The sequence below is a fragment of the Saccharopolyspora rhizosphaerae genome, assembly GCF_003931915.1.
GTDB classification, from domain to species: Bacteria; Actinomycetota; Actinomycetes; order Mycobacteriales; family Pseudonocardiaceae; genus Saccharopolyspora; species Saccharopolyspora rhizosphaerae.
The window spans coordinates 1-56382 of record NZ_RSAA01000026.1; the positions used below are offsets into that span (position 1 = coordinate 1).

At 69.9% G+C, this 56382-nt stretch carries 55 protein-coding genes and 1 tRNA gene (1 of these 56 only partly in view); 20 read left to right on the top strand and 36 right to left on the bottom strand.

Annotated elements, in window-relative coordinates:
- Positions 1 to 437: 437 nt before the first annotated feature.
- The 4 genes from EIL87_RS21690 to EIL87_RS21705 form a co-directional block, all read right to left on the bottom strand.
- On the bottom strand, positions 438 to 1541 hold the full coding sequence (locus EIL87_RS21690) for an FUSC family protein (protein WP_199740552.1): 1104 nt from the start codon (positions 1539 to 1541) through the stop codon (positions 438 to 440).
- An 84-nt stretch (positions 1542 to 1625) separates the two neighbouring features.
- On the bottom strand, positions 1626 to 2036 hold the full coding sequence (locus EIL87_RS21695) for a DUF3151 domain-containing protein (protein ID WP_125092441.1): 411 nt from the start codon (positions 2034 to 2036) through the stop codon (positions 1626 to 1628).
- Positions 2037 to 2120: 84 nt separating this feature from the next.
- Positions 2121 to 3155, bottom strand: coding sequence for a class II fructose-bisphosphate aldolase (gene fbaA, locus EIL87_RS21700; RefSeq protein WP_125092442.1), 1035 nt, complete (start codon positions 3153 to 3155; stop codon positions 2121 to 2123).
- A 207-nt stretch (positions 3156 to 3362) separates the two neighbouring features.
- The gene (locus tag EIL87_RS21705) at positions 3363 to 3641 is read right to left on the bottom strand and encodes a YciI family protein (protein WP_125092443.1); all 279 of its coding nucleotides are present in this window, start codon (positions 3639 to 3641) and stop codon (positions 3363 to 3365) included.
- Positions 3642 to 3735: 94 nt separating this feature from the next.
- On the opposite strand from EIL87_RS21705, the gene EIL87_RS21710 reads away from it, so the two are divergent.
- The 3 genes from EIL87_RS21710 (at position 3736) to EIL87_RS21720 (ending at position 6578) form a co-directional block, all read left to right on the top strand.
- Positions 3736 to 4308 carry a SigE family RNA polymerase sigma factor gene (locus EIL87_RS21710; protein ID WP_125092444.1) on the top strand — a complete coding sequence of 191 codons (573 nt, stop codon included), beginning with the start codon at positions 3736 to 3738 and terminating at the stop codon, positions 4306 to 4308.
- 133 nt (positions 4309 to 4441) lie between these two features.
- Positions 4442 to 5587, top strand: a complete 1146-nt coding sequence (nagA, locus tag EIL87_RS21715; protein WP_125092445.1) for an N-acetylglucosamine-6-phosphate deacetylase — start codon at positions 4442 to 4444, stop codon at positions 5585 to 5587.
- Positions 5588 to 5906: 319 nt separating this feature from the next.
- A complete protein-coding gene (locus EIL87_RS21720) occupies positions 5907 to 6578 on the top strand; it encodes a DedA family protein (protein ID WP_125092446.1) in 672 nt (223 codons plus the stop codon).
- A gap of 697 nt (positions 6579 to 7275) precedes the next feature.
- Here EIL87_RS21720 and EIL87_RS21725 read toward each other — a convergent pair.
- The 5 genes from EIL87_RS21725 to EIL87_RS21745 all read right to left on the bottom strand — a co-directional run bounded on the left by EIL87_RS21725 (position 7276) and on the right by EIL87_RS21745 (position 10743).
- Complete coding sequence (locus EIL87_RS21725; RefSeq protein ID WP_125092447.1) at positions 7276 to 7920, bottom strand: TrmH family RNA methyltransferase; 645 nt, start codon at positions 7918 to 7920, stop codon at positions 7276 to 7278.
- Positions 7917 to 8459 (bottom strand): orotate phosphoribosyltransferase, encoded by a 543-nt coding sequence (pyrE, locus tag EIL87_RS21730; RefSeq protein WP_125092448.1) that lies wholly within the window; start codon positions 8457 to 8459, stop codon positions 7917 to 7919. Before pyrE ends, EIL87_RS21725 begins: the two co-directional genes overlap by 4 nt.
- 18 nt (positions 8460 to 8477) lie before the next feature.
- On the bottom strand, positions 8478 to 9251 hold the full coding sequence (locus EIL87_RS21735) for an SDR family NAD(P)-dependent oxidoreductase (protein ID WP_125092449.1): 774 nt from the start codon (positions 9249 to 9251) through the stop codon (positions 8478 to 8480).
- Between the two features lie 69 nt (positions 9252 to 9320).
- Positions 9321 to 10019, bottom strand: coding sequence for a type III secretion system chaperone family protein (locus tag EIL87_RS21740; RefSeq protein WP_199740553.1), 699 nt, complete (start codon positions 10017 to 10019; stop codon positions 9321 to 9323).
- A 100-nt stretch (positions 10020 to 10119) separates the two neighbouring features.
- On the bottom strand, positions 10120 to 10743 hold the full coding sequence (locus tag EIL87_RS21745; RefSeq protein WP_125092450.1) for a TetR/AcrR family transcriptional regulator: 624 nt from the start codon (positions 10741 to 10743) through the stop codon (positions 10120 to 10122).
- Positions 10744 to 10832: 89 nt separating this feature from the next.
- On the opposite strand from EIL87_RS21745, the gene EIL87_RS21750 reads away from it, so the two are divergent.
- Positions 10833 to 12038: an MFS transporter gene (locus tag EIL87_RS21750; RefSeq protein ID WP_125092451.1), complete on the top strand. Its 1206-nt coding sequence runs from the start codon at positions 10833 to 10835 to the stop codon at positions 12036 to 12038.
- A 221-nt stretch (positions 12039 to 12259) separates the two neighbouring features.
- On the opposite strand, the gene clpB is transcribed toward EIL87_RS21750, so the two are convergent.
- The gene (gene clpB, locus EIL87_RS21755; protein WP_125092452.1) at positions 12260 to 14845 is read right to left on the bottom strand and encodes an ATP-dependent chaperone ClpB; all 2586 of its coding nucleotides are present in this window, start codon (positions 14843 to 14845) and stop codon (positions 12260 to 12262) included.
- A gap of 226 nt (positions 14846 to 15071) precedes the next feature.
- Between clpB and EIL87_RS21760 the strand changes: the two genes are divergently transcribed.
- Positions 15072 to 16646 carry an alanine/glycine:cation symporter family protein gene (locus EIL87_RS21760; RefSeq protein WP_125092453.1) on the top strand — a complete coding sequence of 525 codons (1575 nt, stop codon included), beginning with the start codon at positions 15072 to 15074 and terminating at the stop codon, positions 16644 to 16646.
- A gap of 155 nt (positions 16647 to 16801) precedes the next feature.
- Here EIL87_RS21760 and EIL87_RS21765 read toward each other — a convergent pair whose 3' ends face one another.
- The 5 genes from EIL87_RS21765 to EIL87_RS21785 all read right to left on the bottom strand — a co-directional run bounded on the left by EIL87_RS21765 (position 16802) and on the right by EIL87_RS21785 (position 22216).
- Positions 16802 to 17668, bottom strand: a complete 867-nt coding sequence (locus tag EIL87_RS21765) for a YceI family protein (RefSeq protein WP_125092454.1) — start codon at positions 17666 to 17668, stop codon at positions 16802 to 16804.
- A gap of 121 nt (positions 17669 to 17789) precedes the next feature.
- A complete protein-coding gene (locus EIL87_RS21770) occupies positions 17790 to 20306 on the bottom strand; it encodes an MFS transporter (RefSeq protein ID WP_125092455.1) in 2517 nt (838 codons plus the stop codon).
- Positions 20303 to 20794, bottom strand: a complete 492-nt coding sequence (locus EIL87_RS21775) for a MarR family winged helix-turn-helix transcriptional regulator (RefSeq protein ID WP_125092456.1) — start codon at positions 20792 to 20794, stop codon at positions 20303 to 20305. Before EIL87_RS21775 ends, EIL87_RS21770 begins: the two co-directional genes overlap by 4 nt.
- A 120-nt stretch (positions 20795 to 20914) precedes the next feature.
- On the bottom strand, positions 20915 to 21379 hold the full coding sequence (locus EIL87_RS21780; protein WP_233576473.1) for a MarR family winged helix-turn-helix transcriptional regulator: 465 nt from the start codon (positions 21377 to 21379) through the stop codon (positions 20915 to 20917).
- Between the two features lie 84 nt (positions 21380 to 21463).
- Positions 21464 to 22216 (bottom strand): pyridoxamine 5'-phosphate oxidase family protein, encoded by a 753-nt coding sequence (locus EIL87_RS21785; RefSeq protein WP_233576474.1) that lies wholly within the window; start codon positions 22214 to 22216, stop codon positions 21464 to 21466.
- Between the two features lie 304 nt (positions 22217 to 22520).
- Between EIL87_RS21785 and EIL87_RS21790 the strand changes: the two genes are divergently transcribed.
- The gene (locus tag EIL87_RS21790) at positions 22521 to 23624 is read left to right on the top strand and encodes an FAD-binding oxidoreductase (RefSeq protein ID WP_125092653.1); all 1104 of its coding nucleotides are present in this window, start codon (positions 22521 to 22523) and stop codon (positions 23622 to 23624) included.
- A 69-nt stretch (positions 23625 to 23693) separates the two neighbouring features.
- Here the strand turns inward: EIL87_RS21790 and EIL87_RS21795 are convergent, their stop codons facing one another.
- The 8 genes from EIL87_RS21795 to EIL87_RS21830 form a co-directional block, all read right to left on the bottom strand.
- Positions 23694 to 24152 (bottom strand): heat shock protein transcriptional repressor HspR, encoded by a 459-nt coding sequence (locus EIL87_RS21795; protein WP_125092458.1) that lies wholly within the window; start codon positions 24150 to 24152, stop codon positions 23694 to 23696.
- Between the two features lie 2 nt (positions 24153 to 24154).
- Positions 24155 to 25348: a molecular chaperone DnaJ gene (gene dnaJ, locus EIL87_RS21800; RefSeq protein WP_125092459.1), complete on the bottom strand. Its 1194-nt coding sequence runs from the start codon at positions 25346 to 25348 to the stop codon at positions 24155 to 24157.
- A 25-nt stretch (positions 25349 to 25373) separates the two neighbouring features.
- Positions 25374 to 26072, bottom strand: a complete 699-nt coding sequence (grpE, locus tag EIL87_RS21805; RefSeq protein ID WP_125092460.1) for a nucleotide exchange factor GrpE — start codon at positions 26070 to 26072, stop codon at positions 25374 to 25376.
- 17 nt (positions 26073 to 26089) lie between these two features.
- Positions 26090 to 27967 carry a molecular chaperone DnaK gene (dnaK, locus tag EIL87_RS21810; RefSeq protein WP_125092461.1) on the bottom strand — a complete coding sequence of 626 codons (1878 nt, stop codon included), beginning with the start codon at positions 27965 to 27967 and terminating at the stop codon, positions 26090 to 26092.
- Between the two features lie 275 nt (positions 27968 to 28242).
- Positions 28243 to 29064 (bottom strand): DUF4097 family beta strand repeat-containing protein, encoded by an 822-nt coding sequence (locus EIL87_RS21815; RefSeq protein WP_125092462.1) that lies wholly within the window; start codon positions 29062 to 29064, stop codon positions 28243 to 28245.
- 111 nt (positions 29065 to 29175) lie between these two features.
- Entirely contained in the window at positions 29176 to 29763 is a 588-nt protein-coding gene (locus tag EIL87_RS21820) for a TetR/AcrR family transcriptional regulator (RefSeq protein ID WP_125092463.1), read from the bottom strand.
- Positions 29760 to 30083, bottom strand: a complete 324-nt coding sequence (locus EIL87_RS21825; protein ID WP_125092464.1) for a DMT family transporter — start codon at positions 30081 to 30083, stop codon at positions 29760 to 29762. Before EIL87_RS21825 ends, EIL87_RS21820 begins: the two co-directional genes overlap by 4 nt.
- An 80-nt stretch (positions 30084 to 30163) precedes the next feature.
- A complete protein-coding gene (locus EIL87_RS21830) occupies positions 30164 to 30574 on the bottom strand; it encodes a DUF1707 SHOCT-like domain-containing protein (protein ID WP_125092465.1) in 411 nt (136 codons plus the stop codon).
- A 376-nt stretch (positions 30575 to 30950) separates the two neighbouring features.
- Between EIL87_RS21830 and EIL87_RS21835 the strand changes: the two genes are divergently transcribed.
- Positions 30951 to 33179, top strand: a complete 2229-nt coding sequence (locus EIL87_RS21835) for a (Fe-S)-binding protein (protein ID WP_125092466.1) — start codon at positions 30951 to 30953, stop codon at positions 33177 to 33179.
- Between the two features lie 401 nt (positions 33180 to 33580).
- Here the strand turns inward: EIL87_RS21835 and EIL87_RS27985 are convergent, their stop codons facing one another.
- From EIL87_RS27985 to dcd, 3 genes are all read right to left on the bottom strand, one after another.
- Positions 33581 to 33958 (bottom strand): Scr1 family TA system antitoxin-like transcriptional regulator, encoded by a 378-nt coding sequence (locus tag EIL87_RS27985; protein WP_407690565.1) that lies wholly within the window; start codon positions 33956 to 33958, stop codon positions 33581 to 33583.
- Positions 33959 to 34606: 648 nt separating this feature from the next.
- Positions 34607 to 36010, bottom strand: a complete 1404-nt coding sequence (locus EIL87_RS21840; RefSeq protein ID WP_125092467.1) for a sugar porter family MFS transporter — start codon at positions 36008 to 36010, stop codon at positions 34607 to 34609.
- 417 nt (positions 36011 to 36427) lie between these two features.
- Positions 36428 to 37009 (bottom strand): dCTP deaminase, encoded by a 582-nt coding sequence (dcd, locus tag EIL87_RS21845; protein WP_125092468.1) that lies wholly within the window; start codon positions 37007 to 37009, stop codon positions 36428 to 36430.
- 90 nt (positions 37010 to 37099) lie between these two features.
- Here dcd and EIL87_RS21850 point away from each other — a divergent pair.
- A tRNA-Gly gene (locus EIL87_RS21850) sits at positions 37100 to 37170 on the top strand.
- A 314-nt stretch (positions 37171 to 37484) separates the two neighbouring features.
- The gene (locus EIL87_RS21855) at positions 37485 to 37958 is read left to right on the top strand and encodes an OsmC family protein (protein ID WP_125092469.1); all 474 of its coding nucleotides are present in this window, start codon (positions 37485 to 37487) and stop codon (positions 37956 to 37958) included.
- On the opposite strand, the gene EIL87_RS21860 is transcribed toward EIL87_RS21855, so the two are convergent.
- Both EIL87_RS21860 and EIL87_RS21865 read right to left on the bottom strand, forming a co-directional pair.
- Positions 37931 to 38683, bottom strand: coding sequence for an MBL fold metallo-hydrolase (locus EIL87_RS21860; RefSeq protein ID WP_325049500.1), 753 nt, complete (start codon positions 38681 to 38683; stop codon positions 37931 to 37933). The genes EIL87_RS21855 and EIL87_RS21860 overlap by 28 nt on opposite strands.
- Positions 38668 to 39153: a nitroreductase family deazaflavin-dependent oxidoreductase gene (locus tag EIL87_RS21865; RefSeq protein WP_125092470.1), complete on the bottom strand. Its 486-nt coding sequence runs from the start codon at positions 39151 to 39153 to the stop codon at positions 38668 to 38670. The genes EIL87_RS21860 and EIL87_RS21865 overlap by 16 nt, the downstream gene beginning before the upstream one ends.
- Before the next feature lie 137 nt (positions 39154 to 39290).
- On the opposite strand from EIL87_RS21865, the gene EIL87_RS21870 reads away from it, so the two are divergent.
- Entirely contained in the window at positions 39291 to 39959 is a 669-nt protein-coding gene (locus tag EIL87_RS21870) for a class I SAM-dependent methyltransferase (RefSeq protein ID WP_233576475.1), read from the top strand.
- A 45-nt stretch (positions 39960 to 40004) separates the two neighbouring features.
- On the opposite strand, the gene EIL87_RS21875 is transcribed toward EIL87_RS21870, so the two are convergent.
- A complete protein-coding gene (locus EIL87_RS21875; RefSeq protein ID WP_125092472.1) occupies positions 40005 to 40376 on the bottom strand; it encodes an SSI family serine proteinase inhibitor in 372 nt (123 codons plus the stop codon).
- Between the two features lie 624 nt (positions 40377 to 41000).
- Here EIL87_RS21875 and EIL87_RS21880 point away from each other — a divergent pair.
- From EIL87_RS21880 to EIL87_RS21895, 4 genes are all read left to right on the top strand, one after another.
- Positions 41001 to 41624, top strand: coding sequence for a class I SAM-dependent DNA methyltransferase (locus EIL87_RS21880; protein WP_233576476.1), 624 nt, complete (start codon positions 41001 to 41003; stop codon positions 41622 to 41624).
- 71 nt (positions 41625 to 41695) lie between these two features.
- Entirely contained in the window at positions 41696 to 42262 is a 567-nt protein-coding gene (locus EIL87_RS21885) for a DinB family protein (RefSeq protein ID WP_125092473.1), read from the top strand.
- Positions 42263 to 42301: 39 nt separating this feature from the next.
- On the top strand, positions 42302 to 42754 hold the full coding sequence (locus EIL87_RS21890) for an SRPBCC family protein (protein WP_125092474.1): 453 nt from the start codon (positions 42302 to 42304) through the stop codon (positions 42752 to 42754).
- 136 nt (positions 42755 to 42890) lie between these two features.
- Positions 42891 to 43106, top strand: coding sequence for a hypothetical protein (locus EIL87_RS21895; RefSeq protein WP_125092475.1), 216 nt, complete (start codon positions 42891 to 42893; stop codon positions 43104 to 43106).
- Between the two features lie 147 nt (positions 43107 to 43253).
- Here the strand turns inward: EIL87_RS21895 and dnaB are convergent, their stop codons facing one another.
- From dnaB to EIL87_RS21925, 6 genes are all read right to left on the bottom strand, one after another.
- A complete protein-coding gene (dnaB, locus tag EIL87_RS21900; RefSeq protein ID WP_125092476.1) occupies positions 43254 to 45044 on the bottom strand; it encodes a replicative DNA helicase in 1791 nt (596 codons plus the stop codon).
- Between the two features lie 482 nt (positions 45045 to 45526).
- Positions 45527 to 45979 (bottom strand): 50S ribosomal protein L9, encoded by a 453-nt coding sequence (gene rplI / locus EIL87_RS21905; protein ID WP_125092477.1) that lies wholly within the window; start codon positions 45977 to 45979, stop codon positions 45527 to 45529.
- A gap of 19 nt (positions 45980 to 45998) precedes the next feature.
- The gene (gene rpsR, locus EIL87_RS21910) at positions 45999 to 46235 is read right to left on the bottom strand and encodes a 30S ribosomal protein S18 (RefSeq protein ID WP_093419808.1); all 237 of its coding nucleotides are present in this window, start codon (positions 46233 to 46235) and stop codon (positions 45999 to 46001) included.
- 50 nt (positions 46236 to 46285) lie between these two features.
- Positions 46286 to 46771: a single-stranded DNA-binding protein gene (locus EIL87_RS21915; RefSeq protein WP_125092478.1), complete on the bottom strand. Its 486-nt coding sequence runs from the start codon at positions 46769 to 46771 to the stop codon at positions 46286 to 46288.
- 42 nt (positions 46772 to 46813) lie between these two features.
- Positions 46814 to 47164: a 30S ribosomal protein S6 gene (rpsF, locus tag EIL87_RS21920; RefSeq protein ID WP_199740554.1), complete on the bottom strand. Its 351-nt coding sequence runs from the start codon at positions 47162 to 47164 to the stop codon at positions 46814 to 46816.
- Between the two features lie 138 nt (positions 47165 to 47302).
- Positions 47303 to 48247, bottom strand: coding sequence for a hypothetical protein (locus EIL87_RS21925; RefSeq protein WP_125092479.1), 945 nt, complete (start codon positions 48245 to 48247; stop codon positions 47303 to 47305).
- A gap of 167 nt (positions 48248 to 48414) precedes the next feature.
- On the opposite strand from EIL87_RS21925, the gene EIL87_RS21930 reads away from it, so the two are divergent.
- Complete coding sequence (locus tag EIL87_RS21930) at positions 48415 to 49182, top strand: deoxyribonuclease IV (RefSeq protein ID WP_125092480.1); 768 nt, start codon at positions 48415 to 48417, stop codon at positions 49180 to 49182.
- 101 nt (positions 49183 to 49283) lie between these two features.
- Positions 49284 to 50552 (top strand): glycosyltransferase family 87 protein, encoded by a 1269-nt coding sequence (locus tag EIL87_RS21935; RefSeq protein WP_325049501.1) that lies wholly within the window; start codon positions 49284 to 49286, stop codon positions 50550 to 50552.
- Between the two features lie 93 nt (positions 50553 to 50645).
- Here the strand turns inward: EIL87_RS21935 and EIL87_RS21940 are convergent, their stop codons facing one another.
- Positions 50646 to 52487 carry an acyl-CoA dehydrogenase gene (locus EIL87_RS21940; protein WP_125092481.1) on the bottom strand — a complete coding sequence of 614 codons (1842 nt, stop codon included), beginning with the start codon at positions 52485 to 52487 and terminating at the stop codon, positions 50646 to 50648.
- 225 nt (positions 52488 to 52712) lie between these two features.
- On the opposite strand from EIL87_RS21940, the gene EIL87_RS21945 reads away from it, so the two are divergent.
- From EIL87_RS21945 to EIL87_RS21960, 4 genes are all read left to right on the top strand, one after another.
- Positions 52713 to 53663: an ATP-binding cassette domain-containing protein gene (locus tag EIL87_RS21945; protein ID WP_125092482.1), complete on the top strand. Its 951-nt coding sequence runs from the start codon at positions 52713 to 52715 to the stop codon at positions 53661 to 53663.
- A complete protein-coding gene (locus EIL87_RS21950; RefSeq protein WP_125092483.1) occupies positions 53660 to 54460 on the top strand; it encodes an ABC transporter permease in 801 nt (266 codons plus the stop codon). Before EIL87_RS21945 ends, EIL87_RS21950 begins: the two co-directional genes overlap by 4 nt.
- Positions 54461 to 54637: 177 nt before the next feature.
- The gene (locus EIL87_RS21955) at positions 54638 to 55162 is read left to right on the top strand and encodes an OmpA family protein (protein WP_158628684.1); all 525 of its coding nucleotides are present in this window, start codon (positions 54638 to 54640) and stop codon (positions 55160 to 55162) included.
- A 170-nt stretch (positions 55163 to 55332) separates the two neighbouring features.
- On the top strand, positions 55333 to 56382 hold the 5' portion of the coding sequence (locus tag EIL87_RS21960; RefSeq protein ID WP_125092485.1) for a hypothetical protein. It continues 696 nt past the right edge of the window; 1050 of the gene's 1746 nt are visible here — the first part of the coding sequence; the start codon lies at positions 55333 to 55335; its stop codon lies beyond the right edge, outside the window.

A 56382-nucleotide genomic window follows, 5' to 3' on the forward strand; every position in this document is an offset into this window, starting at 1 on the left:
GCGAGCTACAAACCCTGCTCGCCACCTGGTCAGGCACCTGCCCCACCTGCCACCAACACATCCACCGATTACCGACCTAACAAAGCACTACTAGCGGAGGTGAGCACCGCTTTCGCGGTGCGGTGCGGCTACCGGGAACGCCGAAGGCTGGGGCAAGAGCGGCTCCACGACGCACGACTCCGTGGGCTCCACGAGCTCCGCGACCCCGTGCGCCGCTCCTGGTGCAGGCCGCTGCACGGCCTCCCGGGTCACCCGGTGAGGGGGTGGTGCGACATGTCGCACTACCCCCTCACCGGGTGACGAGCAGCGGAGCCGGCTGAGTTCTTCGTCGAAGTTCGCGCGACGTTCGAGGGCCGAAGTCCTTCGTCGAAGTTCGCGCGAATTGTGAACGGAACTGCGCAGGATCGGGGCTCGGAACGGGGGGTTGGCCGGGTCTTCTACGCCTCGGCTTCGTCCTCTTCTCCGGGGTGCAGCGGGGGGAGGGCGGCGATCGCTTCGTTGCGGCTGAGGCCGGAGGCCTGCATCAGGTCGACCGCGATCGAGCGCACCTGCAGCACGACCACCTGCATCGAGAAGTCGCCCTCGCCCAGCATCTCCACGGTGGACTTCTTGGCGACGGAGCGGGCGGCTTCCCTGGCCTGCAGCGGGTCCACGCCGCTGGCCAGCTCGTCGCGCAACAGCACCACGGCCCCCGCGAGCTCTTCGAGCATGCCCGGCAGCGGTCGCGGCACGGGCTCGCCGGCCCGCAGCGCGGCCAGCGCGCGCCGGGCCAGCACACGGGTGTTGCGCAGCGCCCGGTCGACGGGGGTGGCGGCGACCTCGTAGCGGTCGAGGTCACCGCGCCTGCGCCACCGGATCGGCGCGAAGCGGGCGATCTCGGCCCCGGCCTCCAACGCGGCGCGGAACTCCTCGACCGACTTCTGGCTCTTGCGGGCGTCGGCGAGCACGTCGGCGGCCATCGACACGTCGCGGTGCGCGACCGCGCTGGCGATCCCGCGCAGCGCATCGGTCAGCGCCCCCAGCACCACGCGCCCGTTGCGGTGCGCCACGGCGAGCGGGTTGGCGGGCAGCAGCGCGGCGACCACGAAGCCGACCAGCCCGCCGACCACGGCGTCGATCATCCGCGTCAGCCCACCGGCCGTGGCGGGCGGCAGCAGGGTCGCGACCAGCACGGACGACGACGCCGCCTGCATCACGATGAGCACACCGCTGTCCAGCAGCACCGCCGTGGACATCGCGAGCGCGACGACGAGCGCGATCTGCCAGGGGCCGGAGCCGATCACCGAGATCAGGACGTCACCGACACCGATGCCGATGCTCACGCCGACGACGAGTTCGAGGGCGCGACGCATCCGCTGGCCCAGCGAGACCCCGAGCGAGATCACCGCGGCGATCGGGGCGAAGAACGGAGCGACGTGGCCGATGACGTCGTGCGCGAGGAACCAGGCCAGTCCGGCGGACACACCGCACTGCACGATCGGCACGCCGGTCCGGTACAACCGCCGGAGCCGCCGGATCAACTCCTCGCGCACTCGCCCCACGAACCCATCCTCCGCCACCGAACGTCCCCACCGCCCTGGCACGACGTGCCCGGCCTCCGCGGACGGGAGCCGGGCACGTGGCGGTCAGGCCAGCCCGGTGGCCTCCAGGGACGCCGGGTCGCTGTCCTCCAGGAGCTGACGGCAGCGGTCGAACTCGTCGGTCTCGCCGATGGCCCGGGCGGCCTTGGCCAGCGCCGCGACCGAGCGGAGGACGCCGCGGTTGGGCTCGTGCCGCCACGGCACCGGGCCGAAGCCCTTCCAGCCCGAGCGGCGCAGCGCGTCCAGGCCGCGGTGGTAGCCGGTGCGCGCGTAGGCGTAGGCGGCGATGTTCTCGCCCCGCTGCAGGGCGGCGTCGGCGAGCGCGGCCCAGGCGGCGCTGAACGCGGGGTGCTGCGCGGCGACCTCGGTGGGGTCGGTGCCGGCGTCCAGCGCGCCCTGCGCCTCGGGGCTCTCCGGCAGCAGCGTCTCCGGCGGCTCCAACAGGTTCCTCGTCATGACCCAATCCTCGCACTACCGCCCGGACGACGACGGCCCGTCCACCCCGGGGGCGGACGGGCCGTGGTCGCGGACGTGCTCGGCTCAGCCGGCGATCATGCGACCTGCCGACTTGAGGACCTCGCAGCCCTGGGCCACGCGAGCGGCCATGGCCTGCTCGGCGACCTTGAGGTAGCTGCGCGGGTCGTAGGTCTTCTTGTTGCCGACCTCGCCGTCGACCTTCAGCACACCGTCGTAGTTCTTGAACATGTGCTCGGCGATGGGCCGGGTGAAGGCGTACTGGGTGTCGGTGTCGATGTTCATCTTGATCACGCCGTAGGAGACCGCCTCGTGGATCTCCTCCAGCAGCGAACCGGAACCACCGTGGAAGACCAGGTCGAACGGCTTCGAGCCGGGCGCCAGGCCCAGCTTCTCCGACACCACGTCCTGACCCTGCTTGAGGATCTCCGGGCGCAGCTTGACGTTGCCCGGCTTGTAGACGCCGTGCACGTTGCCGAAGGTGGCGGCCAGGAGGTAGCGGCCCTTCTCGCCGTTGCCGAGGGCCTCGACGGTCTTCACGTAGTCACCCGGCGCGGTGTAGAGCTTCTCGTTGATGTCGTTGGCGACGCCGTCTTCCTCGCCACCGACGACACCGACTTCGAGCTCCAGCACGAGCTTCGCCTTGGCCGACTGCTCCAGCAGCTCCTGCGCGATCTGCAGGTTCTCGTCGAGGTCGATCGCCGAGCCGTCCCACATGTGCGACTGGAACAGCGGGTTCTCGCCGCGGTTGACGCGCTCCTGGCTGATCTGGATCAGCGGGCGGACGAAGCCGTCCAGCTTGTCCTTCGGGCAGTGGTCGGTGTGCAGCGCGATGTTCACCGGGTACTTGGCGGCGACGACGTGCGCGTACTCGGCGAGCGCCGTGGCACCAGTGACCATGTCCTTGACCTTGGTGCCGGAAGCGAACTCGGAGCCACCGGTCGACACCTGGATGATGCCGTCGCTCTCGGCCTCGGCGAACCCGCGCAGCGCCGCGTTGAGCGTCTCCGAGGAAGTCACGTTGATCGCTGGATAGGCGAATTCACCGGACTTCGCCCGGTCCAGCATCTCCGTGTAGACCTCGGGGGTCGCGATGGGCATCGGTCATCCTCCTCAGATGGAGTTCGGTCTTCAGTGACGCGAGTTCGCGCAGCATCTTAGGAACCCCCGAGCGCCTTCCGCGGCAGCTCAGGGCAGTTACCACTCTTCCGCGCGTCACAGTGCCCCAGCGGTGTTGTTTTGAAAAGTTGGTGCAAGGATTCAGAAAACGATCCTGTGCACATAGTCACACGCCGGGGCACCCGCCGCCTACACCCAAGCGCCGGTGACGACCTCCCACTGCCTGATCGTGGTGGAAGCGATGACCCCGGCCTTGGTGTACGGGTCCGCTGCCAGCAGGTTCTCCAGCTCCGCCTCGTCGGCGGTCTCGTAGATGATCTGCGCGCCCTTGCCGTCGGTGTAGGGGCCGCCGGCCAGCAACTTGCCCTGCTCGGCCAGCACTCGCGAGTACTCCCGGTGGTCTGGCCGAACCGCCAGCCGCTTGTCCTCGTCCGGCCCGTAGACCAGTTCGACAACGAACCTCGCCATGTCGTCCTCCATCGCGGCGAATTCAAACGATCGCCTCGACGCTATCCGAGAACCGCCCCCGCGGACCCCTCCGCACCCGGTACGTTCTCCGATCATGGGCGGTCACGCGGAAGGGGTGGAGCGCAGCGTCGAGAAGACCTTCGGCACGCTCCGCAAGTTGGACGGCGTCCACCGGGACGCGCAGCAGCAGCCGCTGTCCCTCGAGGACATCTACCGGCAGCAGCGGATGCGGATGGTCCGGTTGGCGATCCTGCTGGTCGACGACATCAGCAGCGCCGAGGACGTGGTCCAGGAAGCGTTCACCGGCCTGTACCGGAACTGGTCGGGCCTGCGCGACGCCAACGCTGCGATCGCCTACTTGCGCACCGCGGTCGTGAACGGGTCGCGGTCGATGCTCCGCCGCCGCAAGACGGCTCGCGAGTACCAGCCGCCGCACCAGGCCAACGCGCGTTCCGCCGAGTCGCTGGCGATGCTCACCGCCGAGCACCAGGCCGTGGTCGACGCGCTGAGCAAGCTGCCGCGCCGCCAGCGCGAGGTGCTTGTGCTGCGCTACTACGGCAACCTGTCGGAGGCCGAGATCGCCGAGGCGACCGGCGTCTCCAAGGGCACGGTGAAGTCCACGGCCAGCCGGGCGCTGGACGCGCTGCAGAAGCACATCGGCGGATGAGGTTTCCCACGAACGGCTCGTGCCCGGCGAACCGGACACGTTCGACGTGCGACCGTCCGTGGAGGTGGCGATGAGCCCCACAACACCGTCGTTGGTGTAGACCACTGCTCGCGTTTGGCGGAGGATCGAGGTTGTGAACACTGCCGAACTGATCCTCACCGGCGCACGGGTGGTCACCCCGGGCGGAGTCGCGCAACCGGGCTGGGTGCGGGTGTCCTCGGGCACGATCGTCGACGTGGGCGACGGCGCCGTTCCGCACGGCCCCGCCGTCGAGCTGTCCGGCCGCTGGCTGGTCCCCGGCTTCGTGGACGTCCACTGCCACGGCGGAGGCGGCGGCGCGGTCACCTCGCTGGAGCCCGAGCAGACGCAGACCGCGGTCGCCCACCACCGGGCGCACGGCACCACCACGATGCTGGCCAGCCTGGTGTCCGCGCCGATCTCGGAGCTGGTCAAGCAGATCGCCACGCTCGCCGAGCTCACCGCCGACGGGCTGATCGCCGGTGTTCACCTAGAAGGACCGTTCCTCTCGCACGCGCGGTGCGGCGCACACGCGCCCGAGGTGCTGCGCGCGCCGGAGGCCGACGACGTGCAGCAGCTGCTCGACGCCGGGCGCGGCGCGGTCCGGATGGTCACCCTGGCGCCCGAGCTGCCCGGCTCGGCGGACGCGGTACGGCAACTGGTCGATGGTGGTGCGGTCGCCGCGGTCGGGCACACCGACGCGAACGCCGAGCAGGTGCTGGCGGCGGTGGACGCCGGGGCGACCGTGGCGACGCACCTGTTCAACGGCATGCGGCCGCTGCACCACCGCGAGCCCGGGCCGGTCGGTGCGCTGCTCGACGACGAGCGGGTGAGCGTCGAGCTGATCTGCGACCTCGTGCACCTCCACCCGACCGTGGCGCGGCTGGCCGCCACCCACGTCGGGACCGACCGGACGATCCTGGTCACCGACGCCATCAGCGCCACCGGCGCGGGCGACGGCACCTACGAGCTGGGCGCGCTGCCGGTGACCGTGGTCGACGGCGAACCGCGGCTGGCCGACGGCTCGCTGGCCGGCAGCACGCTGACGATGGACGCCGCGTTCCGCAACCTCGTGGTCAGCTGCGGCCTGCCGGTGCCCGCCACGGTCGCGGCCACGGCCACCAACCCGGCCCGCCGGCTCGGCCTGACCGGGGTCGGCGAGATCCGGCCGGGGGCGCGCGCCGACCTCGTGGTGCTCGGCGACGACTTGGACCTGCAGGGCGTCATGCGGCGTGGCCAGTGGCTCACCGAGCCCTCCTGACCAGGTCCGCCTCGAGGTGCACCGATCACGGCCGCCAGCTGGCCAGGGGCGCGCGATGACCGGCGAGAGCCCCGAGGAGGCGCTGTCCGCCGCGCTGCGCGCGCGAGCGGCCGGGCGGCCCGGTCCGAACCTCGGCGGCAGCGGTGGACGTGCGCAGGCTTGTTGCTGTTCGCAACCGCACTGGGCTCGGTGGCCGGGTTCGTCGTGGCGGTCGCGTCGGTGCTCCACCCGTTCGGGTGACGAGAGGTGTGCGCTGCGTTGATGTCAGCTGGGTCGCCCGACGGTTGCGGAGCGCGGCGCCACGGTACCGTTGGCAACCGTGACGTCCGAATTCGCCGCCGCGGCACAGCCCGCGCTCGCTCTGCTTCCGGATTGGCTGAATCCGGAGAACATCGTCTCTGGTCTCGGCCCGTTCGCGCTGATCGGCGTCTGCCTGATCATCTTCGCCGAATGCGGTCTGCTCATCGGCTTCTTCCTGCCGGGTGACTCGCTGCTGTTCGTGACCGGCCTGTTCGTCGCCACCGGGTCGATCAACACGCCGGTCTGGCTGGTCTGCGCACTGCTGGCGGTGTGCGCTTTCATCGGCAACGTGACCGGCTACTGGATCGGCCGCAAGGTCGGTCCGGCGCTGTTCAACAAGCCTGACTCGAAGCTCTTCAAGCGCGAGCACGTCGACAAGACGCACGCGTTCTTCGAGAAGTACGGCGCCCGCGCGATCATCCTGGCCCGCTTCGTGCCCATCGTCCGCACGTTCATCACGGCGGTCGCCGGCATCGGGCAGATGGACCAGAAGAAGTTCTTCAGCTACTCGGCCATCGGCGGTGTGGCCTGGACCGTGAGCATGACGCTGCTCGGGTTCTTCCTCGGCAACATCCCGTGGATCCGGAACAACATCGAGGCGATGGCGATCGTCATCGTCCTGATCTCCGTCGTCCCGATCATCATCGAGTACGTCAAGAGCCGCCGCGAGAAGGCTCGCGAAGCAGCCTGACGAAGTCCTCGAGCAAGAGCCGGCACCCCAGGGTGCCGGCTCTTCTCGTGTCCGGGGCCGCACGTCCGTCCGGGGCCGCGCCTCCGTCCTGGGCCGCGTGTCCGGCATCCCCTACCAGCTGGGGAAGGATGGTCGGGCCCCAGCCTGGCGCGACTCGGGCTACCTGCCCAGACCGCCCGCCCCCGACCCCGACACGCCGCCACCCGAACCCGACACACTGCGGCGTGTCGACTGCCTACACGCCGAGCATTCCAAGTTCGCGCGAATTTCGAACTTGACTACCCGGTCGCAATGTCGCGCGAAGGTTCGACGGCGCCCGCGTGAGCGTGGTCGGGGCTCATCGGGTGCGCGTGTTCCGGTTGCTGGTCAGGTGTCGTGCTCAGGCGACGGGAGTCCTTGCTCGGGTTGGCGTGCCGGGCAGTGGGAAGTCCGGGCTGAACCTGGCCTCGCCGGTGGGCTCCGTGTTCGGCGGGGCCACCTGAACACACCCGGCCTCGTCAAATCGCTCAGCCTTCGACCGCGGGGTTCACCTGAACACACCGGCCTCGTCAAATCGCTCAGCCTTCGACCGCGGGGTTCACCTGAACACACCGGCCTCGTCAAGCCGCTCAGCCTTCGACCGCGGGGTTCACCTGAACACACCGGCCTCGTCAAGCCGCTCAGCCTTCGACCGCGGGGTTCACCTGGCCGCTGGTTTTCACCAGGCTTCGTCGAGGTTGGCGTGTTGCTGGATCCAGGTGTGCATGACGACGCCTGCGGCGACGCCCGCGTTGATCGAGCGGGTCGAGCCGAACTGGGCGATCGAGACGACCAGCTCCGCCTCGTGGCGTGACTCCTCGTGCAGGCCGGGGCCCTCCTGGCCGAACAGCAGCACGCAGCGGCGCGGCAGCTCCGCGCGCTCCAGCGGCACCGCCCCGGGTGTGTTGTCCACCGCCACCACGGCCAGGTCCTCGGCTCGCGCCCACTCGACCAGCGAGGCGACGTCCGGGTGGTGGTGCACGTGCTGGTACCGGTCGGTGACCATCGCGCCCCGGCGGTTCCAGCGCCGGCGGCCCACGATGTGCACCGCTCGCGCCAGGAACGCGTTGGCCGTGCGCACGACGGTGCCGATGTTGTGGTCGTGCTGGAAGTTCTCGATGGCCACGTGGAAGTCGTGCCGCCGCCGGTCCAGGTCGGCGATGATCGCCTCCCGCCGCCAGTAGCGGTACTCGTCGACGACGTTGCGCCGGTCGCCGTGCTCCAGGAGCTCCGGGTCGTAGCGCTCGTCATCGGGCCAGGGCCCCTCCCACGGGCCGACCCCGACGCTGGTGCCCCACTCGGTGGGCCCGACGTCCTCGCTCACGCCAGCCCGAGGTCGGACAGCCCCAGCAACGAGCGGTAGGGCAGGCCGGCCGCCTCGATGGCCTCGCGCGCCCCCGTGGCGCGGTCGACCACGGTCGCCACGCCGACGACCTCGGCACCGGCCTCGCGCAGCGCGTCCACGGCGGTGAGCACGCTGCCGCCTGTGGTCGAGGTGTCCTCCACGGCCAGCACCCGCTTCCCGGAGACGTCCGGCCCCTCGACCTGGCGCTGCATCCCGTGCGTCTTGGCGCTCTTGCGCACCACGAAGCTGTCCAGCGCCGGGCCGTCGGCGTGCATCATCGCGGCCGCGACCGGGTCGGCGCCGAGGGTCAGGCCGCCGACGGCGCTGTAGTCCCAATCAGCGGTGATCTGCCGGAGCAGACTCCCGATCAGCGGAGCCGCCTGGTGCTGCAGGGTCGCGCGGCGCAGGTCCACGTAGTAGTCGGCCTCCTTGCCGGAGGACAGCGTGACCTTGCCGTGCACCACCGCGAGCTCCTCGACCAGGCGGGCCAGTTCGGAGCGCTGCTTCTCGTTCACCACGAGGTGTGAGGATAGTTCTCAGGTCCGGCCCGGAACGGTGCGGGTGACCACCATGCGCTGCAGCTTCTTCGGGATGAGCCGTCCGATCGCGACCAGCGCCTTGTACTGGGCGCCCGGGATCGACACCGGCTTGCCCGCGCGCAGGTCCGCCAGCGACTCGTGCACCACCTGGTCGGCCTGCAGCCAGAACGCGCGCGGCAGCTTGCTCATCTCCAGGCCCGCGCGCTGGTGGAACTCGGTCTGGGTGAAGCCCGGGCACAGCGCCATGACCCGCACGCCGGTGCCGGTCAGCGCCGTCGCCAGCCCCTCGGAGAAGGCGATCACGTAGGCCTTGGTGGCCGCGTAGGTGGAGCCGGAGGCGGTGAAGAACCCTGCCACGCTGCCGACGTTGATCACGTCACCGCGCCCGCGCTCGCGCATCTGCCGCACGGCGGCGTGGGTGAGCTCGAGGACCGCGGCGACGTTGACCTCCAGCTGCCGCTGCAGCACGTCGGTGGACAGGTCCCAGAAGGCGCCGCCGGTGCCGAAACCGGCGTTGTTGACCAGCACGTCGACCGGCTCGTCGACGTCCCCGACGCGCGCGGCCACCTGGGCGCGCTGGGCGGCGTCGGCCAGGTCGGCGGTCAGCACCTCGACCCGCACGTTGTGCCTGGTCTGCAGCCGGTCGGCGAGCTCTCCGAGCCGCTCGGCGTCGCGCGCGACCAGGACCATGTCGTGACCTTCAGCCGCAAGCCGACGAGCGTAAGCGCGGCCGATTCCGGCGGTGGCGCCGGTGACGAGTGCGGTAGGCATGTTCCCGAACCTACCGGTCTCGGAATGCGGGCGGCGCCGCGGTGCGGCAGGCGGAACCGGTTGCGCGACCTACTGGATGTGCTCCGACGCTTCCTCGGAGTCGGCCGGGGCAGGAGCGCTGTTCGGGTCGTTGTCGAACGGGTCGACCAGGTCGGCGAGGTCCCCGAGGTCGCGCAGCAAGCGCTCCAGGCGCGCCGGGTCGGCGTCGGCCGGGTGCATCGCGGCGAGCACCCAGTCGTTCTCCAGCCACACCACGGTGACGTCCTGGCCGATCTCCTCGGTGGCGTCGACCAGGTCCTCGGTGACCAGCGGGCGAGCCGCGGCGACCTCGGTGACGAAGGCGTACCGCGAACCGACCGGACCCAGCAGGTCCAGACCCGAGTCCTGCGGCACGGGGACGTCGGGGAGCCACAGCTCGATGGTCGCCGGGGCCGTGCGGCGGCAGCGGATGCCCACCACGACCGCGACGTTCTTGCCGCCGGCCTCGAGGTCCAGCACGTAGACCTGGCGACGGCCGTCGGCGGTGAAGGTCGAGCCCGCCACCACGTCGGTCGCGGTCGTGGCGCCGTTCTGGGCGAGCACGCCGCGTTCCCACCGGGTCGGCAGGACGCGGTCCACCTCGGCGAACTGCCAACCGCGCAGCGCCGCCCAGCGGCGCCGTTCCCGGTTGTTCGAGGTGCGCTGCGACCGGTCGGAGATCAGCAGCGCGACGCCGGCGACGATCGCGACGGCGGCGACGAGGAACCAGAGCCACGCAGGTATGCCCACACCGGGCAGGGTAGTCCGAACGTCGCGGATCTCGAAGATCACCTGGGGATCGGAGTTCGAACCGCTCGTTCGGCTGATCTTGACGTGCGAAAACCGGACGTCAGGCCGTTCTGCCGTCGCAGAGCGCACGCCACTCGGCCGTGTCGGGCGCCGGGCCGCGCAGCGGTGCGCCCTCCGCGCGCATGCCGTCGAGGACGAGCCCGAGGTAGCGGGCGCGGAGCTCGGCGCGGCGCGGCTCGCTGGTCGGCAGCGACGGGTTGAGGTGCTTGAACAGCAGCAGGACGTCCGGCCAGTCCACGTCGGCGCGCAGTTCGCCGGCCAGCTTGGCGTCCTCCACCAGCGCTTCGATCACCTCGGCGACCCTCTGCTGCAGGTCGCGGAACACCACCGAGCGGGGGTGCTGCGCTTCCGGCTGGGGCAGCACGGTCCCGATGCCCGACCCCTCGCGCAGGCAGCGGTGCATGAACCGGCTCAGCGCCTGCCACGGGTCCTGCTCCTCGGCGCGCGCGGCCTCGGCCTCGTCGATGACCAGGCGGAACGCCGCGATGCGCACCTGCTCGACGAGCTCGGTCTTGCTCGGGTACCGGCGGTAGATGCTGGCGACGCCGACTCCGGCGCGCTGGGCGACCTCCGAGATCGGGGCGGCCATGCCGTGTTCGGCGAAGACCTCCCGCGCCGCGCGGATGACGGCGTCGTCGTGCCGAGCGGAGGCTGCTGTGGGCATGGGCACAAGGCTACGCCCGTGCGGAATGGTTCGTTCCGCCCAGCGGTTGTCGCTGCCGGACCGACCGATCTCCACACCCGAGGAAGCGCATGACCACCGAACTGGCTCGACCCCGCGTCCAGCGCGAGAGCGGGCTGTCGCGTTCCGGCTCGTTCTGGTCCATCGGCGGGATCTACGCCCTGTTCCTGATGGCCTCGACCGCTCCGTCCCCGATGTACTCGCTCTACCAACAGCGGTGGGGTTTCACCAACACCGTGCTGACCGAGGTGTTCGCCTCGTACTCGGTGGCGATCCTGGTGGCGCTGCTGCTCTGCGGATCGCTGTCGGACCACGTCGGACGGCGCCCGGTGCTGGTCGGTGCGCTGGTGCTGGAGATCGTCGCGGTGCTGGCGTTGGCCCTGGCCTCCGGCGTCGGCGGGCTCTTCGCGGGCCGCGTGCTGCAGGGCCTGGCCACCGGGGCGGCCACCAGCGCGATCAGCGGTGCCCTGCTGGACTTCCAGCGGCCGGGGTCGAACCAGGTTTCGCTGGTCAACGGGGTTGCCGCGGCGCTGGGCATGGCGCTCGGTTCGCTGCTGGCCGGCGTGCTGGTGCAGTTCCTGCCCGGTCCGACGCTGACCACCTACCTGCTGCTTGCCGCCGGTTTCGCGGTGGCGATCCCGGTCGTGCTGGCGATGCCCGAGCCGGTGGCGCAGAGCAGCCCGCTGCGCGAGGCGCTGCGGCCCCGGCGGCCGGTCGTGCCCGCCGGGCAAGGCCTCCGGTTCGCGCTGATGTCGACGATGGTGCTGGCCTCGTGGACCGTCGGCGGGATGTTCATGTCGCTGGCCCCGTCAGTGGTCAAGGGCATGGTGCACAGCTACCCGAACCTGATCAGCGGTCTGCCGGTGGCGGTGCTGGCCGGGCTCGGCGGGCTCACCCAACTGCTGCTGGCCCGCTGGACGGCCGAACGCGCGGTGCGCGTCGGTGCAGGGCTGATGGTGCTCGCTCTGGCCGGGGTCGCAGCTTCGGAGATCACCGCCGACGCCGCCCTGTTCTTCGCGGCCGCAGCCGTGCTCGGGATCGGGTGGGGGCTGATGTTCATGGGCGCCTTCCGGCTGCTCACCAGCCTGGCGGCGCCGCACCAGCGCGCCGGGACATCGTCGATGATCTACGTCGTCGCCTACCTCTCGGCGACCGTCCCCAGCGTCACGCTCGGCTACCTCAGCACGATCACCGACCTCCGCACCGCGACCCTGGCCTTCACGGCGGCAGCGTCCCTCTTCGCTGCGATCGCGGCCCTGTCGACCACCCGCCGCTGACCAGCGAGGACGTCGCCACCGGCGCCCTTCCGGACCCCGCACGTGTCGCACGAGATCTCCGTTGCCCGGCCGAACGACATGTCGCGCGACTTGTCATCGCCCAGGCGAACGACACTTCGCGCGCCATGTCGTTGCCCGGGCGAACGACGCAGGGAGGCGGGCCCGGTGGGAACCCCTCGCGGAGGGTGAGGGGTTCTCACCGGGTGTCCTCGGAGGGTGGGTCACTCGGCGGGTTCGACCACCAGGCCTTCGTTGTCGTCGGTGACGTCGATGCGGACCTTGTCGCCCTCGCGGATCTCGCCCGCGAGGAGCTTGCGGGCCAGCTGGTCGCCGATGGCCGTCTGCACCAGGCGGCGCAGCGGGCGGGCGCCGTAGATCGGGTCGAAACCGTTGAGCGCCAACCAGTCCCGGGCTGCCGGCTGCACGTCGAGGGTGAGCCGCCGCTGCGCGAGCCGCTTGGCCAGCCTGCGCACCTGGATGTCCACGATGGAGGTGAGCTCCTCGGTGTTGAGCTGGTGGAACACCACGACGTCGTCGAGCCGGTTGAGGAACTCGGGCTTGAAGTGCCCGCGCACCACCGACATCACGGCCTCGTCCCGGTCCTTCTCGGTGAGGTTCGGGTCGGCGATGACCTGCGAACCCAGGTTCGAGGTGAGCACCAGGATCGTGTTGCGGAAGTCGACCGTGCGGCCCTGCCCGTCGGTGAGCCGTCCGTCGTCGAGGACCTGCAGCAGCACGTCGAAGACGTCGGAGTGGGCCTTCTCCACCTCGTCGAACAGCACGACCGAGTAGGGCTTGCGGCGCACCGATTCGGTGAGCTGGCCGCCCTGCTCGTGGCCGACGTAGCCGGGCGGGGCGCCGACGAGGCGGGCCACCGAGTGCTTCTCGGCGTACTCGCTCATGTCGATGCGGATCATCGCCCGCTCGTCGTCGAACAGGAACCCGGCCAGGGCCTTGGCCAGCTCGGTCTTGCCGACACCGGTCGGGCCGAGGAACAGGAACGACCCGGTCGGCCGGTCCGGGTCGGCCACGCCCGCGCGGCTGCGCCGGACGGCGTCGGAGACCGCGCGCACGGCCTCCTCCTGCCCGACGACCTGGTTGGAGAGCGCCTCCTCCATGCGGAGCAGCTTGGCCGTCTCGCCCTCCATCAGGCGTCCTGCCGGGATGCCGGTCCACGCGCTGACCACGTCGGCAACGTCGTCGGCGGTGACCTCCTCCTGCAGCATCGCCTTGCGCTCGGACTGCGCCTCGGTGGCGGATTCGAGCTCCTTCTCCAGCGAGGGGATCCGGCCGTAGCGGAGCTCCGCGGCCTTGCCCAGGTCGCCGTCGCGTTCGGCGCGCTCGGCCTCGCCGCGCAGCTGCTCCAGCTGCGTCTTGAGGTCGCGGACCCGGTCGATGGACTCCTTCTCCTGCTGCCAGCGCGCGGTGAGCTCGGAGAGCTTCTCGCGCTTGTCGGCGAGTTCGGCGCGCAGCGCGGCGAGCCGTTCGCCGGAGGCCGGGTCCGACTCCTTCGACAGCGCCATCTCCTCGATCTCCAGGCGGCGCACGGCGCGCTCCACCTCGTCGATCTCCACCGGCCGCGAGTCGATCTCCATCCGCAACCGGGAGGCGGCCTCGTCGACCAGGTCGATGGCCTTGTCCGGCAGGTACCGAGCGGTGATGTAGCGGTCGGACAGGGTCGCGGCGGCGACCAGGGCGCCGTCGGTGATCCGCACACCGTGGTGCACCTCGTAGCGCTCCTTGAGCCCGCGCAGGATCGCCACCGCGTCCTCCGGGCTCGGCTCGCCGACGAGCACCTGCTGGAAGCGGCGCTCCAAAGCGGCATCGGTCTCGATGTGCTCGCGGTACTCGTCGAGCGTCGTGGCTCCGACCATGCGCAGCTCGCCGCGCGCGAGCATCGGCTTGATCATGTTGCCGGCGTCCATCGCGCCCTCGCCGGTCGCGCCGGCGCCGACGATGGTGTGCAGCTCGTCGATGAAGGTGATCACCTGGCCCGCGGAGTCGGTGATCTCCTTGAGCACCGCCTTGAGCCGCTCCTCGAACTCGCCCCGGTACTTCGCGCCGGCCACCATCGAACCGAGGTCGAGGGCGACGACGCGCTTGCCGCGCAGCGATTCGGGCACGTCACCGGCGACGATGCGCTGGGCGAGGCCTTCGACGATGGCGGTCTTGCCGACGCCGGGCTCACCGATGAGCACCGGGTTGTTCTTGGTCCGCCGGGACAGCACCTGCACGACGCGGCGGATCTCGGCGTCGCGGCCGATCACCGGGTCGAGGTCGCCGGAGCGGGCGCGTTCGGTGAGGTCCTGGCCGTACTTCTCCAACGCCTGGTAGGTGCCTTCAGGATCGGGGGTGGTCACCCGCGCCGAGCCGCGCACCTCGGAGAAGGCGTCGCGCAGGGCGTCGGGCGTGGCGCCGTGCTTGCGCAGCAGCTCGGCCACCCGTCCGCCCTCGGCGGCCAGGCCGACCAGCAGGTGCTCGGTGGAGACGTAGTCGTCGCCCATCTCCGTCGCCAGCCGTTGCGCGTGGGTGAGGGCCTTGACGGCTTCGCCGGACAGCTGCGGGGTGCCCACGGTGCTGCCGGTGGCGGTGGGCAGCGAGCTCATCATTGATTCGAGCTCGCGGCGCACGTCGGAGACCTCGGCACCGACGGCGCTGAGCAGCGGCGCCGTCAACCCGTCGGCCTGGGCGAGCAGCGCGCCGAGCAGGTGGGCCGGGCCGACGTCCGGGTTGCCCGCCATGGTGGCGGCCTGGACCGCGGAGGAGATCGCCTGCTGGGTCTTCGTCGTGGGGTTGAACGCGTCCATTCCTCACCTCGTGCCGGTTCGTGCTCGGTGTTCCCGCTGGTCGACGCCAGACTCAACACGTTCAACGTAACAAAAGTTGAGCGAGTTCCGCTCAAGGCCAACTTCCCGAACCGGAATCGGTCTTTCACACCACGTGAGGCCGGAGCGAACCGTTCGGGCGAACTTTCTGCAGATTGTTACTCACAGTGCTTGTATTCAGCGGTTTTGCCCGCTTTGCTATTGCGCCATGACATACACCTTGGGGACCGCACCGCCGGACGGCGAACTCGTCCTCGCGGCCGAGTCCGGTCCGCTCGCCGGTATCGAGGAGACCATCAACAACGTCTTCACGCCGATCTCGGAGGCCTTCTCCGGGTTCGTCTTCGGTGAGATCACCGTCTTCGGCGTGAGCTTCCCGTGGATCGTGGCGTGGCTGGTGATCGCCGCGACGGTGTTCACCCTGGTCTTCGGCTTCGTGCAGATCAGGAACTTCAAGCTCGCCGTCGACCTGGTGCGCGGCAAGTACACCAGCTCCGACGAGCCGGGCGAGATCAACCACTTCCAAGCGCTCTCATCAGCCCTGTCGGGGACCGTCGGGCTGGGCAACATCGCCGGTGTCGGTGTCGCGGTCACCATCGGCGGCGCGGGGGCCACCTTCTGGATGATCCTCTGCGGCCTGCTCGGCATGGCCACCAAGTTCGTCGAGTGCACCCTCGGTGTGAAGTACCGCGAGATCGACGAGAACGGCAACGTGCACGGCGGCCCGATGCACTACCTGCGCAAGGGCCTCGCCGAGCGCATCCCCAACGCCTTCGGCCGGGGACTGGGCAAGGTGCTGGCCGTGCTGGCCGCGGTCATGATCCTGCTGTTCGGCGTCGGCGGCGGCAACATGTTCCAGGCCAACCAGACCTTCGCCCAGGTGCGCGACGTGACCGGCGGCGAGGAGGGCCTGCTCGGCTCCGACGGTGCTGCGCTGGTCTTCGGCATCGTCCTGGCGATCATCGTCGGCGCGGTCGTCGTCGGCGGCATCAAGTCGATCGGCGCGGTGACGAGCAAGCTGGTCCCCGCGATGGCGGTCATCTACGTCCTCGCCTCGCTGACGGTCATCGGCGTCAACATCACCGCGGTGCCGGACGCGGTCGTCACGATCGTCCAGGGCGCGTTCACCCCGGAGGCCGGCTTCGGCGGTCTCATCGGCGTGCTGATCGTCGGTTTCCAGCGCGCGGCGTTCTCCAACGAGGCCGGCCTGGGATCGGCGCCGATCGCGCACTCCGCGGTCCGCACCGAGCACCCCGTCACCGAGGGCCTGGTCGCGCTGCTGGAGCCCTTCATCGACACGGTCATCGTCTGCACCATGACCGCGCTGACCATCGTCATCGCGCAGCCGCAGCTGTGGCTCGACGGGCAGAAGGCCGCGATGGCCGGCGGAGAGGAGCCGGACGGCGTCACCGTCACCTCCGAGGCCTTCGCCACCGTCCTGCCCTGGTTCCCCTACGTGCTGACCGTGGCGGTCGTGCTCTTCGCCGTCTCCACGATCATCACCTGGGGCTACTACGGCCAGCGGGCGTGGCTGTTCCTCTTCGGCAACACGCGGGTGAGCATGAACATCTACAACGTCGTGTTCTGCCTGTTCGTGATCGTCGGTTCGGTGCTGAGCCTGAGCAGCGTCATGGACTTCACCGACGCGGTGCTGTTCCTGCTGGCCCTGTTCAACATCATCGGGCTCTACATCATGATCCCGGTGGTCAAGAACGAGCTGGCCGACTACAAGGCCAAGATCCGCTCCGGCGAGGTCCGCAAGGTCGACAAGGCCGGGGTCTGATCCCGACGGCCGGTGGCCTTCCGGCGCCGCTCCGGATCCGGAAGGCCACCGGCCTGGCTCAAGCCGAGAAAGCGAGAAGCCGTGCGCACCCCCGACGTGCGCACGGCTTCTCCACGCGGAGCGGCCGAGCCAGCCACAGCAGACCGCTCCGAGTCCTACCCCTCCTCGCGCACCACCTGGATGTCGATCTGCACGCGCAAGGTGGTGCCGACGGCAGCGATGCCGGAGGCCAGCGACTGGTTGAAGCGCACCGCGAAGTCGTCGCGGCGCAGCTGCGCGACCGCCGAGGCGGAGGCGCGCGTGCCGCCCCACGGGTCGGTGCCGACGCCGTCGAAGCGCGTGTCGAGCACGACCGGCTTGCTCACGCCGAGCATCGTCAGCTCGCCCTCGATGTCCCACTTGTCACCGCCGCGGGCACGCAGCCCGGTGGAGCGGAAGGTGATCTCCGGGTGCTCGGCGACGTGCAGGAAGTCCTCAGCACGCAGGTGGTCGTCGCGCATCGAGTTGCCGGTGTCGATGCTCTCGGCCTTGATCCGGGCCTCCACCTGAGACGTCTCGATCGGCGTGCCGATGTGCACCTCACCGGCGAACTCGTTGAACCGGCCGTGGATGCTGCTCAGGCCCAGGTGCTTGGCGGTGACCTGGATGGAGGAGTGCACCGGGTCGATCCGCCAGAGCCCGGGGGCCGGCAGGTCGGCGCCGCCGACGCGGCGGACCTCCACGTCCCCGAGGGTGGCCGTGGCGCCCTCGTGCACCAGCGTGGTGCGCGCAGCGGGCTCGTGGCCGATCGCGGTGACGATCGCGGTGTAGGCGCCCGCGGCGATCCCGGAGACCACCACCGAGCCCTGGCCGTCGCCCTGGGCCCGTGCGACCTGGGCGCCGCTCCCGTCGATGAGGGTGAGCACCGCCTCCGGTACCGGCCACCCGTCGCTCCCGCGCACCGAGGCGGTCACCGCCCCGGAACCCCGAGCGGCACCGGTCACGCCGTGGTCCGCCGCGGCCTGCGGTCGGCCGAGATCCATCGTGAAAACACTCCTTCGGGCAGAGCTCGATCCTGATCCTGCTCGGTGGGCGGGTCCGGCGTCCAGCCGTTCCCGCCCGCCGCAGCAGGACCGTGATCTGCGGGTGGTGCAGGTGCGAACGTCAGCCTTCCGGGTAGCCCAGGTCGACGTCGTGCGACGACTCCTGGCCCGTCAACCGCAGCGAGCTGGCGACCGGCGGGTACCCGCTGGCGATGACCGTGTACTCGCCGTCCGGCAGGTCTGTGAAGTGGTAGTTGCCGTCGATGTCGGTGGTGCCCGCGGCGACGACCGCGCCCGAGGAGTCCAGCAGGGTCACCCGCGCGTCCGGCACCGGGACCCCGAGGTTGGCGGAGCGGATCACACCGTGCAGCTGCGCACCGGTCTGCAGCGCGACGTCCAGCCGCACCCGTTCCCCGTCGGTGACCACGATCGGGTGGGCCACCGGGCGGTAGCCGTCGGCCGTGACGGTCAGCGCGTACGATCCGCCGACCAGGTCGGAGAAGCCGTACTCGCCGTCGGCGTCGGTGGCGTTGGTGGCCACGACCTCGCCGCGCACGTCGGTGAGCACCACCATCGCGCCCGGCACGCCGACCCCGCCGACGTGCACCAGGCCGCTGAGCTCACCGGCGCCCAGCAGCTGCACGTCGTGACGGACCGGGCCGTCGGAGACGACGACCATCGAGGCGGTCGGCTGGTAGCTGCCGCCGGAGGCGATCAGCACGTAGGTGCCGGCGTTCTCGACCTCGAAGTGGAACTGGCCGTCGTGGTCGGTGCGGGCCCGCTCGACCTGGCGCCCGTTGGCGTCGGTGAGCGTGAGCACCACGCCCGAGACCGGGGTCCCGATCGAGTCGTGGACGACGCCGTGCACGGACCGCCGCACGAGCTCCTGGCCCTCCAGGAACCGACCGGTGAGCGCCGCGCCGTTGGAGGCGAACGACGGGATCGACGGCTCCGTCCAGGGGCTGGCCTGCTCGGAGTTCACCTGCGCACCGTTGTTCCTGCCGTTGTCCAGGCCTTCTTCGTGTGCGGCCACCGAAGCCGCCTCCATTTCCTCGTTGCTTTCGATCGTGGTCCGCAACGGCTTCTCGCGGATGAACAGCACCGCGAGGAAGGTGACCACGGAGATGCACGCCGAGATGAGGAAGATGTCACCGATGGCATCGCCGTAGGCCGCGCGGACGATGGTCTGGATCGGCCCGGGCAGGTGCCCCACGTCCAGCGATCCGGTGCCGCCGCCGGAGGCCGCGGCCTGGGCCGCGCCGGGGATCTGCGACAGACCCTCCACGATGTAGTCCTGCACGCGGGTGGCCAGCACCGCGCCTAGCACCGACACACCAGCCGAACCTCCCAAGGTGCGGAAGAAGGTGACGACGGAGGTCGTCGAGCCCATGTCCTTGGCGCTGGTGGCGTTCTGCACGGCCAGCACCAGGTTCTGCATGAGCATGCCCACTCCGCTTCCCATCAGGAAGAGGTAGACCCCCATCAGCACCAGGTTCGTTTCGTGATCGACGGTGCTCAGTAGCCCCATCGCAATGATCATCACGATGGAGCCGACGAGCAGGAACGGCTTGGTCTTGCCGGTGACCCGGGAGATGACCTGGCCGCTGATGGTGGAGGAGAGAAACAGCCCGCCGACCATGGGCAGCGTCATCAGGCCAGCGGTGGTCGGGCTGAAGCTGCGCGCGATCTGGAAGTACTGGCCGAGGAACACCGCACCGCCGAACATCGCGGTGCCGACCGCCACGGTGCCCAGGGTCGCCAGCGTGACGGTGGGATTGCGGAACATCCGCAGCGGCACGATCGGTTCGCTGTGCCGGGACTCGATGATCACGGCGATGATCAGCGCGAGGAGCCCGCCACCGACGAAGCAGCCGGTCTCCGGCGACAGCCAGTCGAAGTCCTTGCCGGCCAGCGAGACCCAGATGAGCAGCAGCGACACGCCGCCGACCAGGAACAGGGCGCCGAACCAGTCGATCTTGACCTCGCGCTTGACCACCGGCAGCTTGAGCACCCGGCCGAGCACGATGAAGGCGATGACGGCGATCGGCACGGTGACCCAGAAGCACCAGCGCCAGCCCAGCCACGGGGTGTCGACGATGACACCGCCGACCAGCGGGCCGCTGACGGTGGCGACCGCGAAGGTGGCGCCGATGTAGCCGCTGTAGCGGCCGCGGTCGCGCGGCGGCACCATGGCCGCGATCACGACCTGGATCAGCGCCTGCAGACCACCCATGCCGATGCCCTGCAGGGCGCGGAAGCCGATCAGCGTCTCCATCGACTGCGCGAACCCGCCGGCCACCGAGCCGACGGTGAAGATGGTGATGGCGACCTGGTAGAGCAGCTTCTTGCTGAACAGGTCGGAGAGCTTGCCCCACAGCGGGGTCGAGGCGGTCGAGGTCAGCAGCATCGCCGTGACGACCCAGGTGTACTGCCCTTGGGTCCCGTTGAGGTCGGCGATGATCCTCGGCAGCGCGTTCGACACGATGGTCGAGCTGAGGATGGCGACCAGCAGCGCCAACATCAGGCCGGACATGGCTTCCAGGATCTGGCGGTGCGACATCGCCGGTTCCTGGGCCGACTCGTGCGGCGCGCTCGGTTGAGCCGACACCTCGGGCGCCGTCTCCGTCGAGCTGGTCATCGAGTTCCTTCCCCCATCTCGGAGCCCGAGAGGTCTCCGTCGTCGATCGTGTGGCGGCGGATGTCCGACATCGCGTCGCCGAGCAACCGGGCCAGTTCGCGGACCTGGGCGTCGTCCCAGCCGACCAGCGCCTCGCTGATCCACTCCTGCTTCTTGCGCTCGAGCTCGGCGACGACCTGGTCGCCGTCAGCGGTGGCGCGCAGCAGCGAGACCCGCCGGTCGGCGGGGTCGGGACGGCGCGTGATCAGTCCGGCCTGTTCGAGCCTGGTCACCTGCCGGCTCACCACGGAGGCATCGACGATGCGGTGGTGGGCGAGGTCGGAGACCCGGCATTCGCCGCGGTGCACGAGCTCGGTGAGCAGTCCTGCTGCCGCGTAGGGCACCTGGTCGGCGATCTGCAGGCTCCGCTGCAGCGCGACCTGCTTGAGGCCCATCAGCGCGCGGAGCGGGCGCAGCAACTCACCGCAGGTCTCTGGTGTCGGTCCCATGCGAGCCCATCCTTTAGTTGCTCAAGGCAACGATAGGACCACTTGGTTGTAGCACGCAACTGAAATGAGGGTGACCCGCAACACCCGAGCCGTTCGGGGGTTCCGCCTGGTGGTGACGGTTCAGCTGGTCTGGTTCAGCTTGCCCAGCAGGCGGGCGAGGTCAGCGAGGTCCTGGGTGCTCCAGCTGGCGAACTGGCCGTGCAGGTGCTTGCGGCGCTCGGCGCGCACCCGCTCCAGCCGCTCCCGTCCCAGCTCGGAGAGCTGGATGCGGCGGGCGCGACCGTCGTCGGGATCGGGCGCGCGCTCCAGCAGCTGCAGGTCGACGAGGGTGGCGATCTGCCGGGAGACGGTCGACTTGTCCAGGCCGGTGCGGTCGGCCAGGTCCATGCCGCGCAGCGGTCCTTCGTGGGCGACCATGAGCAGCAGCGTGTACGACGCCGGGTCGAGGTCCGGGTGCACCAGCGCGGCGATGTGCGTGGAGAGGTTCCGGGCGTTGCGGAACATCATCACCAGCTCGCGCTCGACCTCCTCCGCGGCCTCCCGGCGCGCGGGGTCCTCGAGGATCTCGTCGTCGTGCTCGTCCACTGCTCTCCCCGCACGTCGTGACCGTTTCGCCCCACTCTAAGGAGCTCGGCCGCGCTGCGGAGCACCAGCCCGAGAACTCGTCGGTCAGCGCCCGGTCGACACCTCGTGCCACGGGCGCGGCATGCCCTTGGCGCCGAAGTAGTCGCCGCCCTTGCGCTTGACGTCATCGGTGCCCCAGGTGCGTTCGCGCAGGACAGGCATCATCCGTGGGATGTGCTTGCGGCAGTGGATGTAGGCCTCCTCGACCTGCACCACGACCCACCGCTCGGGCGTGCGCCCGCGGTCGAACTCCGAGGGCAGCGCCGGGTAGATGGCGCGCAGGTCGGAGTCCTCGACGATCCGGGCCTTGCCGTTGACGTGCAGGCCGATCAGGTCGGTGACGAAGTCCACCAGGAGGATTCCGACGTGCGGGTTCTCGCTGATGTTGCCGAGGCTGGCCATCACGCCGTTGCCCCGGTACTCGGGGTAGCAGACGTGCTGGTCGTCGAGCACCTCGATGAAGCCCGGAGGACCGGCCCGCAGGCTCGCGTCGCACTCACCACGGGCGTCGGCGGTGGCCACGAAGGCCATCTCCATGCGGCCGATGAACCGCTTCATCTCGTCGTTGAGCCGGTCCAGAACCTGGTCGTCGTAGAAGCGGCGGGCCCGCTTCTCGGTGCCGTAAGCGCACTGCAGGAGGTGCTCGCCGGCGGATCCGGGCAGGGTCGGGGAGGCCTGCTGGAACGGGTCGGCGAGCTGCGGCTCCGTCGGAGCGGGGGGTGGTTCGGCGTCGGCCAGTTCGAGGTCCAGCATGGCTGCGGGGGCCATGCCGACCGGTGTGCTGTGATCGGGGGTCACAGCGCGCCACAGTGTCACGTCGCTCCCTCAGGTAACAGGATGCCTACTAGCTTTCCCCCGACTGAATGATGGATTATCTACGTGAAGTAGTTGCAAAGCACTCGAAAGTGCCATCAAGGCAGACGATCAACTGATCAGAGGTTAGGGTCGCCCCTGAGTCGGGGGACGTTTGCAGGTAGCGGTGCGCCCACCCCAGGTGCTTGCCGCCAACGTGGAGAAGACTGCGCCCGAAACGATGACGAACGCCGTACTGAGCCCCGGTCCGCCCCCGAACAACGAGCCGTCCAACTCCGGCGTGAGCAAGATGGTCCGGCTGATCCGCGAGAGCTACGCGGTGGTCGAGCCGCACTCGGACGAGGTCGCGAAGTTCTTCTACGGCACCTTGTTCAGCATCGCGCCGCACACCCGCGAGCTGTTCGCCGCCAACATGGAGGTGCAGCGCAGCCGCCTGCTCCGAGCGCTGGTCCACGTCATCCAGATGGTCGACAAGCCCGACGAGCTGCTGCCGTTCCTGCACCAGCTGGGCCGCGACCACCGCAAGTTCGGCGTGGTCACGCAGCACTACGAGGCGGTCGGCACGGCACTGCTGGCGGCCATCAAGCGCTACGCCGGTGACGCTTGGACCGACCAGGTCGAACGCGCCTGGGCGGAGGCCTACACGGTCATGGCCTCGGCGATGACCGAAGCGGCCGCCGCCGACGACGGTCCCGCCTGGTACACCGGCCAGGTCCTGCACCACGAGCGGCTGAGCTGGGACCTCGCGGTGATCCGCGTCCAAGCCGACCACCCGGTGCCCTACCAGCCCGGCCAGTACGTCAGCGTCGAGGTGCCGCAGCGGCCCCGGATGTGGCGCTACCTCTCGCCGGCCAACGCGCCCGGCGACGACGGTGTGGTGGAGTTCCACGTCCGCACCGTCGAGGGCGGGTGGGTCAGCCGAGCGCTGGTCGGCCACGCCCAGCCCGGCGACCAGTGGCGGATCGGCTCGCCGATGGGCCGGCTGACCGTCGAGCGGGAGAACTCGCCGGACGTCCTCATGGTGGCCGGGGGAACCGGTGTCGCGCCGATGCGCGCGATCATCGACGAGCTCGCGCAGTACGGCGAGAACCCGCGCGTTCAGCTCTTCTACGGCGGCCGCACCCGCGAGGACCTCTACGACCTGGAGAACCTGCGCCACGTCGCGATGCAGAACCCGTGGCTGACGATCACCGGGGTCCTCGAGGACGACCCGCAGGTCGACGGGGTCGAGCACGGCACCCTCGCCGACGTCGTCTCCAGCTACGGCGCGTGGGAGGAGCGGGACGTCCTGGTCTCGGGCTCGCCGGCCATGATCCGGGCCACGGTCTCCAAGATGCTCGTCGCGGGCACCACCCTCGACCGCATCCGCTACGACCCCTTCACCCTGGACTGAGCCGCTCACCAATCGAGTGCGACGCGACGAGGGCGCCTCCCGACTGGGAGGCGCCCTCGTCGCTCTGAGTCAGCGTTTGCGGTGGGGCTTCCAGACGACCAGGGACGTCTCCTGGCGGACCGGGACGAGGTCCCGGCGGTAGGAGGCGTGGATCTGGGCCGCCGCCGACTCGGCCGCGGCGTAGGCCGCCGCGACCTCCTCGGTGAGCTCGGCGACCTTGGCCTTCAGCGCGTCCACCTGGTTCTCCAGGTCGATGATGCGCTTGATCCCCGCCAGGTTGACGCCCTCCTCCTGGGAGAGGCGCTGGACCTCGCGCAGCAACGCGATGTCGCGCAGGGAGTAGCGCCTGCCACCGGCGGCGGTGCGGCCGGGTGAGACCAGCCCGAGCCGGTCGTAGCTGCGCAGCGTCTGCGCGTGCAGACCGGACAGCTGCGCCGCCACCGAGATCACGAACATCGGTGTGTCCTCGTTGGAACCGGGCGGGAACGCGAATCCCACCTCCGGCCCGATCTCACCAGCACCGGCCATGCCTACCTCCCGAGCAACTCGTTCAGCTCGCTGCGCGGGTCGTGGTCAGCCGTGGCCTCGGCGTACTCCTGCAACTTCTCGGTCGCCTCCTCGTCGAGCTTCGACGGAACCGCGACCTGCAAGGTCACCAGGAGATCCCCGTTGCCACCGGACTTCTTGCCCACGCCTTTGCCACGCACCCGGAAGGTCCGTCCGCTGCTGGTCCCTGCCGGGACCTTCAGCGAGACCTTCCCGTCCAGGGTCGGCACGGTCAACGTAGTGCCCAGGGCGAGTTCCGGGAAGGTGACCGGAACGGTGATCGTCAGGTCATCACCGGATCGTCCGAACACCTTGTGCCCGCTGACGTGCACGACGACGTAGAGATCACCCGCGGCGGCACCTTGCCGCCCAGGTTCGCCCTGTCCGGCCAACCGGATCCGCTGCCCGTCGTCCACCCCCGGCGGGATGCGCACGGTCAGCGTGCGGGTGCGGGTGCTGATGCCCTCGCCGGCGCAGTCGCCGCAGGGGCTGTCGATGATCTGGCCGCGGCCCCGGCAGTCCGGGCACGGCTCGCTGAACGCGAACGCGCCCTGGTTGCGGGTGACCAGACCCACCCCGCCGCAGGTCGAGCAGCTGCGCGGTCGGGTACCCGGCTTGGCGCCCGAACCGCGGCAGGTCTGGCAGGTCGCCGGGCTCGACAGCCGCAGCGGCACCGTGGCTCCGCGCACCGCTTCGTGGAAGTCGATGCGCACCTCGGTCTCCACGTCCGCGCCGCGACGCGGGCGGTTGACCGTGCTCGCACCCGCGCCACCGGGACGCCGGTTGCCGAACAACCCGCCGAACAGGTCGCCCAGGCCACCGGCACCCTGCTGACCGCCGAAGAGGTCGCCGAGGTCGAAGCCGCCACCGGCGCCTCCGGGGCCGCCGAAGCCGCCGTGACCACCGCCGAAGCGACCGCCCGCACCGCTGAAGCCGCCGGATCCGAAGAGCCGGCGGGCCTCGTCGTACTGCTTGCGCTTCTCGGGGTCCGACAGCACTCCGTAGGCCTCGGAGACCGCCTTGAACTTGGCTTCGGCCGTGGCGTTACCGGGGTTGGCGTCGGGGTGGTTCTCCCGCGCCAACTTCCGGTACGCCTTCTTGATCTCCTCGGTCGAAGCGTCGGAGGAAACGCCCAGTTCAGCGTAGAAATCCTTGTCGAGCCATTCCCTGGCACTCACCGGACGCTCCTCCCTCCGCTCCTGATCACTCTTGTTCGGTGGACTCGGTGGACTCGGTGTTCTCGGCCGCCGTTCCCTCGGCCTCGTAGTCCGTCACGGCGACCATCGCCGGGCGCAGGACCCGGTCACCGAACCGGTACCCCCGGCGCATCACGGTCGTGACCGTGGGGCCGGAGACCTCGGAGGAGGTGGTGTGCTGGACGGCCTCGTGCACCGACGGGTCGAACTCGTCGCCTTCAGCCCCGAAGGCCTCCAGACCGGCCGAGTTCAACGTGCCGACGAGCTTGTCGGCCACCGCCTTGAACGCGCCGTTGAGGTCGCCGTGCGCCTCGGCCCGCTCCAGGTCGTCGAGCACGGTCAGCAGGTCGCCCGCGAGCGACGCCTTGGCGCCGTTGATCACGGACTCGCGGTCGCGTTCCACCCGCTTGCGGTAGTTCGCGTACTCCGCGGTGACCCGCTTGAGGTCCGCGGTGAGCTCCTCGACCTGCTTCTGCAGGCCGGTGGGCTCACCGCCCTCCTCCTGGGAGCCACCTCCGGCGGCGGGCTGTTCGGTCGGCTCGTCGGCCTGGCCGAGGTCCTCGCCGAGGGTGCCGGACATGCTTTCGGCCACTTGAGCCTCGTCTCCGTTCGGAGCAGGAGCCCGGCGTTCGCCGGTCTCGGGGTCGATCCGACGTCGATCCCGCACGACCACCGGCTCCTGCTGCTCGCCTTCGTTGCGCGACATTTCGGGCCTGTCCGAAGTCACTTCTTCTTCTCGTCCTCGTCGTCGACGATCTCGGCGTCGACCACGTCGTCGTCCTTCGCCGAGGAGCTGGAGCCCTCACCAGCACCGGCCTCGCCCGCGGCGTCACCGGCGGCACCGCCCGCGGCGGCCGCACCGGCGTCGGCGTAGAGGGCCTGGCCCAGCGCCTGCGACTCGGTCGCCAGCTTCTCCACCGAGCTGCTGATGGCGTCGACGTCCTCGCCCTTCAGGGCCTCGTTGACCTCGTCGATCGCGCCCTTGACCTTGGTCTTGGTCTCGTCGGGCAGCTGCTCGTCGTTCTCCTTGAGGACCTTCTCGGTCTGGTAGACGAGGGTCTCGGCCTGGTTGCGGGCCTCGGCCTCCTCGCGACGCTTGCGGTCCTCCTCGGCGTGCGCCTCGGCGTCGGAGACCATCCGCTCGATGTCCTCCTTCGGCAGCGCGGAGCCACCGGTGATGGTCATCGACTGCTCCTTGCCGGTGCCGAGGTCCTTGGCGGAGACGTGCACGATGCCGTTGGCGTCGATGTCGAAGGTGACCTCGATCTGCGGGACGCCGCGCGGCGCCGGCGGCAGGCCGGTCAGCTCGAACATGCCGAGCTTCTTGTTGTGCGCGGCGATCTCGCGCTCACCCTGGAAGACCTGGATCTGCACCGACGGCTGGTTGTCGTCGGCGGTGGTGAAGGTCTCCGAGCGCTTGGTCGGGATCGTGGTGTTGCGCTCGATCAGCTTCGTCATGATGCCGCCCTTGGTCTCGATGCCCAGGGACAGCGGCGTGACGTCGAGCAGCAGGACGTCCTTGACCTCACCGCGCAGCACACCGGCCTGCAGCGAGGCACCCACGGCGACGACCTCGTCGGGGTTGACGCCCTTGTTCGGCTCCTTGCCGGCGGTCAGGTCCTTGACCAGGTCCGAGACGGCCGGCATGCGGGTGGAACCACCGACGAGCACGACGTGGTCGATCTCGGAGAGGTTGATGCCGGCGTCACGGATGACGGACTCGAACGGCTTGCGGCAGCGCTCGAGCAGGTCCGAGGTGATCCGCTGGAACTCGGCGCGCGACAGCGTCTCGTCGAGGAACAGCGGGTTCTTGTCGGCGTCGACCGTGATGTACGGCAGGTTGATGCTGGCCGTCGAGGACGAGGACAGCTCGATCTTGGCCTTCTCAGCGGCTTCCTTGATCCGCTGCATGGCCATGCGGTCCTTGGTCAGGTCGATGCCGTTGGACGACTTGAACTTCTCGACCAGCCACTCGACGATGCGCTCGTCCCAGTCGTCACCACCGAGGTGGTTGTCACCGGAGGTGGCGCGGACCTCGACGACGCCCTCACCGATCTCCAGCAGCGAGACGTCGAAGGTGCCGCCACCGAGGTCGAAGACCAGGATGGTCTGTTCCTTCTCGCCCTTGTCCAGGCCGTAGGCCAGGGCCGCGGCTGTCGGCTCGTTGACGATGCGCAGCACGTTGAGGCCGGCGATCTGGCCGGCTTCCTTGGTGGCCTGGCGCTGGGCGTCCTCGAAGTAGGCGGGGACGGTGATGACCGCGTCGGTCACGTCCTCGCCCAGGTAGGACTCGGCGTCGCGCTTGAGCTTCATCAGGACACGCGCGGAGATCTCCTGCGGCGTGTAGTCCTTGTCGTCGATGCCGACCTTCCAGTCGGTGCCCATGTGCCGCTTGACCGACCGGATGGTGCGGTCCACGTTGGTGACCGCCTGGTTCTTCGCAGGCTGACCGGTGAGGATCTCGCCGTTCTTCGCGAAGGCCACGATGGACGGCGTGGTCCGCGAGCCCTCGGAGTTGGCGATAACCGTCGGTTCACCGCCCTCCAGGACGGAAACGACGGAGTTGGTCGTCCCCAGGTCGATACCGACCGCTCGCGCCATGGGTGGTTCCTCCAGTACTAGTCCAGTCCGCTCAAGCACCGGCGGCGCTTGAGCCTTGCTCGCTCAAGTTTTACCCACGACCCCGGCGCACCGTCAAACGGGTTGAGCAGGGGTCGCTCAAGCTTTCTGCCACGCCAACGCGTGACCAGGTGCGGAGGTTCCCGGGGGCGCCCCTTCGTGACGCAGCCGACAGGCCCGGCGCGCCGGACGAGGGGTGCGACCGGCCGCGCCCGTCCGATCGCACCCCTCCGCACCCCAGCACGAGCCCGAGGGACCTACGAGCGGACGCGGATGTCCCCGCTCCCGCTGGAGAGCTCCAGGTGCCGCTCCGCCGCCGGGTCCTGCGCGACACCGAGTTCGACGTCACCGCTGCCGGTGCTGGACTCGACGCGGTAGCGCTCCGCCGGTACGGACAGGTCGATCTCCCCGCTGCCCGTCGTCAGCGCGGCGTGGCGCGGACGGGTCAGCCGCAGCCGGACGTCGCCGGACCGGCTCTCCGCGACGACGTCCTCGGAGCCGACCTCGCCGCTGATGCCGCCGCTGCCGGTCTCGGCCTCCAGCCGCCCGTCGACGCGCTCCACGTCGATGTCCCCCGATCCGGTGCGCGCCTCGACCGGGCCGGACACGCCGCGGACCGACACCGAACCCGAGCCGGTGCGCACGGCCACCGGACCGGCGATGTCGGTGATGTCGATGCCCCCGGAACCGACCTCGGCGCGCACCTCGCCCATGCCCGCCACCCGCAGCCGGCCGGAGTCCAGCGTTCCCGTCACCGGCACCGGCGTGGGCAGCTCCACCTCGTAGTCGACGTGGCACCTCGGGCCGCAGTCCGCGAGGACCAGCGTGCCGCCCTCCACCCGGTGCGCGGTGCCTCCTCCGCCGTCCCAGAACCTCGCCGAGCGGTGCTGCACGACCCGGCCGCTGCCACCCGGCACGTGCCGGACCTGCACGTCACCGCTGTCCCCGGCCAGCCGGACGGCCGTGATGCGGTCCAGCTGGGTGGTCGCCTCCGACTCCGACCACGTCGGCCAGAGCAGGACAGCCCCGCCGGCCACCACCAGCACGGCACCCAGCACCGCGAGTCCCACGCGAGACATCCGGCTTCCCCCACTCCGCTCGCTCCTCTCCCCCCTCGCTACGGACGTTACTCAGGGCAGCCGCCGGAGCCATCGGGGAAATCCCCGGATCGAGCGGGTGATCAGCCGGAGTCAGCCCTGGACACCGAGGTGGTCGTAGGGCTGCATGAGGAAGCGCAAGACGGGTTCGAGGCGGTCGGCGGTGGGGGGTTCGTCGGCGATGAGGGCCTGCAGGAGCAGGCCGTCGATACCCGCGATGAAGGCGGAGACGACGGCCTCGTCGCCCTCCCGGCCGCTGTTGACGTTGCCCCGGACAAGTTCGATCCAGCGCCGCGCGGCGGGCCGCAGGGCGGGCCGGCGGGCGGCGAGCAGGTAGAGCTCGTACTCGGCGATGGTGCGCTCGCGGTGCTCGCGGATCATGCCGACGAGCAGCTCGGCGACAGCGCGCGGCCACTGGGCGTTGTCCACGACGCGGTCGCGGACCGCCGTGATCTGCTCGACCAAGGCTTCGCACCCGTCGAGCAGGCTGGCGACCAGCAGGTCGTCGATGCCGTCGAAGTAGTAGGCGATCGAGGCGGGCGGGACCCCGGCCTCGCGGGCGACGTTGCGGTGGCTGACCGCTCCGACGCCGTCGCGGGCCACGACCCGCAGGGCGGCGTCGACGATCGCCCGGCGACGACGTTCTCCCTTCAGCCGCCGTCCGTCCGTGACCTCGGTCAATGCGCGCCTCCCAGCTCCAGTGCCACGACCCCGCCGATGATGAGCGCGATGCCCGCGACCTGGACCGCGGTGATCGACTCACCCAGGAACACGGCTCCGATGATGGCCACCAGCGCGACCCCGGCCCCGGCCCAGATCGCGTAGACGACGCCGACGGGCAGGCCGAGCTTGAGCACGGCGCTCATCGCGGTGAACGCGACCGCGTAGCCGATCACGACCACCACCGAGGGCACGAGCTTGCTGAAGCCCTCGGAGAGCTTCAGCGACACCGTCCCCACCACTTCGCTGCAGATCGCCAACACCAGCAGCACGTACGCCACGAGGCCTCCTCGACAACCATCATGGGCGATCGCCCAACTTCACGAGCACACGGCTCCCCGGGCCGGGGAGGTGGACGGGATCAGTCGCGCCGCTTGCGCGGACCCTCGATGGTCATCGCCACGACGACGGCCGCCCAGATGACGATCGGGAACGCGGGCCAGAAGAACGCGAGCTCCCCGGAGGCGACCGAGGTCACGCCCCAGATCGCGATCATGACGACGGCGGCTCCGGCCCAGTCCCGCCACTCCTTGGAGAGCGTGGCCTTGTGCTCCTCGCGCGCAGCGACCTCAGCGGAGGGCTCGGGTTCGGGGAGGTCCTCGACGAGCGGCTCCAGCTCACCGATCGTCGTCGCGCCGTAGGCGCTGCGCAGCCGATCGTCGTACTCGGTGATGCTCAGCCGACCCTCGTCGAGCGCAGCGCGCAGCCGCTCGACCACGCGCTCCCGGTCGGCGTCGGAGGCGCGCATGCGCCCCTCGTCCGGATCGACCACGGTCCTCACCCCCAGTGCGGTTCACCCGAACGCGACACCCGGCCCGTCGACCACGTGGCGAAAATCGCACATCCTGCCGCCCGGTTCCCCTTGATCGAGAACGCCGACGCGGCCGAACCAGACGCCCGTCCAACGCGCCCCGGGCGTTCAACAGCGACAACTCCTGAACCACCCGGTACCGCGGACGGCCGTGCGCGGGTCGTCGCGACCCTCACAGTAGCAGAAAACTGAACGACCGCCCAAGTAGTTTTTCGACCAAGGGTCTCGCAGAATCACCGTCTGTTCCCGAATTCACGCCCCGGCCCCCGTGGTTACCAGCGGGTAACAGGGCGTACGCTCCCCAAACGGACAACCCCCGAAACAGGAGGCCGCGAGCATGGGTGCTGTACAGATCACGCTTGGCGCGATCTCGGTCGCGCTCGGCGTCGTCGCGTGGAGCATGTTCGCCATGACCATCGCCCGATTCGTGCGGATCATCCGCCTCGGGCAACCCGACGGCACCCGGAACGGTCCGGCTCTGGCGCGTCTGGCCACGCTGGTCAAGGAGTTCGCCGCGCACACCCGGATGAACAAGTTCCGCAACGTCGGGATCTGGCACTGGCTGGTCATGTGGGGCTTCCTGCTCGGCTCCCTTGCCCTGTTCGAGGCCTACGGCGAGGTCTTCGTCCCGACCTGGGGCTGGCCGATCCTCGACCACCTGGCGATCTACCACTTCCTGATGGAGGTCCTGGGCGTCGGCACGGTCGTCGGCATCCTGGTCCTGATGGCGATCCGCCAGGCGAACCACCCGCGCCGCGCGGACCGCGTCTCGCGCTTCCAGGGCTCCAACTTCGCCTGGGCCTACTTCATCGAGGCCGTGGTGCTCATCGAGGGCATCGGCATCCTCGGTGTCCGCGCCGCCAAGGCCGCGCTGGGCGTGCACGAGATGCCGCTGTGGGCCGAGTTCGTCTCCGGCCCGGTCGGCAGCCTGCTGCCGGCCAGCGAGGACCTGGTCTCGGTGTTCGCCTTCATCAAGCTGATGAGCGCCACCGTCTGGCTGATCGTGGTCGCCCGCACGATGACCATGGGTGTCGCCTGGCACCGCTTCAGCGCCTTCTTCAACATCTACTTCAAGCGCGAGGACGACGGTGACGTCGCGCTCGGCGGCCTCAAGCCGATGATGTCCGGTGGCAAGCCGCTGGACTTCGAGGAAGCGGACCCGGACACCGACGTGTTCGGCGCCGGCAAGGTCGAGGACTTCTCCTGGAAGGGCTGGCTGGACTTCACGACCTGCACCGAGTGCGGTCGCTGCCAGTCGCAGTGCCCGGCGTGGAACACCGGCAAGCCGCTGTCGCCGAAGATGCTGATCACCCAGCTGCGCGACCACGCCTACACCAAGGCCCCGTACCTGCTGGCCGGCGGCAGCAAGGACATGGCGGGCGACGAGGTCGGCATCACCGGTGACGGCGCCGAGGAGAAGCTGGGCAAGATCGACGCGCTGGCGCTGGCCGAGGCCGAGCGGCCGCTGGTCGGTGGCCCGGAGGAGATGGGCGTCATCGACCCCGAGGTCCTCTGGTCCTGCACCTCCTGCGGTGCCTGCGTCGAGCAGTGCCCGGTGGACATCGAGCACGTCGACCACATCGTCGACATGCGCCGCTACCAGGTCATGATCGAGTCGAACTTCCCGACCGAGCTGGGCGGGATGTTCAAGAACCTGGAGAACAAGGGCAACCCGTGGGGCCAGAACGCCAAGGACCGCCTCGCGTGGACCGAGGACCTGGACTTCGAGGTGCCGGTCTTCGACGGTGAGCTCGCCGAGGACGACGAGTACCTGTTCTGGGTCGGCTGCGCCGGTGCCTTCGAGGACCGCGCGAAGAAGACGACCCAGGCCGTCGCCGAGCTGCTGCACATGGCGGGCGTGAAGTACAAGGTGCTGGGCCCGGAGGAGACCTGCACCGGTGACCCGGCCCGCCGCGCGGGCAACGAGTTCATCTTCCAGATGATGGCCCAGCAGAACGTCGAGGTCCTGAACAGCGTGTTCGAGGGCCGCGAGCCGGGCAAGCGCAAGATCGTCGCCACCTGCGCGCACTGCTTCAACAGCCTTGCCAACGAGTACGGCGAGCTCGGCGGTGACTACGAGGTCGTGCACCACACCCAGCTGCTCAACAAGCTGGTGCGGGAGAAGCGCCTGACCCCGGTCGCCCCGGTCGCCGAGGACGTGACCTACCACGACCCCTGCTTCCTGGGACGGCACAACAAGGTCTACACGCCGCCGCGCGACCTGGTCGGCGCCGCGGGCGCGACCTTCCGCGAGATGCCGCGGCACCAGGAGCGCTCCATGTGCTGCGGTGCCGGCGGTGCCCGCATGTGGATGGAGGAGCGCATCGGCAAGCGGATCAACCTGGAGCGCGTCGACGAGGCCCTGGGCACCGCCCCCTCGAAGATCGCCACGGGCTGCCCGTTCTGCAAGGTGATGCTCTCCGACGGTGTGACGACCCGGAAGAGCGAGCAGGTCGCCAACGAGTCCGTCGAGGTCCTCGACGTCGCCCAGCTGCTGCTCAACGCCGTCAAGCGCGGCGACGAGCAGAAGGACGGCGCGGCCGAGGCCGAAACCGCGACCAGCTGACGGCTCCGAGCTGAGAAGGGCGCCTCCCGCCGCGGGAGGCGCCCTTCTTCGTGTCAGCGGCCGGTTGTCAGCGGTCGCGAGGTCGGTCAGGGACCGCCACCAGGACTCGCCGGAGAAGGTGAGGAACGCCGGTGTTCGCGCTCGTCGAGCCCCTCGCCGCGGTTCCCTCTTCGAGCAACGCGACCTCGACGCGGGCCGCGCCCCCGCACCACGACTGCTCTTGCGCCGCCGGGCTCGTGGTTCCCGCACCGTCTCCCGTACGAGCAGTCGGGCACCCGCCGACTGATGAGCACAACCGGATCCTCGGGCGCTCACAGTGCTCGCCGCATCCGCTCGAAGGTCGACACGGTCCTCGACACCCACTTCGGCTGCGAGGCGGTGAGCGGCGCCCCTGCCGGACTTCAGCGGTCCGCGAGGTCGGAGAGGAACCGTCGCCAGGATCCAGCGGAGGAGGTGAGCACCCCGGGGCCCGGACTCTTGTCGAGTCCCTCACCGCCACGGCTGCTCCCGCGTAGGCGACCCGGCGCAACGTCACCGCTACGACTGCTCTTGCGCCCCTGGGGTTCCGGAAGCTCCACAGGTCTCGCGCCCTCACTCGTCCTGGCACTCGGCAGGACCTGCAGCTCCACTGTCGACAAGTCCATGAATCGCGACAGCGCCACGAGCCGTGTCCGCATCACCGGAGGACCACCGATCGGTGGTAGCAGCACCGACTCATCGAACACTGCGGAGCAGTGCAGTGGTGCTTCGACGTCGTGCAGGCGAGCCCGCCGACGCATCCGCGCGGCCCCTGCTGATCTCAGGACCCAGCACGCTCACGCCCTCGAACACCGCCTGAACACCGCCCTTCGTCGCGGACGGACTTCCAGGTCGTGCTACCCGCGATTCGTGATCCCGCAGGCGTGCCACCACGGTGTGGCCTTGACCGACCTGGTCAGGTCCACCAGGCCCGGTCCGTGTCCACCGTCGAGCGCACCTCGTGCACCGACGTGGGGACCTCGCCGGGCCGGTCTCCTCGCGGCTGAGGGCACTTGTCGACTTGTCGAGCGACGGCGGCGGCCTGCTCCCGGGCGAGCCCGGCGCGAGATGACGGCGCCGGAAGGTGGGGCTGCTGCCCACGACGGTCGTGATCGCAGCGGGTACCGCCACCGGAACTTCCCTCGTGGTGATCCCGGTGGGGTGCTCCCGCCCGGACCACCGGCGGGGCCGCCCCAGGATCTTCGGCTTGACCGAGAAGAACATCGACGGAACGTCCCACCCCGACCACGTCCGGCTCTGGGGCGTGGAGCTGCGAACCCGAGCGGTCCTCCACTGAGGACGCCGACGAACGCTTCGGCCTGCTCGGCGCTCTCCTTCCCGTGAGGCACCGGAAAGCGATCGAGGGCGTTCCCCGCCCGGGGAACGCCCTCGATCGATCGCTGAGGAGGTCAGCTGCCCATCTCCTCCAGGGAGCGGCCGTTGGTCTCCTTCAGGTACTTGACCACGAACACCACCGACAGCGCCGCGAACGCCGCGTAGATGAAGTACGTGACCGGCAGGTTCCAGTCCCGCATGCTCGGGAAGCTCACCGTCACCAGCCAGTTCGCGACCCAGTTCGTCGCCGTGCCCAGTGCCAGCGCGGCGGCGCGGATGCGGACCGGGAACATCTCGCCCAGCAGCACCCACATCACCACGCCCCAGGAGGCGGCGAAGAACAGCACGAACGCGCTCGCCGAGATCAGCGCGACCACACCCCACTGCGGGGGCAGGACGGCGTCCTCGCCGACGACCTCGGCGAAGCTGAACGCCCAGCCGGTCACGGCCAGCGACACCGTCATGCCCACCGAGCCGATCACCAGCAGCGGCTTGCGGCCGATCTTGTCGACCAGCGCGATCGCCACCAGGGTGCCGATGATGTTCACGATCGAGGTGAACAGGCTCAGCAGCAGCGAGCTCTCCTCGTCGATGCCGACCGAGTGCCACAGCGACGACGAGTAGTAGAAGATCACGTTGATGCCGACGAACTGCTGCAACGCAGCGATCGCCATGCCGACCCAGACGATCGGCAGCACGCCGAACCTGCCGCGCAGGTCGCTCAGCTTCGGCTTCTGCTCGCCCAGCGCGGCCTGGATCTCGGCGATCTTGGCGTCCACGTCACCAGCTTCGATCTTGCTCAGCACGTCCCGCGCCTGGTCGACCTCGCCGGCCGCCACCAGGTAGCGCGGGGACTCCGGGATCGACGAGGCGACCACGAGGTAGACGATCGCCGGGATCGCCGCCACGCCCAGCATCCACTGCCACGCCTGGATCGGACCGAGCATCCCGGACGCGCTGCCGCCCGCGAACGCCGCCAGGCCGTAGTTGACCAGCTGGGACACCGCGATGCCGAGCACGATCGCCAACTGCTGCAACGCCGAGAGCCTGCCCCGGTACTGCGCGGGTGCCACCTCGGCGATGTAAGCCGGGGCGATCACCGAGGCGATGCCGATGGCGACACCGCCCACCACGCGCCAGATGGCCAGGTCCCAGATCGCGAAGGGAACGGCCGACCCGATGGCGCTGATGATGAACAGCACGGCCGCCAGCTGCATGACCCGGATGCGACCGATCCGGTCTGCCAGACCACCCGCGATGCCGGCACCCACGGCCGACCCCAGCAGCGCCGACGACACGGTCACACCCGTCATCGCCGATCCGACACCGAAGTGCTCCTGGATCGCGTCGACACCCCCGTTGATGACGGAGGTGTCGTATCCGAACAAGAAGCCGCCGAGAGCCGCAGCTCCCGCGATCATCACCACGTGCCCGAGCTTGGCGGTTCCGCCCGAGGCACGCGTCTGCAATGCGGACATCGATACTCCCGCTTACCCACACGCCGATCCGCCCCGTTGCGGGATCGTTCCAGAGCGCCGGGCGGAGGGGATCGTAAGTTCTGAACCCGCACTTGCCTTGTTCGATTCAGGGTGATCTGGCCCACCCAGGACAAATCTGCAGGCGACAGCACCTACCTGGGAAAACGTCACACCGACTGGGAACGCGCAGGGTCACCGGCCGGTTCCGCGCCGCATCCGCGCCCCACCCGCGCAACCACCCCGGGGCGCTCACTGCCGCGAAGCCGCTCTCGAGCCTGGGGCGGCGCCGGCCGCCCGAGCACTTCGTTCGACCTTCGCGCGAACGTCGACGAGGCTCCTCGGGCGTCGAAGTTCGCGAGAAGATCGACGGGGCCTGCGTGACCCGGGTGTTCGCCTGGGCAGCGCGACGGCCGGGGCTCAGCGGCGGGTGTCGGTGACCTTGAAGTTCAGGTAGGCGCGCGAGGAGGTCGGGCCGCGCTGCCCCTGGTACCGCGAGCCCGCTTCCTTCGACCCGTACGGGAAGTCGGCGGGGCTGGACAGGCGCAGCAGGCACAGCTGCCCGATCTTCATCCCCGGCCACAAGGTGATCGGCAGGTTCGCCACGTTCGACAGCTCCAGCGTGATGTGGCCGCTGAAGCCCGGATCGATGAAACCGGCCGTGGAGTGCGTGAGCAGACCCAGCCGCCCCAGCGACGACTTGCCCTCCAGCCGGCTGGCCAGGTCATCGGGGAGCTTCACCGATTCGAAGGTCGACCCCAGCACGAACTCACCGGGGTGCAGCACGAACGGCTCGTCTTCGGCGGTTTCGACCAGGGAGGTCAGCTCGTCCTGCTGCTTCGACGGATCGATGTGGGTGTACCGGGTGTTGTCGAAGACCCGGAAGTAGCGGTCCAACCGCACGTCGATGCTCGACGGCTGGATCATCGACGGGTCGAACGGATCCAGTTCGAGACGTCCTCGGTCGAGCTCTTCACGCAGGTCCCGATCACTCAGCAGCACGCGACAAGGGTATCGGGAGCCGATGTCGATCTTCCTCACCCACCGTGCTAATCTACGCAACGTCGGACGGCGAACACCGTCCCGGCGACTGCGGATGTAGTTCAATGGTAGAACATCAGCTTCCCAAGCTGAGAACGCGGGTTCGATTCCCGTCATCCGCTCCGTTCGAAGTTCTCGCAGGTCAGCAGGGCTCCTCTCCGCTCTTGGAGGGGAGCCCTGCTGCATGTCGCGGGGTCTGCTCAGCCGCTGACCGCGTCGACGGTGTCGAGGCCCGCCCACGGGAGGTCTTCGCCGGGCCCGTTCAGCGCTCCCGCGGCGGCCCCACCCAGGCAGGCACCGCAAGCCGCTGCACATCACCCACGCCACCTCACTGCGCGCTCCCGCGATCCGGATGACCACGAACGGTAGGACCAACCACGCCACCGAGCCAGTGGTTTCCCCTTCGGCGCAGGCGGATGCTGCCTAGACTCGTCGCATGGCGGACGCGCACAGCTACGACGTCGCGATCGAGTGGACCGGCAACCTCGGGACCGGCACCGATCACTACCGTTCCTTCAGCCGCGCGCACGAGATCATCGCGGAGGGCAAGGACCCGATCGCGGCCTCCGCGGACCCGGCCTTCCGAGGTGACCCCTCCCGCTGGAACCCGGAAGAACTGCTGGTCGCCACGGTCGCCCAGTGCCACATGCTCTGGTTCCTCCACCTGTGCTCGACCGCCGGAGTGACCGTCGTCGACTACGAGGACCACGCCCACGGCGTCATGACGATGGACGAGCACGGCGGTGGCGGACAGCTGACCGAGGTCACGCTCCGCCCCGAGGTGACCGTCACCGAGCAGTTCATGGTCGACAAGGCCAACGCCTTGCACGACACGATCGACGAGGTCTGCTTCATCGCCCGATCGGTGAACTTCCCGATCCGCTACGAACCCCGGGCCCACACCGTGTGAGCGGCCGTCATCCCAGGGGGAGGACCAGTCCTTCGTCCGCGGCGAGCACGGTGCCGTCGAACTCCGAGCGCGCTGCGGCCACCGCTTCTCCGCGGTCGTTGCCCGGCCAGAAGTGCGTGAGCACCAACTCCCGGGCCCCTGCGCGCCGAGCCCACTCGCCCGCTTCCCGCGCGGTCAGCAGGTTCTCCCGGCCGACCCGTGGCGTCGACGATGAACACGTCGGCGTCCCGGCCTAGTTCGACGAGCTCCGGGGCCGGACCGGTGTCCCCGGTGTAGGCCACGGTGGCACCGCCCGCGCTCAGGCGGACTCCTGCGCTGGGCACGAAGTGCGGGAGCGCGATGCCGGTCAGCTCGAACGGCCCCCACCGGTACGTCCCGGGCAGCGGGCGCACGTCGAAGACCTCGCGCAGGTCGACATCGGGTTCCACACCGGCGAGCCGGTCCAGCACGCCAGGTGGGCAGTACAACGGCAGCCTCGGCCCACCGGAGAAGTACCGAGCGCGGAACAAGCCGTGCGGGTCGACGCAGTGGTCGGGGTGTTCGTGCGTGATCACCACCGCGTCGATCCGGCCGTCCGGCCAGTGCTCGAGCACCCTCGGCAACGTCGCGTAGCCGAGGTCGAGGACGATGCGGTGTCCGGCCCAGTCCACGGCGAACCCGCTGCACGCGCGCCCGGGTTCCGGGAAGGCGGCGCAGCTGCCGAGCACCGTCACCCTCGGGGGCACCGCTCCTCCAGGGCGACCAGGGGGAGTGTGGTGCCGGATTCGTCGATGCGCGCACCCAAGGTGCGCTCGAGGACGGGACGCAGCTTCGCCCAGGCGCGCGGGTTCCTCGCCGCGTAGCGGCGGAGGGTTGCCGTCGCCTCCGCGGGTGGCAGCCTGCGGGCCGTCACCGGAATGCGCGTCCGCGCGCCGGTGGACACGAACGCCTCCGGGTGGGCGTCGAGGTTGCGCAACCACTGGGCCTGCTCGCCGAAGCCGGAGGCCACGACGTAGCCGGAGTCGGTGCGGTCCACGACTTCCAGCACCGCGGAGCGGGGCTGCCGGGACTTCCGGCCGAGGTGCTCCAGCAACAGCAAGCGCGTGCCGAAGACCCACCCCAGGCGCGCCCGGAACAACCAGATCGGGGCGCGCACCAGCCACCGGGTGCGCAGCAGCCTCTCGGCGAGGTTCGCGTCCTTGCCCGAGTTCGTCATCTCCAGCCCTCCGCTCCGCGGTCCTGCTCGCCCCAGCAGAACACGATCCCCGTGTCGCGGACATGATTTCTCGACCGGAAACCCGGTGGACGGGACTGCGAAGATGGTCGGGTTCTGGACTGGGAGAAGGGGGAACGGTGGATCCGCGGGACGTCGATGCGAGCAGGTTCGCCGAAGAGGCGCTGGCGAAGGGCCAGCCGACCGGGTGGTTCGAGCCGCTCTACGCCGCCGCGTCGGGCGGGGAGGCCGTGGTGCCCTGGGACTGGGAGGAGCCGCACGCGTTGCTGCCCGAGTGGGGACGCGAGGTGGACGGTTCCGGCCGGTCGGCGCTGGTCGTCGGCTGCGGTTACGGCCGGGACGCCGAGTTCCTCGCCTCGCTGGGATTCCGGACCACGGCGTTCGACATCTCCGACACCGCGGTCCGCGAAGCTCGCGCGCGCCACGCGGACTCCTCGGTCGAGTACGTGACGGCGGACCTCTTGAACCCTCCGGCGGAGTGGGTCGGCGGGTTCGACCTCGTCCTGGAATCGATCACCGTGCAGTCGATGCCGCTGTCCTTGCGCGCGGAGGCGACCCGACGGGTCGCGGAGGTGGTCGCGCCGGGCGGTCGGTTGCTGGTGATCTCCGGCGTCCGCGCCGAAGGCGCGGAGGTCGACGGCCCGCCGTGGCCCTTGACCCGCAGCGAGGTCGAGGCCTTCGCCGGCGGTGACCTGAAGGCGGACCGGATCGAGGAGTTGCCGCTGCCGGCGAACCCGGAGGTGCGCTCCTGGCGAGCCCTCTTCACCCGGGCGGCGCCCGGAGACTGACCACTGCTCGGCGGGCCCCCACGCGGGCCCGCCGAGCAGGGTTCTTCACAGGTCGAAGACGACGCCGGTCTTGACCTGCAGAGTGCAGCTGTTGGAGAAGGTCTGGGAGTAGCTGATCTCCTTGCCGCGCCACTTGCCCTCGATCTTCGCCGTGACCGGCTGGTACTCCATGGTGCAGACCTTCGACACGTTCGCCTGCATCGCGGAGACGTTGCCGTTGACCTTCTCGAGCTCCTCGCAGGCCTTCGAGGCGTTCTTGTGGGTGCCGCCGGCCGGCTGGCACGTGAGCTCACCGCGCTTGTTCGCGGTGAGCACCTTGCTCTCGACGGTCAGGCGCATGGAGCTCTCGGCGGGCGCCGCGGTGGCGATCCCGGGGACGACGGCGGTTCCGGCGATGAGCGCCGACGCCAGGAGCACTCGACGAGTCAGTTTCGCAAACACCGTTCCTCAACTCTCCTGTTGCAGGATGTCGGTACAGCTGGGACTGGGGGCGAGAAATCGTTGCGCGACAACGGGTTCTCACGAACGATCGGACCGGTGGAGGGATCGTCCACACCGGATGCGCGAACGCTACAGCATTACCCGACGTAGCTTCGTCTCACCCAAATCGGTGACATGGCAACGAACTTGACGCATCAGTAGTAATCACACCACTGAGGACATCTCATTCGATCTAGCTCTCCCTCGGGAACTCGAGCCCGGTTCCCGGTGAACCGGGTCGCGGAAACCCAGTGAAATCCGATCACCGACCACCCGCAACTGCTGGCGACAGCAACGACACGTCCCACGGTGACCGGTGGAGGTGCGCAGGGGGCCGCACCTCCCACCATCGTGGGCGAGGCGCACCCCCAGCGCGGTCGGCGGCTGCGAAGAGTGCCACCCCCACGCCCTTCCGCGCCAAGTGGTTTCGCGCTTCTGGCGGCGAAGACGCTCCCGCTCGGGTGGCTCTGCGGACGTGGACCCGGGCAGGCGTCCTCGTCCCCGCCCGTCCCGGTGCTGCTCGCGGGTGGAGCGTCGTACCCGGCGCATAACGTGCTCCTGGTGACCGACCACGACCGCACAGCCGCGTCCTACGACCGCATCGCCGCCGACTACGCCCAGCACTTCGCCGACGAGATCGACGCACTCCCCGTGGACAGGTCGATGCTCACCGCGTTCGCCGAGCTCACCTCCGGGCCCGTGGCCGACGTCGGCTGCGGCACCGGCAACGCCACCGCGGTCCTGCACCGGCTGGGGGTCGACGTGTTCGGCGTGGACATCGCCGGGGAGATGCTCGAGCACGCCCGCGAGCGGCTCCCGGGAGTCCGGTTCACGCAGGGCTCGATGTCCGAGCTCGACATGCCGGAGGAGTCCCTGGGCGGAATCGTCTCCTGGTACTCGATCGTCCACACGGCGTTCGCGGACCTGCCCGGCGCCTTCACCGAGTTCGCCCGCGTCCTGGCCCCGGGCGGGCACCTCCTTCTGGCGTTCCAGACCGGCGGCGCCACTCACCACCTCACCGAGGCCTTCGAGGAGCGGGTCGACCTCGCGTTCCTCCGCCACGAGCCCGAGGAGGTCGCCGACCTCCTCGCCCGCGCGGGCCTCTCCCCTCGCGCCACCCTCGTCCGCCAACCCGACGGCGAACGCACACCCCAAGCCTTCCTCCTCGCCCGCAAACCCCGCTGAAACCCACCTCCCGCCGCGGTGGAACGACGTGGAGAGCTGGCGTTGTCAGGTGGTGGTGCCAGGCTTGCCGCGTGGACGCGAAGCAGTTCGACTGGAACCAGGCCCTGCGGGAGCAGTGGGAGTGGCACTGGGGCAACCAGGTGCGTTCCCGCCTAGAGGGGCTCAACGACGAGGAGTACTTCTGGACACCGGTCCCGCACGCGTGGAGCGTGCGGCCCCGCGGGACCTCGACGGCGCAGATCCAGGCCGGGGCCGGGGACTTCACGCTCGACTACGGCTTCCCCGCACCCGACCCGGCCCCCTTCACCACCATCGCCTGGCGGCTGGCGCACGTCATCGTCGGTGTCCTCGCCCTGCGCAACGCCACCCACTTCGGCGCCCCCGGAGTGGACTTCGACTCGTGGGAGTACGCCGGGGACGCGGCCACCGCCCTCCACCAGCTTGAGGCGCAACTCGACGTCTGGCTCACCGGGGTCCGCGGGCTCAACGAGGCCCAGCTCCGCGAACCCGTCGGGGACGCGGAGCCCTTCCCCGACGCCCCGATGGCCGAGCTGGTGCTGCACATCCACCGCGAGCTGATCCACCACCTGTCCGAGGTCTGCCTGATCCGCGACCTCTACGCGCACAGCGCGAGGTAGGAGTTCCGCTCCCGGCGTTCGCACTGCTTGAATCGGGGCGTGACTTCCCCACCGCACGTCATCTCCAGCCGCCGCGAGATCGCTGCCGACGCCGAGCGGATCTTCGAGCTGATCGCCGATCCCGCCCAGCAACCGCGCTGGGACGGCAACGACAACCTCGCCGAAGCCCCGGAGGGCCAGCGCGTGCGCGCCACCGGTGACGTGTTCACGACCACGCTCACCAACGGCGGCGTCCGGGAGAACCACGTGGTGGAGTTCGAGGAGGGACGTCGCATCGCGTGGCGCCCGTCGGACGTGGGCCGGCCGGAGCCCGGTCACCTCTGGCGCTGGGAACTCCGCCCCGTCGGCGACGGGCGCACCGAGGTCACCCACACCTACGACTGGTCGCAGCTGACCGAGGAGAAGCGCCTGGCCCGCGCTAAGGCCACCACCGAGGAGAACCTCCGCGCCTCCCTGGACCGGCTCGCCGAGGTCGCCGAAGACCGCGGCTGATCAAGCGGGGCGCAGCGAACCACCCGGCCAATGCTCACCAGCGGCGATGGCGGTGACCGGCGGGGGTATTCGCCGAGTTCCACCGGGTCTTGGCACCCGGCGGCCACGTCCCACTCGCGTTCCAGGTGGGCACGGGGTGGAGCACCGGACCGACGCCGGGCGGCACGCGGTCTCGCTCGACATCCACCACCGGCAGCCGGACCACGTCGTCGACCTCCTGGTGGCGGCCGGGCTGGAGGTCCGAGCTCGGATGCTGCGCGCGCCGGACCACGACGGCCCCTTCCCGGAGGAGAGCCCGCAGGGCTTCGTGCTGGCCAGGAAGTCCCGGAGCGCTCCCAGCGAGACCCGCTGAGCGGCACCCGCGGGGAACCGCCCCGGGCAGTTCGTCCACTGTGGGTGGAAGTCTGGACCTCGTCGAGCCGGTCGATTCGCGGACGTGCTCGTCCGAGGCACCTCGTCGGCGGACGAGGCCCCCCGTCTTGTCCCGTCGAGGCCCCTGCTACTCCTGGGCCATGTCGACGAAGCGGCTGTAGTGGAGCTGGTGGGCGACCGTGACGGTGGCCGTGGGGCCGGCACGGTGCTTGGCGATCATCAGGTCCGCTTCGCCCATGCGGGGGTCGTCCCGCTCGAAGGCGTCGGGGCGGTGGATCAGGATGACCATGTCCGCGTCCTGCTCCAGCGAACCCGACTCACGCAGGTCCGACAGCTGCGGCTTCTTGTCCGTGCGCTGCTCCGGGCCACGGTTGAGCTGGGAGATCGCCACCACGGGGACCTCGAGCTCCTTGGCCAGCAGCTTCAGGTTCCGGGAGAACTCCGAGACCTCCTGCTGACGGGATTCGACGCGCTTGCCCGAGGTCATCAGCTGCATGTAGTCGACCACGATGAGCTGGATGTCGTGCCGCTGCTTCAGCCGCCGGGCCTTGGCGCGGATCTCCATCATGGTCAGGTTCGGCGAGTCGTCGACGAACAGCGGCGCTTCGCTGATCTCGCTCATCCGCCGGGCCAGCCGCGTCCAGTCGTCGTCGGTCATGCGACCACCGCGCATGTCGCCGAGGCGGATGCGCGCCTCGGCGGAGAGCATGCGCATCACGATCTCGGTGCGCCCCATCTCCAGCGAGAAGATGACGCTCGCCAGGCCGTGCTTGACCGACGCGGAGCGGGCGAAGTCCAGCCCGAGCGTCGAGTTGTGCGTGGGGATCATCGCCCGCGTCGCGAGGTAGAGGTGGTCGAACGCGTCGACCTCGACGCAGCGGACCGGGACGCTCTCCACCGGCCGGACGTCGGTGAACTTCAGGTCAGCGCGGTGCGCCACGGGCGCCGGCCCCATCGCTGCCAGCTGCTCGGTGGTCACGACCACCGCCTCGTCGAGCGCCCACTGGTGCTGGGCGTCGGCGATGACCGTCGTGCCGTCGGAGAACTCGACCTCGTAGCACGGGCGGTCGTGCATGACCTCGGTCGCGGCGACGACCTCGGTGGGCTTGCCGTCCGCACCGACGAGGTGGTCACCGACCGCGACCTCGCCCATCGTGGTCCAGCCGCCCGGCGTGGGCAGCACCGTGTCCAGGGCGAGCGCCTTGCCGACACCGGGCCGCGCGGCGACGATGATCATCTGACCGGCGTGGAGGCCGTTGGTCAGCGCGTCGAGGTCCGCGAAGCCGGTGGGGATCCCCTGGGACTCCCCACCCCGGGACGCGATCGCGTCGATCTCGTCCATCGTGGGCTGGAGGAGTTCCTCCAGCGCGTGGTAGTCCTCGCTGGCCTTGCGCTCGGTGACGTCGTAGATCGAGGCCTGGGCCCGGTCCACGACCTCCTCGATCGCCGCGCCCTCCGAGCCGTGGTAACCGAGCTGGACGATGCGCGTGCCCGCCTCGACCAGGCGGCGCAGGATCGCCTTCTCCGCGACGATCTCCGCGTAGTAGCCGGCGTTGGCGGCGGTCGGGACCGTGGCGATCAGGGTGTGCAGGTACGGAGCGCCGCCGACCTTGACCAGTTCCTGGCGGCGCTCGAGCTCGGCGGAGACGGTGATCGCGTCGGCGGGTTCACCGCGGCCGTAGAGGTCCAGGACGCAGTCGTAGATCGCCTGGTGCGCGGGGCGGTAGAAGTCGGTCGGGCTCAACGCCTCGACGACGTCGGCGATCGCGTCCTTGCTCAGCATCATGCCGCCGAGAACGGACTGCTCGGCAGCCAGGTCCTGCGGGGGCTGGCGCTCGAAGGTGCTGGCCCCGCCGGGTGCGCCTCCACCGCTGTCAGCGAAGTACGGGTCGTCCTCCCGCTCGTCGGGAACCGTCACCGGGACCCATCACCTCCTCCGGCCAGCAGCCTGCTCCCCGTGCGACCAGGCGATCCGATCAGCGCGTGCACCAGCCACGGTACCGAGAGCGGACCGTAGGCAGGAGAGCCCGCGCGCGAAGCTAGATCGCCCGCACAGAGCAAGCAACTCAAGTTGTGGATGAACATGGGGACAACCTGTGGATAGGCTGAACCGCCCTGGGGACAACTCCGGACAGCGTTCCGCCGCACTGGGGACAACTTGGGGACAAGTGGTCGCAGCCAAGCTGAAAGCGCAGGTCAGCGCTTGTTCGGAAGCTGTGGAAAGAATCCGTGGAAAACTCCCGGCGTGTCGCCACCACCGGCGTGTCGTTCTCAACAGCGGTAGGTGATCAGCGCACCAGAACCGTGACCGCCCGTGCACGCCCAGGAGACGGCATCGTCCACCCCGTCACGCGAATGCCGGAGTGGACGATGCCGCTGGAAGAATCCGGTACTACCGGGTCACTGCTCGCCGGTGACCTCGACGTTGACGTTGGCCGTCACGTCGGGGTGCAGCTTCACGTCGACGACGTGCTTGCCCAGCGACTTGATGTGGCCGCGCAGCGAGACCGAACGCTTGTCGATGTTCGGGCCACCGGCCTTGCGGACCGCAGCGGCCACGTCGCCGCTGCTGATCGAGCCGAACAGCTTGCCCTGCGGCGAGACCTTCGCGGTCAGCGTGACCGACTCCAGGTTCTGCAGCTGCTGCTTGAGCTCGTGGGCGTGCTCCAGGTTCCGCACCCGGCGGTTCTCCTGGACGCGACGGATCGTCTCGACCTGCTTCTGCGCGCCCTTGGTGGCCACGATGGCCAGGTTGCGGGGCAGCAGGTAGTTCCGCGCGTAACCGTCCTTGACCTCGACGATGTCGCCGGACTCGCCGAGACCGGACACGTCAGCGGTGAGGATGATCTTCATGACGTGACTCCTTCCCGAATCAGCGAGCGGTCGAGGTGTAGGGCAGCAGCGCCATCTCGCGCGCGTTCTTCACCGCGATGGCGACGTCGCGCTGGTGCTGGCTGCAGTTGCCGGTAACCCGGCGGGCACGGATCTTGCCGCGGTCGGAGATGTACTTCCGCAGCAGAGTGGTGTCCTTGTAGTCGATCAGCGTGGCCTTGTCCTTGCAGAACACGCAGACCTTCTTCTTCGGCTTGCGCACAGGCGCCTTGGCCATGGGTCTTCCTCCCGAACGAAAAACTTCCTAAGCGTTAGCTGCGGCGGCCGTCAGAACGGCGGCTCGTCGCTGAAGCCTCCACCGGACCCCGCCGGCGGGGCCGAACCCCACGGGTCGTCGGCCGGCGGGCCGGCCGGGGCGCTGCCGCCACCGAAACCGCCGCCACCACCGCGGCTGACCTTGTTGACCTTGGCGGTCGCGTAGCGCAGAGCCGGGCCGATCTCGTCGACCTCGAGCTCGACGACCGTGCGCTTCTCGCCTTCCTTGGTCTCGAAGGACCGCTGGCGCAACCGACCCTGCGCGATCACCCGCATGCCCCGGGTCAGCGTCTCGGCCACGTTCTCCGCGGCCTGCCGCCAGATGTTGCAGCGCAGGAACAGCGCCTCGCCGTCCTTCCACTCGCCGGTCTGGCGGTCGAAGGTCCGGGGCGTGGACGCGATCGTGAAGTTCGCGACCGCGGCGCCCGACGGGGTGAAGCGCAGCTCCGGGTCGGCGGTCAGGTTCCCGACCACCGTGATTACCGTTTCACCAGCCATGACCTGGGGACTCCAGTCTGGTCGTCAGCGGGTACGACGTGGTCAGGCGGACGCCTTGGCGGCACGGGCCTTGGCGGCGCGAGCGGCCTTGCGGGGCTCGACGATCTTCCGCTGGACCTTGGTCCGCAGGATCGACTCGTTGAGGTTCAGCTGACGCTCCAGCTCCTTGACGGTGGCCGGCTCAGCGTTGAGGTCCAGGACGACGTAGATGCCCTCGGAGTTCTTGTTGATCTCGAAGGACAGCCGACGACGGCCCCAGACGTCGACCTTCTCGACGGTGCCACCGTCGTTGCGGACGACGTTGAGGAAGTTCTCCAGGGACGGAGCGACGGTGCGCTCGTCCAGGCTCGGGTCCAGGATGACCATGAGCTCGTAGTGACGCATGAAGACCATTCACCTCCTGTGGACTCACGGCCACGGACTTTCCGTGGCAGGAGGGTCGTTCGCGTCGACGAACTGGTCAACGGTAGCAAGGAGGACCGACCGTCCCGACACCGCCCTCACCACCGGCGAGTCGGGAGATCGTGCAGCTCAGTGGCGGCGCAGGACCCAGGCGCGCACGAGGCCCGCGGTCACGGCCGCGAGGGAGATCGCCGCGATGAGCACCGGCAGGGCGACCCGCTCGGAGACCTCCGTGGGGAGGGCCTCCGCCTGGCCGGCCGCGCGGATCTCGTCCTGCTCGTCCTGGGCGCGCCGGCGCTCCTCGGCCTGGCGAGCCAGGTCACCCACGTCGGGCGCCATGCCGGGCACCTGCCCGTAGCGTGCCTGCGCCCACGGCAGCGACGCACCGCGCAGGCTCGGCGGCAGCATGCTGACCGCGGCCGGAGCCCCGCTGGCGGTGGGCGTGGTCGGCACCGGAGCCGTGGCGGGCGCCGACCGGGGCGGAGCCACCGGCGCGGGGGCCGGGGCCGGGGAGGTCGACTCCGGCGGCGGATCCTCGGACGAGGGCGGCGGGGACTGCTCCTCGGAGGACGGCGGAGGCTGCTCCTCCTCCGGCTCCGGGGTGTTGACCGTGACCGAGTTGCCGAGGCTGACGAGGTTGGTGAAGTGGAAGCGGACCGCCTCCACCTTGTCCTCCGGTAGGCCCAGCGAGGTCAGGCGCGGTGTCGCGGCTTGGGCGATCTCGCGGCCGGAGAAGGAGTTGGTCCCGGGTTCGGCGACGCCGAGGGTGATCGGGCTGCCTGCGGCGAACTCCTCGGAGGCCTGGGTGGCGGGACCGAAGGCCAGCGGCATGGCCAGCAGCACGGCCTGGTTGAGCTTGAAGTCCAGGGTCCCGGGCAGCACCGCGACCGGCTGCCCGGCATCGCCGGAGACGATGACGATGGGCTGGTCGACCACCAGCGGTTCAGCGGCACCGGCGGCGCCTGCGCCGAAGCAGCTGCCGGCCAGGACGGCCAGACCCGCGGCACCAGCGGACACGGTGCGGCGGAGCGCGCCGGGTTTGATGAGCGGGTTGGGGTTACCCCTGGCACCCATTGCTCGCCTCCTCGCGTACGGCTCCTGATCGACAGTCACTGTCCCAAAGCTCCTAACGCGTGAGTACCGCCTTTGGTTGCGGTGGTCCGGCAAATCCGTGGATCTCCCACCCCGTGGAACCGCCGGGTACGACGACCGGGTCGGCGGGGGCGCATAGACTGCTCGCCATGCGTATCGGCGCCCACGTTCGCGATGACGACCCCCTGACCGCCGCCGCTGAGCGCGGCGCGGAGGTGGTGCAGTTCTTCCTGTCCGACCCGCAGGGGTGGAAGGCGCCGAAGCCGCACCCGCACGCGGAACAGCTGCGCGACAGCGACGTGGACGTCTTCATCCACGCACCTTATGTGATCAACGTGGCCTCCTTGAACAACAGGATCCGCATCCCGTCGCGGAAGTCCGTCGCGCAGCAGGCCAAGGCCGCCGCGGCGGTGGGCGCGAAGGGGTTGATCGTGCACGGCGGCCACGTGACCAAGGACGACGACCCGGCAGAGGGCGTCGCGAACTGGCGCAAGCTCTTCGAGCGGCAGGCCGAGGAGGGCGGTTTCGAGGTCCCGATCCTGATCGAGAACACCGCCGGCGGCGCCAACGCGATGGCCCGGCGGTTCGACGCGCTGGCCGAGCTGTGGGACGCGGTGGGCGAGTTCGGCGCCGGGTTCTGCTTCGACACCTGCCACGCGCACGCGGCGGGCGAGGAGCTGGTCGACGCCGTGGACCGGGTCAAGGCCATCACGGGCCGGATCGACCTGGTCCACCTCAACGACTCGCGGGACGAGTTCGGGTCGTCGCGGGACCGGCACGCCAACATCGGTTCGGGCAACATCGATCCCGAGCTCCTGGTGGGCGTGGTGTCGAAGGCCGGTGCGCCGGTGGTGCTCGAGACCCCGGCGGAGGGGCAGGCCGCCGACATCGAGTTCCTGCGCTCGAAGGCGAGCTGACCAGAGGTCTTCCCGGTCAGCCCGGGTGAGAGGAGCCCGGTATCAGGGTCGCGCGCGGCTTGACGGTGTCGGCGTTGGCGGTGTTGTGCCTGCTGACGGCCGTGACCTTGGCACTGGGATACGCGAACAAGGCGCGGTGCACGGGTCCGGAGTTCAACGAGTGGGGCCGCTCGGGGCCGGACTACCAGATGCGGTCGTACCGGGACGTCTGCTACTCGGACGTCCAGAACCTGTGGGTGGGCCGGGACATCGACCGGCACGTGTTCCCGTACGTGCACGGCGGCATCGACCCGGACGGCTCGCTGTGGGGCGGGGTCGTCGAGTACCCGGTGCTGACCGGCGTCCTGATGTGGTTGGGCGCCCTCTTCGTCGACACCGACGCCGGTTTCCTGCTGTCCTCGGCGCTGCTGATGGCGCCGTTCGGGTTGGCCGTGGCGTGGTGGCTGGGCCGGTTGAGCCGCTGGCGAGCGCTGCTGTGGGCGCTCGGCCCGCCGCTGGTGCTCTACGCCTTCCACAACTGGGACCTGCCGGTGGTGGCCAGCGCGGTCGCGGCGGTGTACGTGATGCACCGCTGGCGGGCCCCGTTGGCGCGGCGGTCGACGGTGGCGGCGGTGCTGCTCGGATTGGGTTTCGCGTTGAAGGTCTACCCGGCGATCTTCGTGCTGCCGCTGGCCTTGCACGTGTTCACCGAGGGCGGCCGGGACTGGCGCGGCGCGGTGCGGGTCGCTGGCGCGGCGGCGGGGACTGCGGTGCTGGTCAACGTGCCCTTCGCGCTGGCGGGTTTCCAGGGCTGGGCCGCGTCGTTCGAGTTCCAGTCCCGGCGTCAGGTCGACATCAGCACGAACTCGGTCTGGTACTGGGGTTTCCGGCACTGGACCGGTGACGACGGCTTCCAGGACGCGATGGGGATCATCTCGCCGGGCCTGGTGCTGGCGTCGTTCGCGATCGCGTGCTGGGTCGGCTGGCTGCGGTACGAGAAGACCGGCAGCTACCCGTGGGTGCAGGTGTCGGCCGCGATGCTGTGCGGGTTCCTGCTGCTGCACAAGGTCCACTCGCCGCAGTACACGTTGTGGCTGCTGCCGTTCTTCGTGCTGGTGCAGGTGCGCTGGGGCTGGATCGCGGCGTACTTCGCGGCGGACTTCGCGATGTGCACCGGCATCTTCCGCTGGCTGCACCTGAACAACGCGGGCGAACCGAGCGGCGTCCACGACGGTTTCGCGGCCCAGGCCTTGATGATCGGCGTCTGGGGCCGCGCGGCGCTGCTGGTCGGGCTCTTCGTGGCGTTCCTCGCCACCCGCACGACCATCGACGACCGCGAGGACACTCCCGCACCGTCCCCCGCCCCGGAGGGCACCCGGGTCACCGGCTGAACCTCCCCGCCGGTTCCAGGTCCGAAGCGGGCGCCCACGAACGAAGAGGGACCTGCGGCCGAGCCGCAGGTCCCTCCTGTCGCAGGGGTCCGATCAGAAGGCGGACTCGTCGACCTCCATGAGGGAGTTGTCGGCGGCCTCGATGATCTTGCGACGACCGGTCAGCTCGGGCAGCACGTTCTTGGCGAAGAAGCGGTTCACCGCGACCTTGCCCTGGTAGAACGACTCGTCCTTGCCGGCACCGGCGTCGAGGGCGGCGAGCGCGATCTCGGCCTGCTGCAGCAGCTTCCAGCCGATGAGCAGGTCACCGACCGACATCAGGAACGAGACGGCGTGCTGGCCGACCTTGTAGATGTTCTTGATCTCGTCCTGGGCGGAGGTCAGGAACTCGAACAGCGTGCCGAGCTGGCCCTGGACGTCGCCGAGGGCCCGGGTGAGCAGCTCGCGCTCCTCCTTGAGGCGCTCGTCGGCGTTCGGGTTCTCCAGCGTCTTCTGGATCTCGCTCGCCACGTGGCCGATCGCCGCGCCCTTGTTGCGGACGATCTTGCGGAAGAAGAAGTCCTGCGCCTGGATCGCGGTGGTGCCCTCGTAGAGGCTGTCGATCTTGGCGTCGCGGATGTACTGCTCGATCGGGTAGTCCTGCAGGAAGCCGGAGCCGCCGAGGGTCTGCAGCGAGTGCGTGAGCATCTCGTAGGCGCGCTCGGAGCCGACGCCCTTCACGATCGGGAGCAGCAGGTCGTTGACGGCCTCGGCGAGGCTCACGTCGCTGCCGTCGTGCTTGCCCTGGGCGACCTGGTCCTGGTAGTCGGCCGTGTAGAGGTAGATGGCGCGCAGGCCCTCGGAGTAGGCCTTCTGCAGCATCAGGGCGCGGCGCACGTCCGGGTGGTGCGTGGTGGTGACGCGCGGCGCGGTCTTGTCGGTGCTGCGGGTCAGGTCCGCGCCCTGCACGCGCTCCTTGGCGTACTCCAGCGCGTTGAGGTAGCCGGTGGACAGGGTCGCGATGGCCTTGGTGCCGACCATCATCCGCGCGTACTCGATGACCTGGAACATCTGCGCGATGCCGTCGTGCACCTCGCCGAGCAGCCAGCCCTTGGCGGGGGTGCCGTGCTGGCCGAAGGTGAGCTCGCAGGTGGCGGAGGCGTTGATGCCCATCTTGTGCTCGACGTTGGTGACGTACACGCCGTTGCGCTCGCCGGGCTCACCGGTCTCGCTGTCGAAGTGGTACTTCGGCAGCAGGAACAGGCTCAGGCCCTTGGTGCCGGGCTTGGGCTCGATGCCCGGGCCCTCGGGGCGGGCCAGCACCAGGTGCATGATGTTCTCGGTCATGTCCTGGTCAGCCGAGGTGATGAAGCGCTTGACGCCCTCGAGGTGCCAGCTGCCGTCCTCCTGCTGGACCGCCTTGGTGCGGCCGGAGCCGACGTCGGAACCCGCGTCGGGCTCGGTGAGGACCATGGTGGCGCCCCAGCCGCGCTCGATCATGTGCTGAGCCCACTTCTGCTGCTCCTCCGTGCCGTTCTTCCAGAGGATCGTCGCGAAGTTGGGGCCCGCCATGTACATGTAGATCGGCGGGTTGGCGCCGAGGATCAGCTCCCCGGCGGCCCAGTTGACGGTCGGGGGGATGCCGTAGCCGCCGAGCTCGTCCGGCAGGCCGATCCGCCACCACTCACCGTCCATGACCGCCTGGTAGGACTTCTTGAACGACTCCGGGAGGGTCACCGAGTGGGTGGCCGGGTCGAAGTGCGCGCCCTGGCGGTCGCCTTCGACGAACGAATCGGCGAGCGGGCCGGTGGCGAGGTCGTTGAGTTCGGAAAGCACGCCACGAACGGTGTCCTGGTCGGCCTGCTCGAAAGCGCCCTTGCCCAGTCGGTCCTGCACCTTGAGGACCTCGAACAGGTTGAACTCGAGGTCTCGGACGTTGCTCTTGTAGTGGCCCATCGAAGGCTCCCTCTTGCGCGCTGCTGCGGGTGGGCCCGGCTACGAGCCCTTACTCGTCGGTAACAAGAGGGTATTACCTGGCAGTAACTTCTGTCGAGGCGACCCGTGCCACCCTCCCGGATCACCCCTTCTGAGCTGCGACGACGCCCCGGCTGAAAAATCGGGCGCGCTCTGTCAGGCCCACGTCCTACAGTGGCGGAGCCGGACATCACCCTGGGGGTGCAGATGACTGCGGTTCGTGCGGAAGCGCTGGTCAAGAGCTTCGGGTCGACTCGTGCGCTGAACGGGGTCGACCTCGAGGTGCCCAGCGGCTCGGTCCTCGGGCTGCTGGGCCCCAACGGCGCGGGCAAGACGACCACGGTGCGCATCCTGACCACGCTGCTCCGCCCGGACTCGGGCCGCGCGTTCGTCGCCGGGCACGACGTGCTCGCCGAACCGCACGCGGTGCGCCGCTCGATCGGCCTGTCCGGGCAGTACGCGGCCGTCGACGAGAACCTCACCGGCTACGAGAACCTCCACATGGTGGGCCGCCTCTACGGCATGTCCCGCTCGGCTGCCTCAGCCCGGGCTCGGCAGCTCATCGACCGGTTCAAGCTCGCGGAGGCCGCGGACCGGCCGTCGAAGGGCTACTCCGGGGGCATGCGGCGGCGCCTCGACCTGGCCGGCGCGCTGGTCGCCTCGCCGAGCGTGGTGATCCTCGACGAACCGACCACCGGGCTCGACCCGCGCGGTCGGCTGGACACCTGGGAGGTCATCGGCGAACTCGTCGCCGACGGCACCACGGTGCTGCTGACCACCCAGTACCTGGAGGAGGCCGACCAGCTGGCCGACTCGATCGCGGTCATCGACCGCGGGAAGGTGATCGCCAGCGGGACGGCCGACGAGCTCAAGTCCCGCGTCGGCGGGGAGCGCCTGGAGCTCGTCGCGGCGGACGCGGCCGACCTGCCCGTGGTGGCGCGGGTGCTGCGCGAGGTCGGCGTGGCCGAACCGCAGGTGGAGGTGGCGCTGCGGCGGGTCACCGTGCCGGTGGAAGCCGGGCCGAAGGCGCTGATCGAGGCGTTGCGCCGGCTCGACGCCGACACCATCGCGGTCAACGACGTCGGGTTGCACCGGCCGACGCTGGACGACGTGTTCCTGGGCCTGACCGGCCGGCACGCCGAGGAGGAGCAGGCATGAACGCGCTGGCCGTGAGCCTCCGCGACAGCAACGTCGTGGCGTGGCGCAACCTGATGAACATCAAGCGCAACCCGGACCTGCTGCTGGCCGGCACCGCGCAGCCGATCATGTTCGTGCTCATGTTCGCCTACGTCTTCGGCGGCAGCCTCGGCGGCGAGGCCTACCGGGAGTTCCTGATCGCCGGGATCTTCGTGCAGACCGTGGCGTTCAACAGCGCCTTCACCGTGATCGGCCTGGCCAACGACCTGCAGAAGGGCATGATGGACCGCTTCCGGTCGCTGCCCATGTCCCGGGTCGCCGTGCTGCTCGGGCGGACCACCTCGGACCTGCTGGTCAGCGTGCTGACCGTGGTGATCATGTCGCTGTGCGGGCTGATCGTCGGCTGGCGGATCCGGGGCAGCGCGCTGGACGCGCTGCTGGCGTTCGGCCTGCTGCTGCTGTTCTCGTTCGCGATGTCGTGGGTGGGGGCGTTCATCGGGCTGGTGGCGCGCAGCGTCGAGGTCGCGCAGAGCGCGGGTCTGCTGTGGATGTTCCCGGTGACGTTCGTGTCCTCGGCCTTCGTCCCGGCCGAGTCGATGCCCGGTCCTCTTCGGACGTTCGCGGAGTGGAACCCGATCACGGTGTACTCGGACGCGTTGCGGCAGCTGTACGGCAACCCCCTGCGGGTGACCGGACCACCACCGGACAGCTGGCCCGCGCAGCACGCGGTGCTGTACTCGATCGCGTCGGCGCTGGTGATCCTGGCGGTCTTCATCCCGCTCGCGGTGGCCCGCTACCGCCGCGTGGCCAGCCGATGACCCGCCGGCGCTGCTGAGAGCCGAGCGGCGTTCACACCTTGGCATGAACGCATTTCGGACTCGCGCGGTCATTCACCGGTTTCGCGGCCGACAAGCCGCACTATCCACCCGTCCCGAGTCAGCACCACGGACCGCGAGGTGGGTATGCGCCGAACGAACGTCACGTACACGGCAGCAGTGATCGCTTGCACGTCGGCTTTGCTCGCCGGGTGCGGTGGCGGCCAGGAGGGCGGAACGGGCATGCCGTCGGGTGCGCCGGCCCCACCACCACCGGCCGCCGGTGAGCAGCAGCCCGGTGGGATGGGCACCGGTGAGCAGGGCGGCGGTGAGCAGGACGGCGGCGACGCGGCTCAGGCCAAGGAGCAGCTGCAGGGCCAGCTCGACCAGCTCAACCAGGCCTCGCCGATCACCTTCGACCCGGACAGCAGCGAGCTCAGCGACCAGGGCCGGGACGCGGTGACGAAGTTCGCCGAGGTGATCAAGGCTGCTCCGCAGGACATGAAGTTCACCGTCTCCGGCTTCACCGCGTCCGGGACGAACTCCGACCAGGACAGCCAGCAGTTGTCCCAGGAGCGCGCCCAAGCGGTCGCCGACCAGCTGACGCAGGCCGGGGCTCCGGCGGACCGCCTGCAGGTCTCCGGCCAGGGCGACGCCGAGGGGGACCCGGGCGCGGCGCGCAAGGTCGAAGTCTCGCTCCAGTGAGCACCCACGAGCAGCGGGGCGGCCGAACGTCGGTCGCCCCGCTCTCACGCGTGCGGCCCGGGTGATCACGACACGGGGGCACGACCTCGCTCACGGTCCCCGGATCCGGCTCCGGTCATCCCTAGCCTGGGGCCACCACATCCGCACACGTGAGCGAACGGGGTCCCCCAATGCGCACCGTCTTCATCCACGGCGAGCAAGAGCGTTTCGACGAGGCCTGCACCGACCTGGTCGAACGCTTCACCGACCGCCACCCCGAACTCGACTCGGCGGAGCTGCTCGAGCTGCTGCTCGACGACAAGTTCCTCTCCGACGGGATGCTCGCGCACTGGCGCGAGGAGGACCTCGTCCGCGCCCTGACCGAGGTGGTGCCCCGCCGAGCCGTGCTGATCGAGTCGTGGTCGGCTGTCCCGCACCTGCTGCACCGGTGGATCGACTTCCTCGCCGACGAACGACTGCTGACCTCGACCGATTCCGTGGCGGCGCTGCACGAGGTCATCGACCAGGCGATCCCGTCCTACCTGGCCGCGATGGCGGACCCGGGCGAGTGGGGTTCGGAGAAGTTCTGGACGACGACCATGCGCGAGCTGGGCGTGGACGACTCCGACGACGCCGCGGTGGAGGCGTTCCACGAGGCGGTCGAGGCAGGTGAGCTCGACGTCGACCAGGACACGGCCGACGAGATCGCCGCCCGCGAGGCCGCCGAGCCGGAGCCGCAGCCGAGGCTGTGGTTGTGCCCGGTGGAGCTGGCCGAGGAGGCCCCGCACCGCGCGGTCGCGGCCCAGACACCGATCATCCAGCGCATCCGCACGACCGTGGAGCAGGCGGGCGAGGGCGCGGAGAAGCTGTCCGCGGCGCTGGGCAGCGACACCGCCACCGCGGAGCTGCTGCAGGAGTGGGCGCAGCGCGCGGGCCTGCTGCGCCACGTCGACGGCGGGCTGGTGCCGACGCTGATCGCAGCTCCGCTGCTGGCCGAGCCGGAAGCGCTGTGGACGAAGCTGTGGCAGAGCTTCGTGCTGCTCGACGACGCCTTCCGGGAAGGTGTCGACGCGATCGGGGTTGAGGCCGACGACGAGGACGAGCTGCCGGAGCTGGTGCAGTCCGCCCTGAGCGTGCTCCACGCGGCCGGCGAGGCGGTTCCGCTGGAGGTCCTGGCGGCCACGGCCGCCGACGTGCTGGGCGCCGAGGACCCGAAGCCGGTGCAGGACCTGCTGGCCCGG

What these genes read in the sequence shown, in the direction of transcription:
- EIL87_RS21950 (WP_125092483.1), top strand. Translation starts at nt 53,660, where the DNA reads ATGAACGCGCTGGCCGTGAGCCTCCGCGACAGCAACGTCGTGGCGTGG.
- EIL87_RS21710 (WP_125092444.1), top strand. Translation starts at nt 3,736, where the DNA reads ATGGGCGGTCACGCGGAAGGGGTGGAGCGCAGCGTCGAGAAGACCTTC.
- EIL87_RS21760 (WP_125092453.1), top strand. Translation starts at nt 15,072, where the DNA reads ATGACATACACCTTGGGGACCGCACCGCCGGACGGCGAACTCGTCCTC.
- EIL87_RS21765 (WP_125092454.1), bottom strand. Translation starts at nt 17,668, where the DNA reads ATGGATCTCGGCCGACCGCAGGCCGCGGCGGACCACGGCGTGACCGGT.
- EIL87_RS21835 (WP_125092466.1), top strand. Translation starts at nt 30,951, where the DNA reads ATGGGTGCTGTACAGATCACGCTTGGCGCGATCTCGGTCGCGCTCGGC.
- rpsF (WP_199740554.1), bottom strand. Translation starts at nt 47,164, where the DNA reads ATGGTCTTCATGCGTCACTACGAGCTCATGGTCATCCTGGACCCGAGC.
- EIL87_RS21840 (WP_125092467.1), bottom strand. Translation starts at nt 36,010, where the DNA reads ATGTCCGCATTGCAGACGCGTGCCTCGGGCGGAACCGCCAAGCTCGGG.
- EIL87_RS21930 (WP_125092480.1), top strand. Translation starts at nt 48,415, where the DNA reads ATGCGTATCGGCGCCCACGTTCGCGATGACGACCCCCTGACCGCCGCC.
- EIL87_RS21940 (WP_125092481.1), bottom strand. Translation starts at nt 52,487, where the DNA reads ATGGGCCACTACAAGAGCAACGTCCGAGACCTCGAGTTCAACCTGTTC.
- EIL87_RS21770 (WP_125092455.1), bottom strand. Translation starts at nt 20,306, where the DNA reads ATGACCAGCTCGACGGAGACGGCGCCCGAGGTGTCGGCTCAACCGAGC.
- EIL87_RS21790 (WP_125092653.1), top strand. Translation starts at nt 22,521, where the DNA reads ATGGTCCGGCTGATCCGCGAGAGCTACGCGGTGGTCGAGCCGCACTCG.
- EIL87_RS21915 (WP_125092478.1), bottom strand. Translation starts at nt 46,771, where the DNA reads ATGGCTGGTGAAACGGTAATCACGGTGGTCGGGAACCTGACCGCCGAC.
- EIL87_RS21775 (WP_125092456.1), bottom strand. Translation starts at nt 20,794, where the DNA reads ATGGGACCGACACCAGAGACCTGCGGTGAGTTGCTGCGCCCGCTCCGC.
- EIL87_RS27985 (WP_407690565.1), bottom strand. Translation starts at nt 33,958, where the DNA reads ATGCGTCGGCGGGCTCGCCTGCACGACGTCGAAGCACCACTGCACTGC.
- EIL87_RS21855 (WP_125092469.1), top strand. Translation starts at nt 37,485, where the DNA reads ATGGCGGACGCGCACAGCTACGACGTCGCGATCGAGTGGACCGGCAAC.
- EIL87_RS21815 (WP_125092462.1), bottom strand. Translation starts at nt 29,064, where the DNA reads ATGTCTCGCGTGGGACTCGCGGTGCTGGGTGCCGTGCTGGTGGTGGCC.
- EIL87_RS21705 (WP_125092443.1), bottom strand. Translation starts at nt 3,641, where the DNA reads ATGGCGAGGTTCGTTGTCGAACTGGTCTACGGGCCGGACGAGGACAAG.
- fbaA (WP_125092442.1), bottom strand. Translation starts at nt 3,155, where the DNA reads ATGCCCATCGCGACCCCCGAGGTCTACACGGAGATGCTGGACCGGGCG.
- EIL87_RS21695 (WP_125092441.1), bottom strand. Translation starts at nt 2,036, where the DNA reads ATGACGAGGAACCTGTTGGAGCCGCCGGAGACGCTGCTGCCGGAGAGC.
- EIL87_RS21925 (WP_125092479.1), bottom strand. Translation starts at nt 48,247, where the DNA reads ATGGGTGCCAGGGGTAACCCCAACCCGCTCATCAAACCCGGCGCGCTC.
- grpE (WP_125092460.1), bottom strand. Translation starts at nt 26,072, where the DNA reads ATGTCGCGCAACGAAGGCGAGCAGCAGGAGCCGGTGGTCGTGCGGGAT.
- EIL87_RS21745 (WP_125092450.1), bottom strand. Translation starts at nt 10,743, where the DNA reads ATGCCCACAGCAGCCTCCGCTCGGCACGACGACGCCGTCATCCGCGCG.
- rplI (WP_125092477.1), bottom strand. Translation starts at nt 45,979, where the DNA reads ATGAAGATCATCCTCACCGCTGACGTGTCCGGTCTCGGCGAGTCCGGC.
- rpsR (WP_093419808.1), bottom strand. Translation starts at nt 46,235, where the DNA reads ATGGCCAAGGCGCCTGTGCGCAAGCCGAAGAAGAAGGTCTGCGTGTTC.
- EIL87_RS21735 (WP_125092449.1), bottom strand. Translation starts at nt 9,251, where the DNA reads ATGCCTACCGCACTCGTCACCGGCGCCACCGCCGGAATCGGCCGCGCT.
- EIL87_RS21795 (WP_125092458.1), bottom strand. Translation starts at nt 24,152, where the DNA reads ATGGCCGGTGCTGGTGAGATCGGGCCGGAGGTGGGATTCGCGTTCCCG.
- EIL87_RS21945 (WP_125092482.1), top strand. Translation starts at nt 52,713, where the DNA reads ATGACTGCGGTTCGTGCGGAAGCGCTGGTCAAGAGCTTCGGGTCGACT.
- dnaK (WP_125092461.1), bottom strand. Translation starts at nt 27,967, where the DNA reads ATGGCGCGAGCGGTCGGTATCGACCTGGGGACGACCAACTCCGTCGTT.
- EIL87_RS21750 (WP_125092451.1), top strand. Translation starts at nt 10,833, where the DNA reads ATGACCACCGAACTGGCTCGACCCCGCGTCCAGCGCGAGAGCGGGCTG.
- clpB (WP_125092452.1), bottom strand. Translation starts at nt 14,845, where the DNA reads ATGGACGCGTTCAACCCCACGACGAAGACCCAGCAGGCGATCTCCTCC.
- EIL87_RS21865 (WP_125092470.1), bottom strand. Translation starts at nt 39,153, where the DNA reads ATGACGAACTCGGGCAAGGACGCGAACCTCGCCGAGAGGCTGCTGCGC.